The sequence below is a fragment of the Sediminimonas qiaohouensis DSM 21189 genome (assembly GCF_000423645.1).
GTDB lineage: Bacteria > Pseudomonadota > Alphaproteobacteria > Rhodobacterales > Rhodobacteraceae > Sediminimonas > Sediminimonas qiaohouensis.
Genome location: NZ_AUIJ01000005.1, coordinates 55,573 through 110,779, shown reverse-complemented (window position 1 = coordinate 110,779; position 55,207 = coordinate 55,573). Strand labels below are relative to the sequence as shown.

The 55,207-nt window shown below is 65.1% G+C and carries 58 protein-coding genes (2 of these 58 running past the window's edge); 19 read left to right on the top strand and 39 right to left on the bottom strand.

Features of this window, described 5'->3' with window-relative positions; genetic code table 11:
- Positions 1-540 carry the start of a bifunctional 2',3'-cyclic-nucleotide 2'-phosphodiesterase/3'-nucleotidase gene (locus G568_RS18420; protein WP_037373791.1) on the bottom strand. 1,314 nt of this gene lie to the left of the window's left edge, so 540 of the gene's 1,854 nt are visible here — the first part of the coding sequence; it begins with the start codon at positions 538-540; the stop codon falls past the left edge of the window.
- A 195-nt stretch (positions 541-735) separates the two neighbouring features.
- On the opposite strand from G568_RS18420, the gene nudC reads away from it, so the two are divergent.
- From nudC to G568_RS0106525, 4 genes are all read left to right on the top strand, one after another.
- Complete coding sequence (gene nudC / locus G568_RS0106540; protein WP_026757274.1) at positions 736-1,707, top strand: NAD(+) diphosphatase; 972 nt, start codon at positions 736-738, stop codon at positions 1,705-1,707.
- Positions 1,708-1,754: 47 nt separating this feature from the next.
- A complete protein-coding gene (locus G568_RS0106535; protein ID WP_026757273.1) occupies positions 1,755-2,219 on the top strand; it encodes an SRPBCC family protein in 465 nt (154 codons plus the stop codon).
- 81 nt (positions 2,220-2,300) lie between these two features.
- Positions 2,301-3,563 (top strand): SulP family inorganic anion transporter, encoded by a 1,263-nt coding sequence (locus G568_RS0106530; RefSeq protein ID WP_026757272.1) that lies wholly within the window; start codon positions 2,301-2,303, stop codon positions 3,561-3,563.
- 37 nt (positions 3,564-3,600) lie between these two features.
- Positions 3,601-5,616 carry a M3 family metallopeptidase gene (locus G568_RS0106525; protein WP_026757271.1) on the top strand — a complete coding sequence of 672 codons (2,016 nt, stop codon included), beginning with the start codon at positions 3,601-3,603 and terminating at the stop codon, positions 5,614-5,616.
- Between the two features lie 260 nt (positions 5,617-5,876).
- Here G568_RS0106525 and G568_RS0106520 read toward each other — a convergent pair whose 3' ends face one another.
- From G568_RS0106520 to G568_RS0106510, 3 genes are all read right to left on the bottom strand, one after another.
- Positions 5,877-7,316 (bottom strand): phosphomannomutase/phosphoglucomutase, encoded by a 1,440-nt coding sequence (locus G568_RS0106520; RefSeq protein WP_405050595.1) that lies wholly within the window; start codon positions 7,314-7,316, stop codon positions 5,877-5,879.
- A gap of 134 nt (positions 7,317-7,450) precedes the next feature.
- The gene (locus G568_RS0106515; protein WP_026757269.1) at positions 7,451-9,169 is read right to left on the bottom strand and encodes a KpsE/RkpR family capsule polysaccharide export protein; all 1,719 of its coding nucleotides are present in this window, start codon (positions 9,167-9,169) and stop codon (positions 7,451-7,453) included.
- Positions 9,147-9,806: an ABC transporter ATP-binding protein gene (locus G568_RS0106510; RefSeq protein ID WP_026757268.1), complete on the bottom strand. Its 660-nt coding sequence runs from the start codon at positions 9,804-9,806 to the stop codon at positions 9,147-9,149. The genes G568_RS0106515 and G568_RS0106510 overlap by 23 nt, the downstream gene beginning before the upstream one ends.
- A gap of 187 nt (positions 9,807-9,993) precedes the next feature.
- Here G568_RS0106510 and G568_RS0106505 point away from each other — a divergent pair, with 187 nt between their 5' ends.
- Together G568_RS0106505 and G568_RS0106500 are read left to right on the top strand one after the other, a co-directional pair.
- A complete protein-coding gene (locus G568_RS0106505; protein WP_026757267.1) occupies positions 9,994-10,581 on the top strand; it encodes a uracil-DNA glycosylase family protein in 588 nt (195 codons plus the stop codon).
- Positions 10,574-11,368: an SseB family protein gene (locus G568_RS0106500; protein WP_026757266.1), complete on the top strand. Its 795-nt coding sequence runs from the start codon at positions 10,574-10,576 to the stop codon at positions 11,366-11,368. Before G568_RS0106505 ends, G568_RS0106500 begins: the two co-directional genes overlap by 8 nt.
- Before the next feature lie 6 nt (positions 11,369-11,374).
- Here the strand turns inward: G568_RS0106500 and G568_RS0106495 are convergent, their stop codons facing one another.
- Genes G568_RS0106495 through G568_RS0106470 form a run of 6 tightly spaced genes read right to left on the bottom strand, consistent with a single transcriptional unit; the run spans position 11,375 to position 17,927 of the window.
- Positions 11,375-12,307: a 2-hydroxyacid dehydrogenase gene (locus G568_RS0106495; protein ID WP_026757265.1), complete on the bottom strand. Its 933-nt coding sequence runs from the start codon at positions 12,305-12,307 to the stop codon at positions 11,375-11,377.
- 3 nt (positions 12,308-12,310) lie between these two features.
- Positions 12,311-13,450, bottom strand: a complete 1,140-nt coding sequence (gene rodA, locus G568_RS0106490) for a rod shape-determining protein RodA (RefSeq protein ID WP_026757264.1) — start codon at positions 13,448-13,450, stop codon at positions 12,311-12,313.
- Positions 13,447-15,393 (bottom strand): penicillin-binding protein 2, encoded by a 1,947-nt coding sequence (gene mrdA / locus G568_RS0106485; RefSeq protein WP_026757263.1) that lies wholly within the window; start codon positions 15,391-15,393, stop codon positions 13,447-13,449. The genes rodA and mrdA overlap by 4 nt, the downstream gene beginning before the upstream one ends.
- Positions 15,390-15,929: a hypothetical protein gene (locus tag G568_RS0106480; protein ID WP_026757262.1), complete on the bottom strand. Its 540-nt coding sequence runs from the start codon at positions 15,927-15,929 to the stop codon at positions 15,390-15,392. Before G568_RS0106480 ends, mrdA begins: the two co-directional genes overlap by 4 nt.
- Entirely contained in the window at positions 15,926-16,852 is a 927-nt protein-coding gene (gene mreC, locus G568_RS18415; protein ID WP_051202814.1) for a rod shape-determining protein MreC, read from the bottom strand. Before mreC ends, G568_RS0106480 begins: the two co-directional genes overlap by 4 nt.
- 28 nt (positions 16,853-16,880) lie before the next feature.
- Positions 16,881-17,927: a rod shape-determining protein gene (locus tag G568_RS0106470; RefSeq protein WP_026757261.1), complete on the bottom strand. Its 1,047-nt coding sequence runs from the start codon at positions 17,925-17,927 to the stop codon at positions 16,881-16,883.
- 151 nt (positions 17,928-18,078) lie between these two features.
- On the opposite strand from G568_RS0106470, the gene G568_RS0106465 reads away from it, so the two are divergent.
- Positions 18,079-18,858: a 23S rRNA (adenine(2030)-N(6))-methyltransferase RlmJ gene (locus G568_RS0106465; RefSeq protein WP_026757260.1), complete on the top strand. Its 780-nt coding sequence runs from the start codon at positions 18,079-18,081 to the stop codon at positions 18,856-18,858.
- Between the two features lie 341 nt (positions 18,859-19,199).
- A complete protein-coding gene (hpaR, locus tag G568_RS18410; RefSeq protein ID WP_084627349.1) occupies positions 19,200-19,703 on the top strand; it encodes a homoprotocatechuate degradation operon regulator HpaR in 504 nt (167 codons plus the stop codon).
- Here the strand turns inward: hpaR and G568_RS0106455 are convergent.
- The 11 genes from G568_RS0106455 to hmgA form a co-directional block, all read right to left on the bottom strand.
- A complete protein-coding gene (locus G568_RS0106455) occupies positions 19,696-20,133 on the bottom strand; it encodes a universal stress protein (RefSeq protein ID WP_026757259.1) in 438 nt (145 codons plus the stop codon). The two genes, hpaR and G568_RS0106455, sit on opposite strands and share 8 nt — an antisense overlap.
- A 13-nt stretch (positions 20,134-20,146) precedes the next feature.
- Positions 20,147-21,433, bottom strand: coding sequence for a TRAP transporter large permease (locus tag G568_RS0106450; protein WP_026757258.1), 1,287 nt, complete (start codon positions 21,431-21,433; stop codon positions 20,147-20,149).
- A gap of 3 nt (positions 21,434-21,436) precedes the next feature.
- Positions 21,437-22,063 (bottom strand): TRAP transporter small permease, encoded by a 627-nt coding sequence (locus G568_RS0106445; protein WP_084627348.1) that lies wholly within the window; start codon positions 22,061-22,063, stop codon positions 21,437-21,439.
- A 74-nt stretch (positions 22,064-22,137) separates the two neighbouring features.
- Complete coding sequence (locus tag G568_RS0106440; RefSeq protein ID WP_026757256.1) at positions 22,138-23,154, bottom strand: TRAP transporter substrate-binding protein; 1,017 nt, start codon at positions 23,152-23,154, stop codon at positions 22,138-22,140.
- A gap of 311 nt (positions 23,155-23,465) precedes the next feature.
- Complete coding sequence (locus G568_RS0106435; RefSeq protein WP_026757255.1) at positions 23,466-24,248, bottom strand: aldolase/citrate lyase family protein; 783 nt, start codon at positions 24,246-24,248, stop codon at positions 23,466-23,468.
- A gap of 1 nt (position 24,249) precedes the next feature.
- Positions 24,250-25,665, bottom strand: a complete 1,416-nt coding sequence (locus tag G568_RS0106430; RefSeq protein WP_026757254.1) for a pyridoxal phosphate-dependent decarboxylase family protein — start codon at positions 25,663-25,665, stop codon at positions 24,250-24,252.
- A gap of 77 nt (positions 25,666-25,742) precedes the next feature.
- Positions 25,743-25,946: a DUF2783 domain-containing protein gene (locus tag G568_RS0106425; protein ID WP_026757253.1), complete on the bottom strand. Its 204-nt coding sequence runs from the start codon at positions 25,944-25,946 to the stop codon at positions 25,743-25,745.
- Positions 25,947-25,952: 6 nt separating this feature from the next.
- On the bottom strand, positions 25,953-27,566 hold the full coding sequence (locus tag G568_RS18405; protein WP_037373790.1) for an FAD-dependent oxidoreductase: 1,614 nt from the start codon (positions 27,564-27,566) through the stop codon (positions 25,953-25,955).
- Between the two features lie 28 nt (positions 27,567-27,594).
- Entirely contained in the window at positions 27,595-28,545 is a 951-nt protein-coding gene (locus tag G568_RS0106415; RefSeq protein WP_026757252.1) for an MBL fold metallo-hydrolase, read from the bottom strand.
- A gap of 81 nt (positions 28,546-28,626) precedes the next feature.
- On the bottom strand, positions 28,627-29,883 hold the full coding sequence (fahA, locus tag G568_RS0106410) for a fumarylacetoacetase (RefSeq protein ID WP_026757251.1): 1,257 nt from the start codon (positions 29,881-29,883) through the stop codon (positions 28,627-28,629).
- A 76-nt stretch (positions 29,884-29,959) separates the two neighbouring features.
- Positions 29,960-31,321: a homogentisate 1,2-dioxygenase gene (gene hmgA / locus G568_RS0106405; protein ID WP_026757250.1), complete on the bottom strand. Its 1,362-nt coding sequence runs from the start codon at positions 31,319-31,321 to the stop codon at positions 29,960-29,962.
- 73 nt (positions 31,322-31,394) lie between these two features.
- On the opposite strand from hmgA, the gene G568_RS0106400 reads away from it, so the two are divergent.
- The gene (locus G568_RS0106400; protein WP_026757249.1) at positions 31,395-31,829 is read left to right on the top strand and encodes a MarR family winged helix-turn-helix transcriptional regulator; all 435 of its coding nucleotides are present in this window, start codon (positions 31,395-31,397) and stop codon (positions 31,827-31,829) included.
- A gap of 5 nt (positions 31,830-31,834) precedes the next feature.
- Here the strand turns inward: G568_RS0106400 and G568_RS0106395 are convergent, their stop codons facing one another.
- The 12 genes from G568_RS0106395 to G568_RS0106335 all read right to left on the bottom strand — a co-directional run bounded on the left by G568_RS0106395 (position 31,835) and on the right by G568_RS0106335 (position 40,434).
- Positions 31,835-32,644, bottom strand: coding sequence for a division plane positioning ATPase MipZ (locus G568_RS0106395; RefSeq protein WP_026757248.1), 810 nt, complete (start codon positions 32,642-32,644; stop codon positions 31,835-31,837).
- Between the two features lie 382 nt (positions 32,645-33,026).
- On the bottom strand, positions 33,027-33,248 hold the full coding sequence (gene rpmE, locus G568_RS0106385) for a 50S ribosomal protein L31 (protein ID WP_026757247.1): 222 nt from the start codon (positions 33,246-33,248) through the stop codon (positions 33,027-33,029).
- Positions 33,249-33,259: 11 nt separating this feature from the next.
- The gene (gene rplS / locus G568_RS0106380; RefSeq protein ID WP_026757246.1) at positions 33,260-33,643 is read right to left on the bottom strand and encodes a 50S ribosomal protein L19; all 384 of its coding nucleotides are present in this window, start codon (positions 33,641-33,643) and stop codon (positions 33,260-33,262) included.
- A 53-nt stretch (positions 33,644-33,696) separates the two neighbouring features.
- Positions 33,697-34,539, bottom strand: a complete 843-nt coding sequence (gene trmD / locus G568_RS0106375; protein WP_026757245.1) for a tRNA (guanosine(37)-N1)-methyltransferase TrmD — start codon at positions 34,537-34,539, stop codon at positions 33,697-33,699.
- A gap of 11 nt (positions 34,540-34,550) precedes the next feature.
- Positions 34,551-35,339 (bottom strand): hypothetical protein, encoded by a 789-nt coding sequence (locus G568_RS18400; protein WP_037373787.1) that lies wholly within the window; start codon positions 35,337-35,339, stop codon positions 34,551-34,553.
- A 1-nt stretch (position 35,340) separates the two neighbouring features.
- Positions 35,341-35,868 (bottom strand): ribosome maturation factor RimM, encoded by a 528-nt coding sequence (rimM, locus tag G568_RS0106365; RefSeq protein WP_245582892.1) that lies wholly within the window; start codon positions 35,866-35,868, stop codon positions 35,341-35,343.
- 80 nt (positions 35,869-35,948) lie between these two features.
- Positions 35,949-36,338 (bottom strand): 30S ribosomal protein S16, encoded by a 390-nt coding sequence (rpsP, locus tag G568_RS0106360; protein WP_026757243.1) that lies wholly within the window; start codon positions 36,336-36,338, stop codon positions 35,949-35,951.
- 52 nt (positions 36,339-36,390) lie between these two features.
- Positions 36,391-36,690 (bottom strand): chorismate mutase, encoded by a 300-nt coding sequence (locus tag G568_RS0106355; RefSeq protein WP_026757242.1) that lies wholly within the window; start codon positions 36,688-36,690, stop codon positions 36,391-36,393.
- Positions 36,683-37,288, bottom strand: coding sequence for a GNAT family N-acetyltransferase (locus G568_RS0106350; protein WP_026757241.1), 606 nt, complete (start codon positions 37,286-37,288; stop codon positions 36,683-36,685). The genes G568_RS0106355 and G568_RS0106350 overlap by 8 nt, the downstream gene beginning before the upstream one ends.
- A complete protein-coding gene (locus tag G568_RS0106345) occupies positions 37,288-37,842 on the bottom strand; it encodes a GNAT family N-acetyltransferase (protein WP_026757240.1) in 555 nt (184 codons plus the stop codon). The genes G568_RS0106350 and G568_RS0106345 overlap by 1 nt, the downstream gene beginning before the upstream one ends.
- Before the next feature lie 139 nt (positions 37,843-37,981).
- Complete coding sequence (ffh, locus tag G568_RS0106340) at positions 37,982-39,487, bottom strand: signal recognition particle protein (RefSeq protein WP_026757239.1); 1,506 nt, start codon at positions 39,485-39,487, stop codon at positions 37,982-37,984.
- Between the two features lie 356 nt (positions 39,488-39,843).
- Positions 39,844-40,434, bottom strand: a complete 591-nt coding sequence (locus G568_RS0106335; RefSeq protein WP_026757238.1) for an FMN-dependent NADH-azoreductase — start codon at positions 40,432-40,434, stop codon at positions 39,844-39,846.
- 128 nt (positions 40,435-40,562) lie between these two features.
- Between G568_RS0106335 and G568_RS0106330 the strand changes: the two genes are divergently transcribed.
- Both G568_RS0106330 and G568_RS0106325 read left to right on the top strand, forming a co-directional pair.
- Positions 40,563-41,444, top strand: coding sequence for a LysR family transcriptional regulator (locus tag G568_RS0106330; RefSeq protein WP_026757237.1), 882 nt, complete (start codon positions 40,563-40,565; stop codon positions 41,442-41,444).
- Positions 41,441-42,361, top strand: a complete 921-nt coding sequence (locus G568_RS0106325) for a DMT family transporter (RefSeq protein WP_051202811.1) — start codon at positions 41,441-41,443, stop codon at positions 42,359-42,361. Before G568_RS0106330 ends, G568_RS0106325 begins: the two co-directional genes overlap by 4 nt.
- Positions 42,362-42,471: 110 nt before the next feature.
- Here G568_RS0106325 and G568_RS0106320 read toward each other — a convergent pair whose 3' ends face one another.
- Entirely contained in the window at positions 42,472-42,813 is a 342-nt protein-coding gene (locus G568_RS0106320; protein ID WP_026757235.1) for an ArsR/SmtB family transcription factor, read from the bottom strand.
- A 219-nt stretch (positions 42,814-43,032) separates the two neighbouring features.
- Here G568_RS0106320 and G568_RS0106315 point away from each other — a divergent pair, with 219 nt between their 5' ends.
- The 5 genes from G568_RS0106315 (at position 43,033) to G568_RS0106295 (ending at position 45,637) form a co-directional block, all read left to right on the top strand.
- Positions 43,033-43,416 (top strand): AtpZ/AtpI family protein, encoded by a 384-nt coding sequence (locus tag G568_RS0106315; protein WP_026757234.1) that lies wholly within the window; start codon positions 43,033-43,035, stop codon positions 43,414-43,416.
- Complete coding sequence (locus tag G568_RS0106310) at positions 43,406-44,161, top strand: F0F1 ATP synthase subunit A (protein WP_026757233.1); 756 nt, start codon at positions 43,406-43,408, stop codon at positions 44,159-44,161. The genes G568_RS0106315 and G568_RS0106310 overlap by 11 nt, the downstream gene beginning before the upstream one ends.
- Positions 44,162-44,207: 46 nt before the next feature.
- Positions 44,208-44,444, top strand: coding sequence for a F0F1 ATP synthase subunit C (locus G568_RS0106305; protein WP_026757232.1), 237 nt, complete (start codon positions 44,208-44,210; stop codon positions 44,442-44,444).
- Positions 44,445-44,528: 84 nt separating this feature from the next.
- Complete coding sequence (locus tag G568_RS0106300) at positions 44,529-45,068, top strand: F0F1 ATP synthase subunit B' (protein ID WP_026757231.1); 540 nt, start codon at positions 44,529-44,531, stop codon at positions 45,066-45,068.
- A 5-nt stretch (positions 45,069-45,073) separates the two neighbouring features.
- A complete protein-coding gene (locus G568_RS0106295) occupies positions 45,074-45,637 on the top strand; it encodes a F0F1 ATP synthase subunit B (RefSeq protein WP_026757230.1) in 564 nt (187 codons plus the stop codon).
- A gap of 276 nt (positions 45,638-45,913) precedes the next feature.
- On the opposite strand, the gene G568_RS0106290 is transcribed toward G568_RS0106295, so the two are convergent.
- On the bottom strand, positions 45,914-46,687 hold the full coding sequence (locus G568_RS0106290; protein WP_026757229.1) for a FadR/GntR family transcriptional regulator: 774 nt from the start codon (positions 46,685-46,687) through the stop codon (positions 45,914-45,916).
- Positions 46,688-46,820: 133 nt separating this feature from the next.
- On the opposite strand from G568_RS0106290, the gene G568_RS0106285 reads away from it, so the two are divergent.
- Both G568_RS0106285 and G568_RS0106280 read left to right on the top strand, forming a co-directional pair.
- A complete protein-coding gene (locus G568_RS0106285; RefSeq protein ID WP_026757228.1) occupies positions 46,821-47,111 on the top strand; it encodes a hypothetical protein in 291 nt (96 codons plus the stop codon).
- Between the two features lie 224 nt (positions 47,112-47,335).
- Positions 47,336-50,791: a chromosome segregation SMC family protein gene (locus tag G568_RS0106280; protein ID WP_026757227.1), complete on the top strand. Its 3,456-nt coding sequence runs from the start codon at positions 47,336-47,338 to the stop codon at positions 50,789-50,791.
- 99 nt (positions 50,792-50,890) lie between these two features.
- Here G568_RS0106280 and G568_RS0106275 read toward each other — a convergent pair whose 3' ends face one another.
- Genes G568_RS0106275 through G568_RS0106265 form a run of 3 tightly spaced genes read right to left on the bottom strand, consistent with a single transcriptional unit; the run spans position 50,891 to position 53,999 of the window.
- The gene (locus G568_RS0106275; protein ID WP_026757226.1) at positions 50,891-52,069 is read right to left on the bottom strand and encodes a lytic murein transglycosylase; all 1,179 of its coding nucleotides are present in this window, start codon (positions 52,067-52,069) and stop codon (positions 50,891-50,893) included.
- Positions 52,070-52,122: 53 nt separating this feature from the next.
- On the bottom strand, positions 52,123-53,019 hold the full coding sequence (cbiB, locus tag G568_RS0106270) for an adenosylcobinamide-phosphate synthase CbiB (RefSeq protein WP_026757225.1): 897 nt from the start codon (positions 53,017-53,019) through the stop codon (positions 52,123-52,125).
- Positions 53,016-53,999 carry a threonine-phosphate decarboxylase gene (locus G568_RS0106265; protein WP_245582891.1) on the bottom strand — a complete coding sequence of 328 codons (984 nt, stop codon included), beginning with the start codon at positions 53,997-53,999 and terminating at the stop codon, positions 53,016-53,018. Before G568_RS0106265 ends, cbiB begins: the two co-directional genes overlap by 4 nt.
- A gap of 182 nt (positions 54,000-54,181) precedes the next feature.
- On the opposite strand from G568_RS0106265, the gene G568_RS0106260 reads away from it, so the two are divergent.
- Positions 54,182-54,550: a response regulator transcription factor gene (locus tag G568_RS0106260; protein ID WP_026757223.1), complete on the top strand. Its 369-nt coding sequence runs from the start codon at positions 54,182-54,184 to the stop codon at positions 54,548-54,550.
- Positions 54,551-54,628: 78 nt separating this feature from the next.
- Here G568_RS0106260 and G568_RS0106255 read toward each other — a convergent pair whose 3' ends face one another.
- On the bottom strand, positions 54,629-55,207 hold the 3' portion of the coding sequence (locus G568_RS0106255) for a glutathione S-transferase family protein (protein ID WP_026757222.1). Its footprint extends 396 nt past the window's final position; 579 of the gene's 975 nt are visible here — the last part of the coding sequence; its start codon lies off the right edge, out of view — the gene reads right to left on this strand; it ends in the stop codon at positions 54,629-54,631.

Here is a 55,207-nt window from a genome sequence, read left to right as displayed (position 1 = left end):
CGCGCCGTTCAGCATCGCGCGGTCCCACGCCGTTATCTGCGGCGGGGCCAGCCCGATCAGGCCGATGCGCAGGGTATGGGGCCGGCCGGTGGTGTCTGTCGCGGTAAGCGGCAGGATCATCCACGGCGGCAGGGACGGGCCGCCGGGGCGGGTGATATTGCCCGCAACCACGGGAAACGCCGCATCGCGCAGCGCCCGGTCAAGGGTGGGCAGGCCGTAGTTGAACTCGTGATTGCCAAGGGTCGCGGCATCAAAGCCAAGCGCGTTCATGGCCGCGATCATGGGGTGGATGCCGGTGCTGTCGATCACGTCGGGATCGGCGAACAAATCGCCCATCGGGGTGCCTTGCAAAAAGTCGCCATTGTCGAGCAGGAGGCAATTCGCGGCCTCGGCGCGGGCCTCGGTGATCAGCGGGGCCAGCCGCGCCAGGCCCCCCTGCGGCGCGGGTCTGTCGGCGAAGTAGTCATAGGACAGCAGGCGCATGTGCAGGTCGGTGGTCTGCAACAGGCGCAGGTGGAGGGTATCGTCGGATTGGAGCATATCGGATGACGCTGGTGCGGACACGTTTGGCGGGTTTCCAAGTGGCGGGAAGGGAACAGACGAGCACTGGAACCGGAATTTCTGCGCCGGGGCGTTAATACAGGTGGTAGCGGCCTTTGGCTGGTGCCACAATGATTTGTGTCATACGGAGAAAAAAACTTGAGCGCCGCGGCAAGCGGCACAGGAGGCGGTGCAATGCGCTTGGCGGAAACGGTGACATTCGGTGGATCGGCCCTGAACCGTGCGGCGGAATTGCGCGGCGACGCGGATGCATTGGCGCGGGCCGCGCGCGACCGGGCGGCGCGTGCGATCCTGCTGTGGCGGGGCAAGCCGCTCATGCGCGGGGGCGGCCCCGACCAGGGGCTGGTACGCCTGCCGATGGATCACCCGGTTCTGGCCGAGGCAGAGGGCGCGCCTGTGCTGTTGGGCCTGGAGGGGGACGCGCCGGTATTCGCGCAGGATATCTCAAGCTGGCAGCCGCCCACGGGGCAGGAGGTGCCGGGAGACGGATTTCGCGACACCACGCGGCAATCGCATCCCGGCCTGCCGCCGGAGCAGGTATTTACCGAGCTGCGCAGCGTAATGTCGCACTTGCAGCCGCGCGACGCGGAACTGGCCGCGACGGCGCGCGCGCTGTTCGGGTGGCACCGGACGCACCGGTATTGCGCCATCTGCGCCGCCCAAAGCGTGCCGGATCAGGGCGGCTGGCAGCGGGTGTGCCCATCGTGCGGGGCGCACCATTTCCCGCGCACCGATCCGGTTGTCATCATGTTGATCACGCATGGCAACTCGGTCCTGGTGGGGCGCTCGCATGGCTGGCCCGAGGGTATGTATTCGCTGCTGGCCGGGTTCGTCGAGCCGGGCGAGACCATCGAGGCGGCGGTGCGCCGCGAGGTGATGGAAGAGGCGGGCGTGGAGGTGGGCCGGGTCGAGTACCTGGCCAGCCAGCCGTGGCCGTTCCCATCGTCCCTGATGTTCGGATGCCGGGGCGAGGCGCGGCAGACCGACCTGCGCATCGACCCGGTCGAGTTGGACGACGCGATGTGGGTCACGCGCGAGCAGATGATGGAGGCCTTTGCCGGCCGCCATCCGGTTCTGGCCCCGGCGCGAAAGGGTGCAATTGCACATTTTATTCTGCGCAATTGGCTTGCGGACAAATTGGATTGAGGTGAGACTGCGCCCCGCAGGCCGACCCAGGAATTACAGGCATTTATATGAAGTTTTCGACAAAGGAAGACGTTGACGCCCCCATCGGCAAGGTTTTCGACACACTTGCGGATTTCGAGATGATCGAACGCGCGGCGATGCGCCGCGGGGTCGAAGTGCAGCGCACCGATACCCTGAGCAAGCCGGGCATCGGGGCATCGTGGCATGCCAAGTTCAACATGCGCGGCAAGCAGCGCGAGGTAGATATTTTCGTGCCATCGTATGATCCGCCGAACGAGATCACCATGCATTCACAGTTGCAGGGCCTGCAAAGCGAGATGAAGATCGAGCTGGTGGCGCTGTCGCGGCAGCAAACGCGCCTGAGCGTCGTGGCGAACCTGAAGCCGACGACGCTATCGGCGCGGTTGCTGGTGCAGTCTCTCAAGATGGCGCGGACCAAGCTGAACAAGAGGTTTCGCGAACGCGTTGCGGATTACGCCCGCGAATTGCAGGAGCGCGCCGCGCGCTTGTGACGGGCGGCGGCGGGGCGGCCTGCTTGAACAATCCGCGCCGGGGGAGTAACGCATAGCCACCCCGACAACAGGATTACCCCGATGCGTCCCAAGATCCTGACGACGATGCAGTCGTATTCACGTGCCTTGTTCATGGCCGATTTGCTGGCTGGTGTCTCGGTTGCGATGGTTGCCCTACCGCTCAGCCTTGCGATCGCGATCGCATCGGGGGCGCCGCCGGAAACGGGCCTGATCACGGCGATCGTGGCGGGGTTCCTGATATCGCTTCTGGGGGGTAGCCGGGTGCAGATCGGCGGGCCCACGGGGGCGTTCATCGTCGTGGTTTACGGGGTGATCGCCGATCATGGGTATGATGGCCTGGTGCTGGCGACGTTCATGGCCGGCGGTATCCTTATCATCGGCGGGTTGCTGCGGGTGGGCAACCTGATCCGCTATGTGCCCGAGGCCGTGATCAGCGGCTTTACCATCGGGATCGCGGTGATCATCGCCACCAGCCAGATACCCGCCTTTGCCGGGCTGACGATGGCCGAGGTGCCTGCCGATTTCGTGGAAAAGGTGCCAGCCCTGTGGGGTGCACGCGATACGGCGAGCGCGGCCGCGGTGGCGGTGGGGCTGGCGACGCTGGTGATGATCGTGGTCCTGCGCCGCATCGCGCCGCGGTTTCCGGGGCTGGTGGTGGCGGTTGCGGTAGGGTCGCTGGCGGTTGTCGTGTTGGCGTTGCCGGTGGACACGATCCAATCGCGCTTTGGCGCGTTGCCGCGCGGATTGCCGATGCCGCAATTGCCGCAGATTTCCGCGGCGCGGGTGATCGAGCTGTTGCCATCCGCCTGCATCATCGCGTTCCTGGCGGCGGTGGAATCGCTGTTGTCGGCAATGGTTGCCGATCGCATGGTGGGCGGGCGCACCCGCGCCAACGCCGAGGTCATCGCGCAGGGCATCGCCAATATCGGATCGGCCCTTGTGGGCGGGTTGCCCGCGACCGGGGCCATCGCCCGCACCGCAACCAACGTGCAGGCCGGGGGGCGCACGCCGGTGGCGGGCATGGTTCATGCACTGGCGATCCTGGCCATCATGGTGGCGGCGGCGCCACTGGCGGGGTACCTGGCGATGCCGGCGCTGTCGGCGCTGCTATTGCTGACGGCGTGGAACATGAGCGAGCCGCACAAATGGCGCAGCTACGTCTCGGCGCGGCTATCGGATCGGGTGTTGTTGGTGTTGACCATGGTCCTGACGGTTGTCGCGGATTTGACCGTGGCAATTGGCGTCGGTGTGGCGATCGGTCTTGCGCTAAGGCTACGGCGGCGCCAGATCCCGCCTGCACGCTGGTCCGATCCGGACCGCTGACGAAACAAGGCGCGTACCGCGCAAGGAGATAGCAGAGATGACCAACCCGCTCTTGTCCGACTGGGATACGCCCTTTGACCTGGCGCCGTTCGCGCAGATCGAGGACGCGCATTTCGAGCCCGCCTTTGACGCCGCTATCGCCGAGCATAACGCCGAGATCGACGAGATCACCGGCAACAGCGCGCCGCCCACCTTTGCCAACACGGTTGAGGCGCTTGAGGCGGTGGGCCGCTCATTGAGCCGGGTCCTGTCGGTGTTCTTTACGCTTGCCGGCGCCGACAGCACGCCAGAGCGGCAGGCGTTGCAGCGTGCCTTTGCGCCCCGGCTGGCGGCGCATTCGGCGCAGATCACGGGCAACAAGGCGCTCTTTGCCCGCATCAGCGCACTGTGGGAACAGCGCGAGGATCTGGACCTGAGCGAGGAACAGGCGCGTGTTCTGATGCTGACGCATCGCGGGTTCGTGCGGGCGGGAGCGGCCCTGGAAGGGGCGGCGGACACCCGCATGCAACAGATCAAATCGCGGCTGGCGGTGCTGGGCACGCAATTCACACAAAACCTGCTGGCAGATGAGCGCGGTTGGGCGCTGGAGCTGTCCGAGGATGATCTGGAGGGGCTGCCGGACACGACAATTGCCGCGATGCGCGAGGCGGGGCGCGAGCGGGGCCATGACGGTCCGATCCTGACGCTGTCGCGCTCGATCATCACGCCGTTCCTGCAATCCAGCCCCCGCCGCGAGCTGCGCGAAACGGCGTGGCGCGCCTATGTCGCGCGCGGCGCGAATGGCGGCGACAGCGACAACCGCGCCATCGCCGCCGAGGTTTTGGCCCTGCGGCAGGAACGGGCCGAGCTTCTGGGCTATGACAGCTTTGCCGATTACAAGCTGGAAACCGAAATGGCGGGCACGCCGGCGGCTGTGCGCGATTTGCTGATGCAGGTGTGGGAGCCCGCCCGCGCCCGGGCGCAAGACGACGCGCGGGCGCTTGAGGCGATGATGCACGAGGATGGCATCAATGGCCGGCTGGAGCCGTGGGACTGGCACTATTACGCGGGGAGGCGCCGGCAGGCCGAGCATAACCTGAACGAGGCCGAGCTGAAGCCATACCTGCAACTCGACCGGATGATTGAAGCTGCGTTCGATTGCGCGAACCGGCTGTTCGGGTTGGAGTTCGCGCCGCTGGACGTGCCGCTTTATCACCCCGATTGCCGGGCATGGGAGGTCACCCGCGAAGGGCGGCACGTGGCGGTGTTCATCGGGGATTACTTCGCGCGCGGGTCCAAACGCTCGGGCGCGTGGTGCTCGGCCATGCGCACGCAGGCACGATTCCCGCAGGTGCAGGCGCCGGTGGTGATCAACGTGTGTAACTTCGCGCGGGGGGAGCCGGCGCTGCTATCCTATGACGACGCGCGCACCCTGTTTCACGAGTTCGGTCACGCGCTGCACCAAATGCTGTCGGACGTGCGATATGAAAGCGTCTCGGGCACCTCGGTCGCGCGGGATTTCGTGGAACTGCCCAGCCAGTTGTTCGAGCATTGGCTGGAGGTGCCCGAGGTTCTGGAGACATTTGCCACCCACGCCGATACCGGCGCGCCGATGCCGCGTGACATGCTGGAGCGGGTTTTGGAGGCGGCGAATTTCGACCAGGGGTTCCAGACGGTGGAATACGTGGCCTCGGCGCTGGTCGATCTGGAGTTTCACGACGGCCCGCCGCCCGCCGATCCGATGGCGCGGCAGGCCGAGATCCTGTCCGCGATCGGCATGCCACGCGAGATCGCGATGCGCCACGCGCCGCCGCATTTCGCGCATGTTTTCTCGGGCGATGGCTATTCCAGCGGGTACTACAGCTACATGTGGTCCGAGGTGATGGACGCCGACGCCTTTGCCGCCTTCGAGGAGGCAGGCGATGCGTTCGACCCGGACCTGGCGCGGGCGCTGGAGGATCACATCCTGTCGCGCGGCGGCTCGGTCGACGCGGCGGAGCTGTATCAGCGGTTTCGCGGGCGCCTGCCGGGGGTGGAGGCCCTGCTCAGGGGGCGGGGATTGATCGAGGGCTGAGCGCGGGTGGCCGGAGCCATTGGGGGTTCCACCCCCAAACCCCCGGAGTATTTGTGGCAAGATGAAGGGGGAGGTCCACCCTGCCCGGCGCGCGGGCCGCTTGGCATCAGGCGCCGGAGCAGGGCTTCACCTTGCGCGGTCATCGGCTCTCCAGCCTGTACTGCGCCTTGTAGTCAAGCGCATTAACGTTAATGGCCGATGAATGCGGGTGTGCTTCATCTTGCCATAAATACTCAAAAAAGCGGACCGCGAGCCATGGCTCAGATGGTTTGGTCGTAGGCGCCGACGGCGGGCTCCGTGCGGATGACGGCGTCGATATCGGCGAAGATGGCGCGCATCTCGTCCTCCGAGGTGCTGCTTTCGCAGACCACGACGAGGTTGGGCGTGTTGCTTGAGGCGCGCACCAGCCCCCACGAGCCATTGTCGAGGATAACCCGCGCGCCGTTGACCGTAACCACGCGGTCGATGCGGCGCCCGGCCATCGTCTCTCCGGCCTCGTGTTTGGCGACCAGCTTTTGCACCAGCCGGTCGAGCACCTGGTATTTCTGATCGTCGGCGCAGTAGGGCGCCATGGTAGGGGTTGAGTGGGTCATGGGCAGCGCGCGGCGCATATCGGACATTGACAGGTCTGGGTTGCGATCCATCATCTTGCAGATTTCGACCGCCACGCGCAGCCCGCAGTCGTAGCCGCGGCCGATCGGTTCGGCCAGGAAATAGTGGCCCGATTTCTCGAACCCCGCCAGCGCGCCGATTTCCTTGACCCGGCGTTTCATGTGGCTGTGTCCGGTTTTCCAGTAGTCGGCCTTGGCGCCATATTTCAGAAGTTCCGGGTCCGAGGCGAACAGGCCGGTGGATTTCACATCGGCGACGAAGGTGGCGCCGGGGTGCAGCTTGACCAGGTCGCGCGCCATGATGACGCCCATCTTGTCGGCGAAGATCTCTTGGCCTTCGTCGTCGACCACGCCGCAGCGGTCGCCGTCGCCGTCGAAGCCAAGCGCGAAATCGGCGTCGGTCCCCCGCACGCTGTCGGCCATGTCGTGCAGCATTTCCATGGCTTCGGGGTTGGGGTTGTAGTTAGGGAAGGTGTAATCGAGCCGGGTGTGGGATGGGATGACCTCGACCCCGATCCGCTCGAGCAGGGCGGGCGCGAAGGCGCTGGCGGTGCCGTTGCCGGTGGCGCAGACGACGCGCAGCTTGCGGGTCATGCGGAAATCGCCGGCGAGGTCGTCTAGGTAGGCCTCGCGCACGCCATCGACGAATTCGTAGCTGCCGCCGGGGGTTTCCTGCGCTTCGCCGCCCAGGACGATATTGCGCAGCTCAGTCATTTCGTCGGGGCCGTGGGTCAGCGGGCGTTCAAAGCCCATCTTGACGCCGGTCCAGCCGTTCGGGTTATGGCTGGCCGTGACCATGGCGACGGCGGGCGCGTCGAGGTGGAACTGCGCGAAATAGGCCATGGGCGAGAGGGCCGGGCCGATGTCGCGGACCTTGATGCCGGCCTGTATCAGGCCCAGCATCAGCGCGTTCTTGATCGACAGGGAATAGTCGCGGTAGTCGTTTCCGACCGCGATCACCGGGGCGATGCCGTGGCGGTGCATTTGCGTTCCCAGCCCCATCCCAAGGGCGGTGATGCCGGGCAGGTTGATGTCCTCTGGGTATTTCCAGCGGGCGTCGTATTCGCGAAACCCGGTTGGCGCTATCATGGCCGTTTTCAGGAAATCCCAGGTGTTCGGGGCGACGGACGTTTCGGGCTTTTCCACGGCTTAAATCTTTCTCTTCACAATAATAACTGGTTGCGCCGACACCGTCGCCGCGCGCGGTTGACCGGCCTTGTGCGTCAGCTTGAGACCTGTTCGCGCAGGATCGAGGCGGTTAGCGAGACCATCAGGTAAATGCCCGAAAAGATCAACAAGGCGAGGATCGTGTTTTCGAACGCCCTTGGGTAGGCGGGATCGTCGGGCTCGACCGGTTTCACGCTGGTTGTCAGGTAACGGACCTGGCGGCTGGCTTCCAGCTCGGTCTGCTTCTCGTTTTGCAGGGCAGATTGCAGGAACAGGTCCGCGGTGGCCAGGTCGGCCTTGGCCATCTGGATGCGGGCGGTTTTGGCGGCCAGTGAGCTGTCGCCGGTGGACGCTTCGTTCAGGCGCGCGTTTTGCTTGTCCAGATCCTGCTTGAGCAGGCGGATTTCGGTGCGCAGGGCATCGACGCGCGCCTGGTTGGGGCGGACGTTGTTCATCTGCGTGGCAAGCGCCAGTTCCTTTTCCTGCAACTGCATCTCGACGCTGCCGATCAGGCTGCGGATGTTGGCGATCTCGCCTTCGGGGTCAAGCAGGGTTCCCTCTTGCAGCTCGACCAGCTTTTGCTGCGCGGCGCGGCGTTCGGCCTTGGCCTGTTCCAGGTTCTTGCTGGCTTCGCGCATCTGGTCTTCGCGTTTGCGGCGGCTGAGCTGGTCAACGCGTTCCTCGGCGTAGGCGATCAGGTGCTCGGAGAACTGAACGCTGGTTTTCGGGTCGGCGGCGATCACTTCCATGCGGATGACGCCCTCGGTCGGGTCGTAGCCGATTTTCACGTTCTTCTTGAAGACGCCGTAGGCATCATCGCTGCTGGCGTCGTTGTCGAGGCGTTGAATGGGGTCGATGTGATCCTGGCTGAAGTGCGAAGCAAAGCCGATGTCGCGCTCAAGCCGCTGCATCGCGTCCTGCGATTGCAAATAGGATTGCACCGCGATGGAATCCTGGTTGGTGGCGAATTGCGTGCCGCTGAGCAAACCGCCAAGGCCGGAGCCGCCCTGGCTATCGGCTTGCAGGATCAGGAACTCGGACTTGGTGGAATACATCGGGGTCGCGATGTTGAAGAAGTACCACCCGGCAAGGAACGTCGGCAGGAACACGAAGGCGGCAAGCCGCGTCAGCAGCAGGAGCATCTTGCGACGGCGGCGGCGCGCGATGTCGCGTTGGATTTCCATGACCTCCTGTGCGCGGCGATCTGCCGGGGCCATTTCGGTGGCGGGCAGGGTATTGCCGCGGGCCTGCACGGTTTGCGGCAGGTTCGCGTGCCCGTCCGGGGTGGTGGCCGGGACGCCTGCGCCGCCATCGCCGTTGCCGTTCTGGGGCACGACCAGCTCCAGCATGGTAGAGCGTTGGAACGGATCGATCCCTTGGGCGCGCAACAGGCGCACGGCGTCGAAATCCGAGGTGGGGGCGAGGCCGTGCTTTTGCGCGACGCGGCGCGCCATGCGCAGTTGCCGGCCGGTCAGGCCCTCGCGGCGGATCTCGTCGATTTGCTGTTCGGCGCTGACCTGGGCGGGGGAGGAAACCTGCCCCTGCGCCTCTGCGCCTTGGGGGGCTTGGGCGGTCTGCGGGCGCTCGGTAGGGCGCTGTGGCTGCTTGGGCGCTTGCGGGTGGCGGGGCGTTACCGACGCGGGGCGCTGCGGGGCGTTGGCCTGCGCGGTCTCGGCGCTCTGCGAGGGCGCCTGCGTATCGGGCGCGGCTGCTGCCGACGCGCCCTGACCGTTACGGCGGATGCGAAATTTTCTAGCCTTGGGTTTCGTAGTCATATAGCTGTTTCGCTTCTTCCAAGGTGTCAAACATATAGAGTTGCCCGCCCATCAGGACGGCAGCAGAGCGCGCGAATTTCTCCAGCACCTGCGCCTGGTGCGATACGATGATCACGGTCGTCGTTCGTAGGCGTTCGCGCAGAATTTCGCCAGCCTTGCGGTTGAACTCCACGTCCGTCGATCCGGGCATACCCTCGTCGATCAGGTATATATCAAAATCCAGCGCGAGCATCAGGGCAAAAGAGAACCGCGCGCGCATGCCAGAGGAATAGGTGCCAAGGGGTTGCTCGAAATATTCGCCCAGGTTGCAAAGCCAGCGGCAGAAAGCCTCGACATAGTCGGGGTCCAGCCCGTAGAGGCGCGCGATGTAGCGGCTGTTTTCCACGGCCGTGTGCCGGTTGATGACGCCGCCCATGAACCCCAACGGGAAGCTGATGCGCGAGGTGCGGCGGATCACCCCTTCGTCGGGCTTTTCCAGCCCGGCCATCATGTTGATCAGGGTTGTCTTGCCGGTGCCGTTCGGGGCCAGGATGCCGAGCGAGTTGCCGATGTCCACGCGAAACGACACGCGGTCAAGGATGACCTTGCGCTGTTTGCCGGTCCAGAAGGACTTGCTAACATTTTCGAACTCTAGCATCGATAGTGCTCCGCTGCGGCCTCTGCTTACCCTCTTAGCGGGGCATTCTTAAGTGATTATTGGTCCCGGACGGCCCGAGCATGGTGGTTTGTAGCGTGTTCTTGCAATGTTTGTGGGCAAAAATATGTCTGATATGGAAACAAACGAAGGCAATGCTGACAATTGATTTTAACGACTGGGCAGATGCATGGATGATATTGGCGATCAGATCTCTGCCTGCCGCCTTTGCGCCGAACGGTTCGCCGCGACGGAAACGGCGCATGCGCCCCGCCCGGTTGTCTGGTTTCGCCACAGCGCGCGCGTGCTGATTGCGGGACAGGCGCCGGGCAAGCGTGTGCACGAGTCGGGCAAGCCGTTTGACGATCCGTCTGGCGACCGCCTGCGGGATTGGCTGGGCCTGGACAGGAGCGAGTTTTATGATCTGTCGCGGGTCGCGATCGTGCCCATGGCGTTCTGCTTTCCGGGGTATGACGCGCGCGGGTCCGACCTGCCGCCGCCGGCGCATTGTGCGCGGACGTGGCACAATCAGGTGATGCAAGGGTTGGACAATTTGTCGCTGCGGGTGATCATCGGCGGGCCGGCGCAACGGTGGCACCTGGGCACGCGGGCGGGCGTGACCGATACCGTCAAGGCGTGGCGCGCGCAGGCGCCGGGGGTTTTCCCCTTGCCTCATCCCTCGTGGCGCAATACCGCTTGGCTGCGGCGCAATCCGTGGTTCGAGGCAGAGTTGCTGCCCCAGTTGCGCGCGCAGGTGCGAAGAGTGATGGATGGATAGCGAAACCGCCCTTGATCAGGCCCACGAGGCGATGCAGGCCGCCCCCGACGACGCCACCGCGCGGCTACGGTTCTACGAGCGGCTGGCAGATAGCGAGGTGGTCGTGCTGCTGACCGAGGAGGCGCGGGGCGATGCGCTGAACCCTGAACTGTTTGATCTGTCCGATGCCCGCTATGTCCTGGTTTTCGATCGCGAGGATCGGCTGAGCCGGTTTGTCGGCGGTGTTGCGCCCTATGCCGCGCTATCGGGGCGGGTGGTGGTGCGCCTGCTGGCCGATCAGGGGATCGGCCTAGCGTTGAACCTTGAGGTGGCGCCGTCGTCGATCCTGTTGCCGCCGGACGCGGTGGCGTGGCTTGCGCGCACGCTGGACAACCCGCCCGACGAGGCGGAGGCGCGGATCAGTGCGCTGGCGCCGCCCGCGGGATTGCCCGAAAGCCTGCTGACGGCGCTTGATGCCAAGCTGGCCAGTGCGGCGGGGTTGGCCGAGGCGGCCTACCTGGTGCAGGCCAGTTACGCAGATGGCGGGCAGAACCACCTATTGGCTTTTGTGGGCGCGCGCGATGGGGCCGATGCGGCGCTGGCCAAGGCGGTGGCCGAGGCGCTGACCTTTACCGGGCTGGAGGCGGGGACGCTTGATGTGAGCTTTGCCGCAGTGGGCGATGCCATCGTGCCGCGGCTGGAGCGTCACGGCCTGCGGTTCGACCTGCCGCAACCCGCGGCGCAGGAAAGCGGGGTGGGCCCCGCGGCGCCGGGGCGCGACCCAAACGCGCCGCCTATCTTGAGATAACCGGGATCAGTAACCGCGATCACGATCGACGAGGTGCAGCAGCGGCTCGCCCGCCTCGCCGCGGCGGACGTTTTCGGCGATCACCCGCGCCGCCGAGGTCGGCCGCGTCTCAGACGCGATATGCGGCGTGACCGTCACCTGCGGATGGGCCCAGAACGGATGTTCGGGCGGCAGTGGCTCGGTCCGGAAGGTGTCGAGCGTGGCATGGCCGAGGTGCCCGGCGTCCAGGGCGGCCAGCAGCGCGTCATCGTCGATCAGCGCGCCGCGCCCGGGGTTTAGGATCACCGCGCCGCGCGGCAGGCTGGCCAAGCGCGCGTCGTTCATCAAATTGGCCGTCTCATGGGTGTGGGGCAGCAGCAGCACCAGTATCCCGGCGCGCTCCAGCGCGGCGCTCAGGCCGTCGCCGCCGTGCAGGCAGGTGAGGCCGGGCACGTCCTTGGGGCTGCGGCTCCAGCCGGTGACGGGAAAGCCGAGCTGCGCCAGCGCCTCGCCGCAGGCCCGGCCAAGCGCCCCCAGCCCCAGGATGGTGACCGGCCTGTCGGTGGCCAGCGGCGGCGGGTCGTGGCGCCATTCGCCGTCCTGGTGCAGGATATGCGCATCGAGGCCCAGATGATGGCGTAGCACATGGCCGGTGACCCATTCCACCATGCCCCGCGTCAGCCCGTCATCGACCATGCGCGCCAGCGGCATGGTCAGGGTGTCGTTGCCGGTGATGTTCTCGACCCCGGCCCACAGGTTCAGCACCGCCTTGCAACGGGTGAATGGCGTGAAATCCTGCACGTCGCTGCCGGGGGAATAGACGATGTAATCGACCTCGGGCGCGGAGATGTCAGTGGCAAGGTGCGCGTCGATCCCCGCGTCGGACAGGGCCGTGCGCAGCGGTTCGCGGTAATCGTTCCAAAGGGCGTCATTGGCGGCGAAGAGAACATTTGTCGTCATGGGTTACCTTGGTTTGTGGACATGGGCGCTTTGGACAAGGCCGAAGGCCAGCATCAGCACCAGCATTGCCGAGCCTCCGTAGCTGACCAGCGGCAGCGGCACGCCTACGACAGGGGCCAGCCCCATGACCATCGACATGTTGACCGCGAAGAACAGGAAAAACGTGAGCGCGATCCCCAGCGTCAGAAGGGCCGAGAACCTGTCGCGCATCGTCAGCGCGGTGGCGATGCAAAACAGCAGGATCAGCGCGTAAAGCAGCAGCAGGGAAATCCCCCCGACATAGCCGAACTCCTCGGCAAGCGTGGTAAAGATGAAATCGGTGTGCTTTTCCGGCAGGAAGTTGAGCCGCGTTTGCGTGCCCTGCATGAAGCCGCGCCCCGTCCAGCCGCCCGAGCCGAGCGCGATCTTGGATTGCGTGATGTGATAGCCTGCACCGAGCGGATCGCTCGCCGGGTCAAGGAACACGTCGATCCGGCGGTATTGGTAATCCTTGAGGATCTGCCAATCGGTGCCGCGCGATTGCAGCACCGTCGTCACCACCCCGACGCCCGACGCGATCACGGCCACGAAATAGGCCCAGTGCACGCCGGCCAGGAACATCAGGCCGCCGCCCGAGAACACCAGCAACAGCGCGGTCCCCAAATCGGGCTGCTTGAGCACCAGCGCAGCGGGCAGCATTATGATCATCGCCGGCACCGCGACCCAGAACGGGTGCGAGATCTTGCGCATCGGCAGCCACTCGTAATAGGCGGCCAGCATCATGACCAGGGCGATTTTCATCAGCTCAGACGGCTGAAGCCGCATGAACCCTAGATCGATCCAGCGTTGCGCGCCCATGCCGATGGTGCCGAACACCTCGACCGCGACCAGAAGCAGGATCGACACGCCATAGGCGACGCCGGCCATGTTGCGCCAGAACCAGATCGGCACCATGGCGATGATCAGCATGGCCAGCATGCCGATGGCAAAGCGTTTCATCTGCGGCTCGGCCCAGGGCGTCAGCGACCCGCCCGCCACGGAATACAGCATCAGGAACCCGATGCAGGCCACCGCCGACAACAGCAGCAACAGCGGCCAGTTCAGGTATAGGATCTTGCGCGGCCCGGCGGGGACGTTGCGCACGGTATACTCAAGATAGCTCATGCGCGGTCCTGTCCGTTGGCGCCGATTTCGCGCTGCTCGCGCTCAAGGCGCTCTTGCAGGGCCTTGATGCGGCTGCGATCCGAGGCGGGATAGGCCGATAGCGGCGGCGTGCCGCCATGGAGGGCCTGCAACGTGATATCGCGCGCGATCGGGGCCGCGACGGCCGAGCCGCCGCCGCCATGTTCGACCACGACCGAGACTGCGATCCGGGGCGCGTCATGGGGGGCGAAGTTGACGAAAAGCGCATGATCGCGCCGTTCCCATGGCAGGTCAGCGTTCTGGGTGACGCCTTCGCGCCGTTCGGCGGCGGAAATGTTGCGCACCTGGCTGGTGCCGGTCTTGCCGGCCATGCGCAGCCCCTCGGTCAGGATGCGCGAGCTGTAGGCGGTTCCGTGCCGGTTGTTGGACACGGCGAACATGCCCTGGCGGATCTGGCGCAGGTGGTTTTCATTGAGCCCCATCGTCGGGGCATCGGACGCGACGGGGTGTTCCACCCCGTCGATGGATTTGATCAGCCGCGGCGTGATCGAACGGCCAGTTGCGATGCGCGCGCTCATCACCGCCAGTTGTAGCGGCGAGGTCAGCACGTAACCCTGTCCGATCGAGGCGTTGACGGTATCGCCAAGAACCCAATCCTTGCCAAAGCGCTGCCGTTTCCAATCCTTGGTGGGTACGCGGCCCTCGGCGACGGCGGACATCGGCACGTTGAAATCCTCGCCCAGGCCAAGGCGGTGACCCATGGCGGATATCTTCTCGATGCCGACCTTGAGGGCCAGATCGTAGAAATACACATCGCAGCTTTCGCGCAGGGCGGCTTCGAGCGTCACGTTCCCGTGGCCCCAGGTTTTCCAGCAGTGGAACTTGCGGCCCGATACCTTCAGAAAACCGGGGCAATAGACCGTGTCCTGCGAGGTGATAAGCCCCTCTTCCAGCGCGGCCAGCGCGGTGACCATCTTGAAGGTCGAGCCAGGCGGATAGAGCCCCTGCACCGACTTGCTGGCAAGGGGGCGATACTTGTCCTCGGTCAGGGCCTTGTAGTCGGCGACGGAAATGCCGCGCACGAACAGGTTCGGGTCATAGCTGGGCGTTGATGCGACCGCCAGCAGATCGCCAGTCTGGCAATCGATGACCACGGCGGATGCGCTTTGTTCGCCCAGGCGGGCCTGGACATAGCTTTGCAAGGCGTGATCGACCGTCAGTTGCAGGTTCGTGCCGGGCGTGCCTTCGCGTCGGTCAAGCTCGCGCATGACGCGGTTGTTGGCGTTGACTTCGACCCGCTTGGTGCCGGCCTCGCCGCGCAGGGCGTCCTCGTACTTGGCCTCGACGCCGACCTTGCCGATCTGGAACCGCGGGATCAGAAGCAAGGGCGCGGGCGCCTTGATGCGCGACAGGTCATAGTCGCTGACCGGGCCGACATAGCCCACGACATGCGCGAAATCCCCCCGCATGGGATAGCGCCGCGATAGTCCCACCTCGGGCACGACGCCGGGCAGGGCGGGCGTGTTGACCGAGACGCGCGCGATGGCGTCCCATGCGACACGGTCGGCGACGGTGACTTGCACATCCGGGCGCGCCTCTTGCAGGTCGCGGCGGGCCGCCTCGACCTGTTCGGCGTTCATCCCGATCAGGTGCGCCAGCCGGTTCAGCACGGCATCGGCATCGCCTGCTTCCTCGCGGATCATGGTGATGCGATAGCTGGGCTCGTTCACCGCGATGGGGCGGCCGTTTCGATCGAAAATCTCGCCGCGTTCGGGGGGAAGAAGCCGGATGTTTATGCGGTTTTCCTCGGCCAGGAGGCGGAATTGATCGGCCTGATCGACCTGGAGGAAGTGCATGCGCGCGCCGAGAAGCCCCATAAACCCCAGCTGAAGCCCGCCCAGGAACAGCCCCCGCCGGGTAAAGCGGCGGACACCCTCGGCGGTATCGCGGCCCGGGCGCCTCATGGGGTTTGCCCCGTTGCGTCCACCTCGCCGGGCGCGGATTTGCGCACGTTGAACATGAGGGCCGATGCGGCCACGACCACCGGGTAGATCAGAACGGTCATGACCGCGCGGATCGTGGTCAGGCCGATCGGGGCTTGCGGCACCATCGCCAGCGACAGTATCAGGCGATAGCCGAGGACAAGCGCGACGATCATGATCCCGACATTGAGCCATTCCATCGCGAAGGTCTGATCGCGCAGGCCGCGTGCGCGCGATTTCATCATGCCGGTCGCCAGCACCGCCAGCGCCGCCCACAGGCCCGGAGGGCGCTGAAACAGCAGATCGGCCAGCAGCATCACCAGCGCGACCGACAGCGCGGGCACATATTCGGGGCGGCGCAGCGCCCAGGCGAATGTCAGCGCCAGCAATACGTCAGGCCCGGCCCAAAGCGGCGGCGTCATGTCCAGCGGCAGCAGGCGGAAAAAGAAGATCACCAGCGCCAGACCTACATAGGCGGCGCGCATCAGCCACAGACGTGTTGCGGCGGAGTGCATCATTCGCCACCCCCGCGGTTGCCGCCACCGTCTCCCCCGCCGCCGGGTGGCCTGCCGGTGATCAGGTCCTCCGGCGCGACCAGAGACACGGGCGCCGTGATCCGCTCGAGCCCCGGTGTGCGCAGCACCCGCAGAAACTCCAGCCGCTCGTAATCGGCGGCGAGGCGCACGCGCAGCTGGCCGCCGGGGCTTTGGGCGACCTGCCCGATCAGCAGCCCGGCGGGAAACACCCCGCCATCGCCCGACGACACAACGCGATCGCCGGCGCGCACGTCGTCGGGGTTTTCCAGGAACGCCAGCGGCGGCGCCACGGTGTTGTTGCCCTGCACGATGGTGGTCTGGCCCGAGGGCTGCACGATGGCGGGCACGCGGCTGGAGCTGTCGGTCAGCAGGATCACGCGGCTGGTATTGCGCCCCACCCCGGAGATGCGCCCCACAAGGCCGATACCATCCATCGTGGCCCAGCCATCCTGTATCCCGTCGCGCGCGCCCACGTTGAGCAGAACCGATTGCCGGAACGGCGAGCCGCTATCGGCCATCACGACGCCGGTGACATGCGTCAGCCGCGGATCGAGGCGCACCTTGTTGAGGTCCAGTAGCCGGGCGTTTTCCTGCTCCAGTTGCAGGGCGGCCTCTTTCCACGCTTTCATCTGTTGCAATTCACGGCGCAACTGGCGGTTTTGCTGCACGATCTGGCGGTAGCTCTGGAAATCGCGGCCGACATTCACGATCGCGGTGACAGGGGTCATGGCCCAATCGAAACTGGGCACGACGCGGTCAACCACCTGTGCGCGGAACCGTTCCACGCGGGGATTGTCGATCCGCCAAAGCAGGAAAATCCCCAGCAGGCACAGAACCAGCACCGCTGTCAGCAGACGTTTCAGCGGGGCGGTATAGTCGTCGCCTTGTGGTCCGTTTCGTGCCAATGTGACCCCCTGTCAGAAGGTGGGTGCCTTAGCTGTCATAGTCAATCGCGTGGCGGAGCTGCTTTTCGTACTCCAACGCCTTGCCAGTGCCAAGCGCGACGCAGTTCAGCGATTCATCGGCGATTGACACGGCCAGGCCGGTCTGTTCGCGCAGGGCCAGGTCCAGATCGCCCAGAAGGGCCCCGCCCCCTGTCAGCATCACGCCGCGATCGACGATGTCGGCGGCCAGGTCCGGCGGCGTTGCCTCAAGCGCGGTCATCACCGCCTCGCAGATCTGTTGCACCGGCTCGCTCAGGGCTTCGGCGACTTGTGCTTGGCTGATCTCGGTTTCCTTGGGCACACCGTTGAGCAGGTCGCGGCCACGGATTTGCATGCTGGCACCGCGCCCGTCGTCGGGCATGCGCGCGGTGCCGATCGAGGTCTTGATGCGTTCGGCGGTGGCTTCGCCCACCAGCAGGTTCTGCTGCCGGCGCAGGTAGTTGATGATCGCCTCGTCCATGCGGTCGCCGCCGACGCGCACCGAGCGGGCATAGACGATGTCGCCAAGCGACAGAACCGCAACCTCGGTCGTGCCGCCGCCGATGTCCACGACCATGCTGCCGGTGGGATCGGTGATCGGCATGCCCGCGCCGATGGCCGCGGCAATGGGTTCGGCGATCAGGCCGGCGCGCCGCGCCCCCGCCGACAGAACCGACTGACGGATGGCACGTTTTTCCACCGGGGTGGCGCCGTGCGGGACGCAGACGATGATCTTGGGCTTGGAGAAGGTCGAGCGTTTGTGGACCTTGCGAATGAAGTGCTTGATCATTTCCTCGGCGGTGTCGAAATCGGCGATGACACCGTCGCGCATCGGGCGGATCGCCTCGATGCTGCCGGGGGTGCGGCCCAGCATCAGCTTGGCATCCTCGCCCACTGCGAGCACCTTCTTGACGCCATCCTTGACGTGGTAGGCAACGACCGAGGGCTCCGACAGGATCACGCCGCGCCCTTTGACATAGACCAGGGTGTTGGCCGTCCCGAGGTCGATCGCCATGTCCGATGAGAACAGGCCCGGCATCTTATCGAAGATCGACATGGAGTCTCCATCCCGTGAACAAAAATATTGGGCCGCGACGGCGGGCGACGGGGCCGGGAGTCCTTATAGGGCTGACGCGCGATGAGCGAAAGGGGCGTGAAAGGCCAAATCAGCGCTATTCCGCCAAGCTGCAAGCCGTTAGAAGAACGTGATGCTGTCCTATCAACATATATATCACGCGGGCAATCCGGCAGATGTGCACAAGCACGCGCTGCTGTGCTGGATGCTGGCGTACATGACGCGCAAGGACAAGCCGCTCAGCTATCTCGAGACGCATGCGGGGCGGGGTCTTTACCATCTGGATACGCCCGAAGCCCTGCGCACCGGCGAGGCCGCGGCAGGCGTTGGCCGGATGCTGGAGGCGGGCGTGGTGGCGGATGATCACCCCTATCCCGCCGCCCTTGGGCGGGTGCGTGCGGAGCATGGCGCGCAGGTCTATGCGGGCTCGCCCATGTTGGCGGCGATGATCCTGCGCACGCAGGACCGGATGGACCTGGCCGAGTTGCACCCGCAGGAATATGAGGCGCTGCGCCTTGCGATGTCCCCGTACGGCGCTGGCGTGCACAAGCGCGACGGCTTTGACATGGCCCAGAGCCTGTGCCCGCCCACCCCGCGGCGCGGTCTGATGCTGATCGATCCCAGCTACGAGGTGAAGGCCGAGTATGGCGCCATCCCGGGCCAGATCGCCAAGCTGCACCGCAAGTGGAACGTTGGCGTCATCTGCCTGTGGTATCCGATCCTGACCAGTAACGCGCATGCCCCGATGCTGTCCGCGCTTGAGGCGCAGGGCCTGCCGGGGGCGCTACGCCACGAGGTGGGCTTTGCGCCGGTGCGAGAGGGGCATCGGATGATCGGGTCGGGCCTGTTCGTGGTGAACGCGCCCTTTGGGCTGGCCGATGCGGCGGCGCAGTTGTCGGCGCGGTGGCCTTGAGCGGCAGTTCGATATAGCGCCCTGCGCGGAATAAAGGCGCGCTTGCGCGCCGCCGCGCAGCGCCCGACCGCCCCCTCGGGCGGGCGCTTTTGCGGGCGTATCATGCTTCTGATACCGCAGAGGTATTTGGCTGTCATAAAGTGCACAACACAAGCGTCGCTGCGCCCACCCGGCGGCCGGGCACTGCGCTCCCTCAACCAGTCGCCCAATGTCCGCAACAGCCCCCTGCACTTTGCGCCTGATGCCAAACCCTAGCGCGCGGGCAACGGTCCGGGCCAATTGTCGGGCTGCGTCAAGAGTTCATATTGTCAGTTACAAAATGCGCAAGTTAAATACGGATTATGGATATCGTGAAAGCAGATGCGCCCGAAACCGACCGTTCGCTGCCCATTGCGTTGCTCCGCGCGCGCGAGCGGGTGATGGGCCCGATTCGCAACATGCTGGCCGATGTTGGCGTGACCGAGCAACAATGGCGGGTCTTGCGCGTGTTGGACGAGTGCGGCACCCTGGATCCGACGGACATCGCCGATCGGTCCTGCCTTTTGCTGCCCAGCTTGACGCGCATCATGCAGACGCTGGTGACGAAGGGGTTGATTACGCGCGCCCCGCATCCAAGCGACAGGCGCAAGCAATTGATCACCATCACCGAGGCCGGTCGCGCCCTGATCCGGGACAACCTGGAAGAAAGCCGCCGGCTCAATCGTTGGATGCGCGACAATTTCGGATCAGAGCGGCTTGATCTGCTGCTGGATCTTCTGAACGAGCTGGATCGAATGAAAAGGGGCGACGACGCCGATGGCGCCGCCGCCCCCCCGCAGGTGGCGGGTGCCGAAGCGTCTAAATAACAAGCACCGGAACCGGCGACAGGCCCGTCACCTTGTGCGATACGCTGCCCAGTAGATACCCCTCGACCGAGCCCATGCCGCGGCTGCCGATCACGATCAGATCGTTCTCGTGTTCCTTGGCAAAGCCGATGATGGTGCGCGCGGGTTGCCCCGCTTTGACGAAGGCACGGCATTTCTCCACGCCGGCGTCGCGCACCAGTTTCCTGCCCTGCTCGGCAACTTCCTTGGCGTGCTCGCGCATGATGTCGTCCATGTTGCCGGGGTCACTGGCCCGCACCATCGAGAACGACGCCTCAAGCATCGAGTGATGCCTGAAAACCGTGAGAACATTGATCTCGGCCTTGCAAAGTACCGCAAGCTCAGCCGCCTTGAGAAGCGCCTGTTCGCCGCCCACAGACCCGTCAAAGGGAACGAGTATATTCTTGAACATCGGGTGCTCCTTTCTACTTGGCAAAGGCCAGATCACGCAGGAACAAGGCGATCTGCGGGAAGAAGATCAGCGCCACCGACACCGATAGCAGGATGATGATGAACGGCGGCGTGCCGCGAATCACGTCCATGTAGGGCCGCTTGAACACCGCGATCGCGGTGAAGATGTCGCAGCCGAACGGCGGCGTCGCCGATCCGATCGCAACCTGCAACGTGATCACCGTGCCGACCAGAACCGGATCCAGACCGACCGCTTGCACCACCGGCGCAAAGATCGGCACGAGAACCAAGATCACCACGATCGGGTCAACGAACATGCACCCAATGAAAAACGCGATCGAGATCACGAACAGCACGCCGATCTGGCCCATCTGGTCGATGCCGATGCCGCCAAGGATGGCCTGCGGGATCTGGGCAAAGGAAATCACCCAGGAAAACGCCGCGCCCGCGCCCACAAGGATAAACACGACCGCCGTGATCAGCCCGGTGGATTTCGCGGTGTCGTAGACATCGCGCCAGTTCAACGTGCGGAACAGGATGGTTTCAAGGAACAGCGCATAGAGCACACAGGCGGCAGCGGCCTCGGTCGGGGAAAAGATGCCGCCATAGATACCGCCAACGATGATGACCGGGAAACCAAGCGGCCAAATTGCCTTGCGCGCCGCGGCAAAGCGCTCTGGCCAGCTGGTCTTGGGCTCGGTGGGCACGTTGTTGCGCACCGCGTAGATCCACGCGTAGATCGAGAACAAGAACAGGATCAGAAGCCCGGGCCCGACGCCGGCGATGAACAGCTCGGAAATCGAGGTATTCGAGACGACGCCGTAGATGATCATGCCGATCGACGGCGGGATCAGAAATGCGATATCCGACGAATTGACGATCAGGGCCAGAACGAAGCTATCCTTGTAGCCGGCCTTGAGCATGCGCGGGCGCAGCGGCGAGCCGATGGCGACAACGGTGGCCTGGGTCGAGCCCGAGACCGCGCCGAACATCGTGCAGGCGGCGGCGGTCGAGACCGCAAGCCCGCCCTTGAGGTGCCCGACAAAGGCCATCACCAGGTCGATCAGGCGCTCGGCGGAATGGCCGCGCGTCATGATATCGGCGGCAAAGATGAACATCGGAACCGCGATCAGCGAGGCGGGGCGTATCCCCGCCATCATCTGCTGTACCATGGTTTCCATCTGCCCCATGCCGCCAAACATCGAGTAGAACCCCACGAAGGCCCCCACGATCAGCGGGATCATCATGGGAAAGCCCAGCAGCAGCAGAACGATCATTATCGAGAAAATGGTAAGTGCCATGGCTCAGATCTCCAACTCGCTGTCGTCATAACCTTCGATCACGTTGGTCGAGAGGTAGACATCCTTTTCGATGAAGTTCTTCACAGCGGTCAGCAGGTATTGCAGCCCGGTCATGAAGAATCCGACCGGCACCCAGACGAGGATGATCCAGACCGGGATTTGCAGCGACGGCAGAACCCGCCCTCGCGACGCCTGCGTCAGAATGTACTGCGCCGAGTACCAGGCAAGGCCCAGCATGAACACGGCAGTGACCAGCGCGATCGCAATCATCAGAACCTTGCGTGTGCGAACCGGCAGCGCGTCAAAGATGGCCGACATGCGGATATGGCGACCCTGCCGCGCGGCATAGCTGATCCCGGCAAACGTGATCAGGATGATCAGGATGCGGTTAAGCTCTTCGGAGAAGAAGATCGAGCTTTGGAAAACGAAACGGCCAACGACGTTCGAGATCGTGTTCGCGGCCATCAATAGGACACCGGCGGCCAACAGGACGGATTCGATGCGGCTGATGGCCGTGTCGATGGTGCCCAGAAAGCCCGGAAGACTGGATTTATACTCTTCCAGCGGCGCGTCGTCGGTGCCCGTTGTGTCTGTTTGCGATTGTAATTGCGAGGGTTCTTTATCTGTCACCGGCCTGTCCCCGTCCTGTTCTGCATAAGAAACAACACCCCCGCCGGTACGGCGGGGGTGATTTGGCTCTGTGCTTATTCGGAGACCGCTTCGAGGTCTGCTTTCATCTGATCGAGGATCTCTTTTCCGCTTTCCCCGGTCATTTCGATGAAGCGCTCTTCAACTTGCTTGGCGGCTTCCTTGAACGGCTTGCGCTCTTCTTTGCTGAGCACCTTCACGTTCATTGACGGCTTGTCCTCCTTGATCTTCTCAAGCGAGGAATCGGTCAGGCCCTTCTGATAGTCCACGATGTGTTCAAAGGCCACGTCGGTTGCGTCCTGAATGGCCTTCTTGTCCGCATCTGAGAGACCATCATAGAAGTCCTTGTTGGCCATCACGGCAGTGGTGAAGTTGTTGTGGCCGGTAAAGGTGATGTGGTCGGTGACCTCGTACATCTTGGTGGATTCGACCCAGAACATCGGGTTTTCCTGACCCTGGATGATGTTCGTCTGCAGCCCGCCATAGGTTTCGCCCCACGGCAGCGGCGTCGGCGTTGCGCCGAAGGCCTGGTAGCTTTCGACCAGCAGCGGATTGGTCATGACGCGGAACTTGACCTCGTTGAGGTCGGCCGGCTCGGTCACCTCTTCTTTGGTGGTCATGACCACCTCGCCCTCGGGGAACATGGTCAGCAACTCCAGCCCCTGCTCGGCATAAAGCTCGGGGAACATGTCGTTGATGGCCTTGGAGGTGCGGAAGAACTCGGCCAGCTCCTTGGATTCGGACGGCAGCAGATACGGCACGAAGAACACCTGCGCTTCGGGAATCAGGGAGCCAGTGAAGCCCGGGCTCTGGTCCACGAATTGCAGGATGCCTGCCTGCGTTTGCTCCATGATGTCGGCGGATTCGCCGAGCGTGCCATAGGGGAAGAGCTGAATCGTGTGATCCGTGTTTGCTTCGACTTCTTCCTTGAACTTGGTGGCATAGACGCCTTGCACGTCGGTGATCGCCTCTTCGAAGGCATAGCGCCAAGTCTCTGCGTTGGCCGCGCCCATGCTGGCCATCAAGGCGACGCCCGCTGCGGTCCCTGTAAGAATGCGTTTCAGATTTCTCATCTTTGTCTCCCTTGCTGTAGAATTATTGTCCACGCCGGCGTCTGCGCGCCGCTTTCCGCGGTGTCGGCCGCGCGCCCCTGAGGCCCCCGACCGAGGTGATACACGGGGAATGCCCCCCGCGAATTCGGTGTGCGCAGCCGGTCGATGACGCGCAGCATTGCGCGGATTAAACCCGGCAAAAATGCCGAGTCCGCGTTGCCCTTCCACGATGCCACGGAATAAGCCCTTGTCAACGGTGTTGCCTGCAGAACGGAGGAAACTGAAAATTCTTTCAGTCAATTCAGATGATTGAGCTGAATTTTCGCGATTCCTCAGTCAATTTTTCTGCGGTCATTCCAGGCCGAGACCGTCGCGCGCGCGGTGCGCGCCAACATCAGCACATCAATCCCCACTGCGAGGAACTGTGCCCCCCAATCGCGGTACTGCCCGGCGGTGTCCGGGGCCAGCGCGAGGATGCCGGCCGCCTTGCTGCTGGCCGCGATACGTTCCAGGGCGTCCCGGATCGCATCGGCCACCGGGCGTGCGGAGCTGTCGGCGCCATAGCCCATGTCGGCGGCCAGGTCGGCAGGCCCGATAAAAACGCCATCGACGCCGTCAACCGCAAGGATGTCGTCAAGCGCCTCAAGTCCCTTGCGGCTTTCGACTTGCACCAGCAGGCACATCTGGTCGTCCGCGGTGGCAACATAGTCCTCGATGTCGGAAAAGCGCGACGCCCGGGCAAGCGCCGCGCCCGCCCCGCGAATGCCCGCCGGCGGGTAGCGCATCGCACGAACCAGGTGCCGCGCCTGTTCGGCGCTGTCCACCATCGGGATCAGCAGGGTTTGCGCGCCCGCGTCCAGCACCTGCTTGATCATCCAGTCATGCCCGATGGGCAGGCGCACCACCGCGTGCGATTGCTTGCCCTCCAGAACCTGCAGCTGCGCCATGATCGATCGCAGGTCGTTGGGGGCATGTTCCCCGTCTATGACCAGCCAATCAAACCCGGCGGTCGCGAGAACCTCGGTCGCGTACGGGTCCGCGAAGCCGGCCCAGCATCCCAGTTGCAGCTCTGCGCGTGCAAGGGCGGCTTTGAACGGGTTTATCGGTGCGGGCATATCATTGATCCTCAAGCGATTTGGCGGTTTGGATGATCGTATCAAAGGCGATATCCACGTCTTCCGCGGTGCAATCGAATTGCCCGATCTGAAAGCGGATCACGTAGTGGCCATCGACCCGTGTTTGCGTCACGTAGATATGCCCATCGTCATTGAGCCGCGTCAGAAGCGCCTGCGTCATGGCATCGGCATCCGTGCCTTTGGGCGCATAGCGGAAGGTGAACAGCGACAGGATCGGCTCGGTTACGATTTCAAAGCCCGGCGCGGTGCGCAGGCGCTCTGCCAAATCGCGGCTCCAGCCGACATGGTTTCGGATCATCTGCCGCAGACCGCTCAGGCCATGCGCCCGGATCAGGAACCACAGCTTGAGCGCGCGGAACCGGCGGCCCAGCGGGATCGACCATTCAGAATAGTTGATGACGCCATCGGCGCCGTGGGTCTTGAGGTATTCGGGCTGTATCGCGAGGGTCCGTGTCAGGTCATCGGGCGCGCGCAGGAAATGCGCCGACAGGTCAAACTGCGTGCCCAGCCATTTGTGCGGATTGAAGACGACGGAATCCGCCTCTTCGACGCCGGCCCACAGCGTGCGGAACTCGGGGCAGATCATGGCCGACCCCGCCCAGGCCGCATCGACATGGGTGAACAGATCATGACGCCGGGCCACGGCGCAGATACCGGCGACATCGTCGCAGGCGCCGGTCCCCGTGCCGCCGGTGCAGGCGATGATGCCCGCAGGTAAGCGGCCCGCGGCCTTGTCGGCGGCGATCGCGCCTTCAAGCGCGGAGATGTCCATGCCGCGCGTGGGGCCCTTGGTCGGGATGCGGACAAGGTTGGCCTGCCCGATGCCACTGATCCAGATGGCGCGGTCCACGGAGCTGTGCGTTTCGCTTGATGCATAGACACGCAGCTGCGGTTGCCCGGACAAACCCTCGGCGTTGCCGTGCCAGTTCAACGCGCGCTCGCGCATGACCAGAACGGCGGCGAGGGTGGCGGTGCTGGCGCTATCCTGAATGACGCCCTGGAACGTGCCCGGAAGGGCAACGGCCTGGCGTAGCCAGTCCATCATCCGGGTTTCCATTTCGGTTGCGGCGGGCGATGTCTGCCACAGCATGCATTGCGGGGCCATTGCGGTGATCAGGTTATCGGCCAGAACCGCCGCAGGTGCCGCGTTCGAGGGGAAATAGGCAAAGAAGCGGGGATGCTGCCAATGGGTCATCCCCGGCATTACGATGGTCTCGAAATCGGCGATGATATCGTCCATCGGTTGCGGGGTGTCTGGCGGGCTGGCGGGCAGGGCGTTCAGGATTGCACCGGGGGTGGTTCGCGCGCGCACGGGTTTGTCGCGCAGGCCCGCATGATACCGCGCGGCCCAGTTGGCCGCCCACTTGCCCCACTTCGGAAAATCCTGCCACCGCATGCGCGCACCTCCTGTCCCTTGCAATGGGTAAAGGCGGCGGCCGTCGGCGGCAAGATCGTAAAGCGCTTAGTCGTGCGCTACTGCGCGCCCGTTCCCGGGGCGCGCGCAAGCCGGAGTGCCTCGCGCAGGGTCTCGCGGTCGCCTATGTGGTTTGCCAGTATCAGGATCAGCCGCGCGTTCAGGGCATCGCTTTGTTCCTTGCTCAGCCCCTCGTGCGCGGCCAGCAGGTCGGCATAGACATCGTCGGCGTCGGGCAGGTTGGCGTTAAGGGTCAATGGCATGACGGATTACTCCAGACCAATGGCGCGGCGGATCGCGGCGCGGGTTTCGCCCTCGTCATAGCGGGGCCAACGGGCGACGACATGCTGATCGGGGCGAACCAGGTAAACGGCGGTGGACGCATCACCAAGGTATCGCTCTTGCAGGGCGCCGCTTGGGTCATCGCCGGGGTGCAGCGCAAGGCGCCGTGCGATCACGCCGGATTCGGACAACGCATCGGGCGCGTCGGTGCCAAATGTCACCAGAATGAAGCGATCTCCCAACTCATCCAGCAGGAACCCGTCGCCTACCGGCGCATCGGGGCAGGGGGCGCCGGGACGCGCGCGTGACGGCCCGCCCGGCAGAGCATCGTCGCCATTGAGGGGCGAGCCGTCATGCACGCAAGGCACCGAAAGCCGCCCCGAATTGACCAGCGGGCGGGCCAGCTCGTGATGCTCGGCCAAATCCAGAACGGCATCGCGGAAAATGCGGCTCATCTCGGATTTGGGGGTGATGAAATCGGTCGAGCGCGAGGAATTCAGGATGTTCTCATCCGCGCCCTGAACGCGTTCTGTATCGTAGCTGTCCAGCAGGGTTTCGGGGGCTGTGCCGTCGATAACCATCTTGAGTTTCCAGACCAGGTTATCGGTATCCTGCAACCCCGAGTTTGCGCCGCGTGCGCCGAAGGGGCTGACCTGATGGGCCGAATCCCCGGCAAAGAGCACGCGGCCGTGGCGGAATTTCTCCATTCGGCGGCACTGGAAAGTGTAGATGCTGACCCATTCAAGGTCGAACTCTACCTCGTCACCTAGCATCTGCTTGAGTCGGGGAATGACGTTTTCGGGCTTTTTCTCTTCTTCCTTGTCGATGTCCCAGCCCAGTTGCAGATCGATCCGCCAGACGCCATCGGGCTGCTTGTGCAGCAGGGCCGACTGGCCCCTGTTGAAGGGCGGGTCGAACCAGAACCAGCGCTCAGTCGGGAAATCGGCGTCCATCACCACGTCGGCGATCAGGAAGTTGTCCTCGAACACGCGGCCCACGAAATCCAGCCCCATCATCGCGCGGATGGGAGAGCCGGCGCCATCGCAGGCGATCAGCCAGTCCGCTTCGAGCGTGTAGGGCCCATCGGGCGTTTCGATCTCAAGGCTGACATGATCGACGTACTGCTGCACCGATGTCACCGTGTTGCCGCCGCGCAATTCGATCGGCGCGCCGTCTGCCTCAAGCTCGCGGGCGCGCTCAACGAGGTACTCTTCGAAATAATACTGCTGCAAGTTGATGAAGGCGGGGCGGCGATGCCCCTCTTCGGGCAGCAGGTTGAACTCGAACACCTTGCGCTCGTCGAAAAAGACCTTGCCGACGTTCCACTGCACACCCTTGTCGACCATCGGTCGCCCGCAGCCCAGCCGATCAAGGATCTCAAGCGGGCGCTTGGCAAAGCAGATCGCGCGCGAGCCGAAGCTGACCTTGTCGTTATCGTCCAGAACGATGGCCTCAACGCCCTGGCGCGCCAGGTCGATCGCCGCGGCCAGGCCGATTGGCCCGGCGCCAACGATCACCACCTTGCGCCGGACCGGGCGGTCGGCATCCTGATCGGGGCTGCGGGTGTAGGGGTAGAGCGGTATTTCGAAGATCTTGTTCATGTCGTTACCTTCCGCGGGCGGCCGTGGCTCAGCCCTGAAGCTGCTCCCACATTTCGATATCGCGCTCAGCCGTCCAGATGCGCGGCGTATCGAGGCCGCGCGCTTCGTCATAGGCGCGGGCGACGTTGAAGGGCAGGCAATGCTCGTAGATCGCGTAATCGGCGAACTTGGGGTCGCATTCGGCGCGGACGGCATCCCAGGCTTCCTTCAGCGAGCCGCCGCGCGCTGCCACCTTGGCGGCCGGGCGATAGGTGCTTTCCACGAAGTCGCGGGTGTTCTCAATAGCGGCATTGACCATTTCGCGCCCGACCAGCGCGTCGCCCCGGCCCGGTGCGATGGCGTCCACGTCAAACCACTTGATCGCGTCCAGCGTATCGCCCCAATCGGAAAAGTGCCCGTCCCCGCAGTAGCAGGCGCTGTGGTATTCGACGATGTCGCCGGTGAACATCACGTTGGAATCGGGCACGTGGATGACGATATCGCCCGCTGTATGCGCGCGGCCCAGGTGCATCAGGTCCACCCGCCGGTTGCCGAGATAGACGGTCATCGAATCGTTGAAGGTGGTGGTCGGCCAGGTAAGGCCGGGGATGCTTTCATGCCCCTCGAACAGGCGGGGGAAGCGTTGGAATTCGCTATCCCAGTCCTCTTGCCCGCGCTCGACCACCATGGCGCGGGCCATGTCGGACATCACGACCTGCCCCGCGTCGAAGGCGCTGGCGCCCAGAACGCGCACGGCGTGGTAGTGGGTGAGCGCGACATGGGTGATCGGCTTGTCGGTGACCGAGCGCACGCATTCAATCACCTTGTTCGCCAGGCGCGGGGTTGCCTGCGCCTCGACGATCATGACGCTGTCATCGCCGATGATAACGCCGCTGTTCGGATCGCCTTCGGCGGTGAAGGCATAAAGGCCCTCGCCCACTTCGCTGAAGGTGATTTTCTTTTCGGTCATGTCCCCTTGGGATGCGAATGCCTTGGCCATTGTGGTGTATCCTTTCGAGCGGTGCCGCCGAGGGTGATGTTGGGAGCTTCCGGCGGGAGTATTTTAAGCAAGATGAAGGCGTCAGCGGGCGTAGGGATCTTTCAGCGCCGGCGTGACCTTGCCCGCGCATGTCCCGAACCCGATGGTGTATCCCTTTCCACGGGCGGCGCCATGCAGGGTGATTGTATCGCCATCTTCGATGAAGCTGCGGGTTTGTCCGTTTTCAATCGTGATCGGCTCCTTGCCGCCCCAGCTTAGTTCCAGAAGGCTGCCGCGCTGCTGCTTTCCCGCGCCCGAGATGGTGCCCGAGCCGAGTAGATCGCCCGGGTTCATCGGGCAGCCGCTGGTGGTGTGGTGGGCCAGTTGCTGTGCCGAGGAATAGTACATCTCGCGGTAGTTGGTGCGGGCGATTTCGGTCTCTGCCCCGCCATCGGGGGCCAGCGTCACCGACAGGTCGATGTCATAGAGCATCGGGCCGGTGTCCTTGAGGTGATCGAGCAATTCAACCTCGCGCGCGGGGCAGTCCACGCGGAACGGCTCGAGCGCGGCGGCGGTGACGATCCAGGGGCTGATGCTGGTGGCGGTCGCCTTGGCCTGGAACGGGCCGAGGGGCTGGTATTCCCAGGCCTGGATATCGCGCGCCGACCAGTCATTGAGCAGCACGTAACCAAAGATCATCGCGTCGGCCTCGTCTACCGTCACCGGGCCGTCGCTGGGTTGGCCGACGATGGCGCCCATCTCCAGCTCCAGATCAAACCGGCGGCAGGGCAGGAAGGCAGGCGTGTCGTGATCGGGCGATTTGAGCTGCCCCCAGGGGCGGCGGACCTCGGTGCCCGACACCACCACCGACGAGGCGCGCCCGTTATACCCGATGGGAACATGCAGCCAGTTGGGCGGCAGCGCGTTTTCGGCGCCGCGGAACATGGTGCCCACGTTGGTGGCGTGATGGCGCCCGGCGTAGAAATCGGTGTACTCAGACACGAGGAATGGCAGGTGCATCTGCGCGTCCGCTTGCGGCACCAAAAGCGGCTCGGCCGCGGCGCGATCGGCGCTGCCTTCAACCAGAATCTCGGTCAGCCGCGCGCGCAGGGCGGCCCACAGTTCGGGGCCTTCTTCCATCACCTCGTTCCAGAAAGGAACGTCGAAAAGCGCCGCCTCGGTCAGGGTGATCAGGCCGGCCTCTTCGGCGGCGCTACAATCAAGGATCATGTCGCCGATTGCCACGCCGCAGCGCGGATCGAGCGTATCGGTCGAAAACACGCCGTAAGGCAGGTTATTGAGTGGAAACGGGTGATCCGCGGCGTTCGCCGAGGTCACCCAAGATTTCATCAGGGTCATGTTGGTGTCCTTGGTTGGAAACGGGCCTGCCCCACCCTACGGCTTGACCGCGGGGCGGGGGAAGCCCGCGACCTTTTCATTTCACGCCGGGGGTGCCGTCGAATTTCTTTTCGATGCCGTCCCAGCAATCGATATAGTCATCCTGAAGCGGTGCCTCGTTCGCGGCAAACGCGGTCAGGTGCTGCGGGAAGCGGGTTTCGAACATGAATGACATGGTGTTGTCCAGCTTCTCGGGCTTCAGGTCGGCATTGCTGGCGCCCTCGAACGCGTCGCGATCCGGGCCGTGCGGCAGCATCATGTTGTGAAGGCTCAACCCGCCGGGGACAAAGCCCTGCGGCTTGGCGTCGTACTGGCCATAGATGTTGCCCATCATCTCGGACATGATGTTCTTGTGATACCATGGGGGGCGGAAGGTGTCTTCCATCACCATCCAGCGTTCGCGGAACAACACGAAGTCGATATTGGCGGTGCCCGGCACGCCTGACGGCGCGGTCAGCACGGTGAAGATCGACGGATCGGGGTGGTCGAACAGGATCGCGCCGATGGGGCAGTAGTCCTTGAGGTCGTACTTGCAGGGCGCGTAGTTGCCGTGCCAGGCGACCACGTCGAGCGGGCTCTGCCCGATCTCGCAGCTGTGGAATTGTCCGCACCACTTTATGGTCAGCGTCGAGGGCGTCTCGCGATCCTCGAAGGCGGCGACCGGGGTCTTGAAATCGCGGCGGTTGGCCATGCAGTTGGCGCCGATCGGGCCGCGGCCAGGCAGTTCGAATTTCTGACCGTAGTTTTCGCAGACGAAGCCGCGGCAGGGGCCTTCCATCACTTCGACGCGGTAGACAAGCCCGCGGGGAATGATCGCGATTTCCTGTGGTGCCACCTCGATGATGCCCAACTCAGTAGCAAAGCGCAGCCGCCCTTCCTGTGGCACGACCAGCAGCTCGCTGTCGGCGGAGAAGAAGTATTCGTCCTGCATCGATGCGGTGACCAGGTAGATGTGGCTGGCCATGCCCACCTGCGTATTCACGTCGCCGGCGGTGGTCATGGTGTGCATGCCGGTGATCCAGTTCAGCGGCTGATCGGTGTGGGGGACCGGGTCCCAGCGGTATTGGCCGAGGCTGATCACGTCCGGGTCCACGTTGGGAGCCGAGCGCCAGTGCGGCACGTTAATCTTCTTGTAACGGCTGGAATGCTTCACGCTGGGACGGATGCGGTAGCACCACGTGCGCTCGTTCTGGTGGCTGGGGGCGGTGAAGGCGGTGCCGCTGAGTTGCTCGCCATAGAGGCCATAGTTGCACTTTTGCGGGCTGTTCATGCCTTGGGGCAGCGCGCCGGGCAGGGCCTCGGTTTCGAAATCGTTGCCAAATCCGGGCATGTAGCCGGGCGTTGTGCCCTGGGGTGTGGGGGCTTGGACGAAAGTCTCGGGGACGGTGTCGAGAGTCATGGCATTTCCTCCTTTGTTGCTTGCGTTGTTAATGGTTGATTTTGTAACTAACAAGGGTAGAAGGAGGATCAGCATGGACAAGAATGAAGCCTTCGAATTGCAGGATTTCCTGCCTTACCTGCTGAATCAGGCGGCCGAAGAGAGCAGTCTGGCCTTTCAGAAGATCTACAAGGATCGCTATGGAATGCTGCGAACCGAGTGGCGGGTTTTGTTTCACTTAGGCATTTACGGGCGGAGGACGGCCAAGGAGATCGGGCGCCGGTCGAAGATGCACAAGACCAAGATCAGCCGCGCGGTGGCGCGGCTGGAGGAGCGGCGATTCCTGACCAGGACGCGCGATGAGGACGATCGGCGGCTGGAATATCTTGACCTGACGGCCATGGGCGAGGCGGCCTATCGCGACCTGCGCAAGGTGGCGACGAGGTATGATGCGCGGCTATCGACAGATTTCAGCGATCAGGAATTATCCATCCTTCGCAATGCCTTGCGAAAACTGGCGCGGATGTAGCGCGATCAGAAATCGACCGTGACGCCGGGCAGGTTGAGGGCCTTGACCAGGTCGCGCAATTCCTGCCGTGCTGCGATGTTGGAGATGTTGAGCTGCTTCACCCCGATATCCTTGAGGTCCAGCAGGGTCAGGCCGCGGGGAAAGAGCTCTCTGAACACCACACGTTCATGAAATCCTGGAGCGGTGCGAAATCCGATGCGTTTTGCCAGCCGTTCGAGCGCGGCGCCCATTTTTTGCTTGTTAACCATCTGCTGCGCGCCAAGGCGGTTGCGCACGACCACCCAATCAATGGGTTTCAACCCGGCCTGTGCGCGTAACTGCCGGGCATTCCACACCATTTCCGAATAGACGGAGGGGCCGAGGATTTTCTGTCCGTCCGAATCAATATGCGCCAGCAAATCGAAATCGATGAAGCTATCGTTGAGCGGCGTGATCAGCGTATCGGCAAGGCTATGTGCGACCTGGCTGAGCCGGGTATGCGAGCCGGGGCAGTCTATCACTATGAAAGCACACGACGATTCCAGCGAGGCAATCGCGGCAGACAGGCGGTGATCATAGATGTTCTCGCCCGGCTTGAGGTCGGATTGTTCGGCCTCGGGGAGGTCATGATACTCGGCTGAAGGTAAGTCAACGCCTTGAGATTCAATGAAATTCTTCCGGTTCTGCGCATAGCGGGCAAAAGATTTCTGGCGCAGGTCCAGATCAAGTGCGCCGACCTTGTGGCCCATGCGGGCGAGTGCAGTGGCGACGTGCATGGATACGGTTGATTTGCCCGCGCCGCCCTTTTCGTTGCCGACCACGATGATATGCGCCATGCCTTTTCTGTCCCCCATGTCGCGCCCTATGTCGCGTTTTCTACACGATATTGTGGCCGCCCGGGGTTTGCAAAGCCCCGAGCGCGCCGTTTGGCGCATTCATTCGCAGGTGTTGCATGAATATGGAAGGGCGCAAACGCGCCTTTTCGGGGATCGTTGCACTGCCGCGCAGTGAGGTCACGAACGGCGCTTGCGCGCAAACGTACGGTTCGGGGCGTGAGCCGTGCGATTCGTACGCTGCGGATGGGACGCCTCCGGCGGGAGTATTTCGGGCAAGATGAAGCGGTGGACAGGGTGCCTTGTCCGGGCCGGTGAGGGCGAATGAGAAAACCCCGCGCCGGGCGGGGCGCGGGGTAATCCTGAAAGACGGCTGCGCGGTCGCTTAGAAGCCGAGGCCCTCGTATTTCTTCTTGAACTTGGAGACGCGGCCGCCGGCGTCCATCAGGCGCGAGGAGCCGCCCGTCCAGGCGGGGTGCGCCGTCGGGTCGATGTCGAGCGTCATGGTGTCGCCTTCGGCGCCCCAGGTCGAGCGGACCTGGAACACGGTGCCGTCGGTCATCTTGACGTCGATCATGTGGTAATCGGGGTGGATGTCTTTTTTCATCGTGCCGATCCTTATGCTTTGGCGCCCGAGAGCGGCTTGTAGTTGGTATCCTCGGCGATGCGGGCCGATTTGCCACGGCGCGAACGCAGGTAATACAGCTTGGCGCGGCGGACGCGGCCACGGCGGATGACGGTGATCGCCTCGATATTCGTCGAGTAGAGCGGGAACACACGTTCCACGCCTTCGCCGAAGGAGATCTTGCGCACGGTGAAGGTACCGGCGATGCCGCTGCCGTTCTTGCGGCTGATGCACACGCCCTCGTAGTTCTGCACACGGGTGCGGGTGCCTTCGGTCACCTTGTAGCCGACGCGGATCGTGTCGCCGGCCTTGAAATCGGGAACGTTCTTCCCGAGGGAGGCGATCTGTTCCGCCTCCAGTTCTGCGATCAGGTCCATCTGATCAACTCCTATGCTGCTTGCGGTTTGGCCCGCAAAGTTGTGGCGCGTCCTCAGAGCTCTTGGTCTTCTTCCGGGTCCCTACCGTGTTTTTCACAATAAGCCCGCCAGAGGTCAGGTCGTCTTTCCTTGGTCAGCCTTTCGGCCATGGCCCGGCGCCAGTCGGTGATCTTCGCGTGGTGGCCCGACAGAAGAACATCGGGAACCGCGCGATCCTTCCAGACGGCGGGTTTGGTATATTGCGGGTGCTCAAGCAAAAAGTCCGAAAAGGATTCCTCTTCGGTCGATGCCTGATTCCCGAGTACGCGCGGTATAAGGCGGACTGTCGCATCGATCAAGGCCTGAGCGGCGATCTCGCCGCCGGTGAGGACGAAATCGCCCAGGGACACCTCTTGCACGTCGTAGGCATCGAGAAGGCGCTGATCCACGCCCTCGAACCGGCCGCACAGGAGGGTGACGCCATCGGCCTGCGCCAGGCGGTGCGCCATCGCCTGATCGAAGGGGCGGCCGCGGGGGCTAAGGTAGATGACCGGCCAGTCGCCATGCGCCCGCTCGCCTGCGTGGTCCAGTGCGTGGCCCACCACATCGGGGCGCAGGACCATGCCGGCGCCGCCGCCCGTCGGGGTGTCATCGACGTTGCGGTGCGGGCCGACGCCGAACGGGCGCAGGTCGATCGGGTTGAGCGCCCAGAGCCCGTCGCGCAGGGCGCGCCCGGTCAGGCTTTCGCCCAGAACGCCGGGAAAGGCCTGCGGGAAGAGGGTAAGGACCTGCGCGGTCCAGACCCCGGCGCGCGCGTCGGTATCGTCCAGCAGGTCGCGCGGGGTGCGCGTGGCGGTGATGGACTTGCGCCCATAAGAGCGTGCGGGAGAGCGTGCGGGTTTGTCGGGGTTACTCATGGCTCATGTCCTTAGCCGCTTTGGCCGCGCTGCAAAAGCGCGGTTTTTGCGGCGTGCACGGTGTCCGCGTCCATGTCCGAGCGGTTGAGCCGTAGCAATTCATCGGCGACATGCGCCGGCTGTGCCGTATTGGCGGGCGGCAGCGCGGTGAGCGCGGCGCGCAGCGCGTCCGAGGGGCGCATCACGTCGAGCAGCGGATCGAGGGGGCCAAGCGGGCCGCCCGACGCATCGTCGAGCGCGGCGCTGACCACGTCATGGGGCGCGGGTACGGCGCGGGCGATGGCGGCGACATCGCCGGCAAGGTCGGCATGGGGCAGGTAGGCGGCGCGGTAGGTGGCGAAATCGTCGGTCATGCGGGTGGCGCACAGGTGTTGCCAATGGCACGAGCGCAGCCACGCCTCGGGCGCGCGGGTGGAAAAATAGAACGTGATGCGCGGCGCGGCGAGGCATTCGGCGGCGATCTCGGCAAAGCGGGCCATGATCGCGGGCGCGGCCGAGTAGTGCCGCAGCCCGTACCGCCCCGGCATGTGCCCGGCCAGGTTTTCCGAGCTGATCACCACGGGGCGCGGATCGTCTGTGCCCAGCGCGGTGAGAAACTCCGCCAGTTCCATCGCGAACAGCCCGTCATCAAGCGGATCGCGCGAGGCCGACAGGGCGCGCGCGGCACCGCAAAGGCCGGGCAGGTCGCGGTGGGTGAACACCCGGAATTCGCGGGCAAAGCGGTTGCCGTTGCGGCGCAGCATCCTTTGCACGCTGCTGGTTCCGGTCTTGTGGAACCCCGCATGCACGATCAGCCGCATGTTACAGCAGCCCCTCGGGCGGGTCGGCGACGATGCGCCCGGCGGCCAGGTCCACGGTGGGCACGGCGGCGCGGGTGAACGGCAGCAGCACGGTTTCCGAGGTGCCGGGCGGGGCGATTTCCAGAAGGTCGCCGGCGCCGTGGTTGGGCACCGATTTCACCGTGCCCAGAAGGGTGCCGCCGGTATCGCGCACCTCCAGCCCGATCAGGTCGGCGTGGTAGAACTCATCGTCGGGCAGGGCGGGCAGGCGGGTGCGGGGCACGCACAGGCGCACGCCGCGCAGCGCCTCGGCCTGTTCGCGGGTTTCGATCCCGCTCAGGCGGACGGACAGCCCGTTCTTGATCGGGCCGACGACCTGCACGTCGAAGGACATCTCGCCGTTTTCCGAGGTCAGCGGCGCATAATCCGCGATGTCGAGCGGATCGGCGGTGAAGCTTTTGAGGCGCACCTCGCCGCGCACGCCGAAGGCGCCGGCGATGGCGCCGACGCAAATCATCGTGTCGTCAGTGTCGTCGTTGGGATCGGTCATCCGCGCCCCCATGCGTGATGGCAAGGCGGGGGCGGCGCGCCGCGAATGTCGGCGGCCGCGCCCCGTGCCAGGCGGCTGGCTTATTCGCCGGCGCCTGCCTCGGCCTCGGCCTCGGCGCCCGCATCGGCGGCTTCGGCGGCCTTGGCGGCCTTCTGCTCGGCGCGTTCCTGGGCTTTCTTGCCCGGGGTGCCCTTGTTGGGGTTGCTGCGCTCTTTCTTGGCGACGACGCCGGCGGCTTCGAGCATGCGGCTGACGCGGTCGGTGGTTTGCGCGCCCTTGTCGAGCCAGTGCTGAATGCGCTCGAGGTCCATTTTCACGCGGTCTTCGCTATCCTTGGGCAGCAGCGGGTTGTAGGTGCCCAGCTTCTCGATGAAGCGGCCGTCGCGGGGCATGCGGCTGTCGGCGGCGACGATGCGGTAGAAGGGACGCTTTTTGCTACCTGCGCGGGCGAGACGGATTTTCATGGCCATTGGTGTATCTCCTTTTTGAATGGCGGTCGTTCGGGCGGGCGGTTTGCCCGTCCTATGATTGGTGCTTCTGGTGGTGCTGAATGACTTCAGCGATGATGAAGTTCAGGAACTTCTTGGCGAATTCCGGGTCCAGGTCGGCCCGTGTCGCCAGGTCTTCGAGCCGTGCGATCTGTCGCGCCTCGCGACTGGGATCGGACGGGGGAAGGTCGTGTTGCGCCTTGAGGCGGCCCACCGACTGCGTGTGCTTGAACCGCTCGGCCAGCGTGTAGACGAGGATCGCATCGAGCCTGTCGATGGACTCGCGGTGCTCGGCCAGAAGCGCGGCGGCGCGGGTGGTGTGATCGTCAGTCAATGGGCATCCCCTTGGGTTTGAACAGAGGGTCGCAGTAATTGGCGATTTCCATTTCGATCCCGTGCTCGACCTGGCTGCCATGCAGGGAGGCCGCGGCGGGGTGGCGATAGACCGCGTCGTGCCCGTCGATCGAGGGCGCGGCGGCGTCCTTGACCGCGCCGAGCCGTTCGGCCAGGCGGATACTGTCGAGGTTCTTGGGGTCGATGTAGCTGACGGCGCCGGACCAGCCGAGCGTGTCGTAGAAATAATCGCGCGCGGCGTGGGTCGCCTCGAGCGCGTAGCCGTGGCCGGCCACCTCTGGCCAGATGATCCAGGCGATTTCGGGCTCGGGCCACTTGGCGGGAAACCAGCCGCCGGCCATGCCCAGGGTCTTGTCGGTGTCCCTGTCGTGGATCATCCACATGCCGTAGCCGCGGATCTGCCAATGGCCGATCTCGGCGGCATAGAGCATCCACGCCTCGTAATCGTTGAGTGGCCCGCCCATGAACCGCGAGCGGTAGCTTGAGAAGGTCGCCTTGAAATTCGGGTAATCCTGCGGCTCGGGGCCGCGCAGGACAAGGCGCTGCGTTTCGATGACGGGGATGGATTGGCTGGGCATCAGGCGTAGGCCTCCACCGATCCATCGGAGCCAAGCGCGTCGGGGCCGGGGTGGCGGTAGAGCATGTCGCGGCCCATGGTGACGTTGGTATATTCGCGTTCGAACCATGCGCCCAGCCGTTCGGCCAGCGCCACCGAGCGGGTGTTGTCCGGCACGATGTTGGAGGTCAGCGTGGTGAAACCCAGCGTGTCATAGGCCCATTCGCGGGCGCGCGCGGCGGCCTCGAACGCGATGCCGCGCCCCTCGTAGCCGTCGAACACGACCCAGCCGAGTTCCGGCTCGGGCCAGCCATCGGGGTTCCAGATGCCGGTGATGCCGGCGGGTCGGCCGGTGGCGCGGTCCTCAATCGTGAAGTAGCCGTAGCCGTGGATGTGCCAGTGTCCGACGCTGAGCGCGACCCAGCGCCAGGCGTCGTGACGGGTGTCGTAGGCGCCAAACCCTTCCGCGCGGGTGCGGTCGGTCAGGAACGCGATCAGCGGCTCGAAATCGCGCGGCTCGGGGCCGCGCAGGATCAGGTGTTCGGTTTCCAGGGTGGGGGCGTTGGTGAGGCTCATGACGGCGCCCCCACATTGCCGCGCTGCCGCGCGTCCGATCTTGGCATGGGGCGGGCGCGACGCATCATTGCGGGCGAATGCGCGGGCGGATGGGCGGGGTGCCTCCGGCGGGAGTATTTGGGGCAAGATGAAGGCATGGTCATTTCTTCTTGCCGAAGCCCGAGAGGCCGGGGGGAAGGGCGTTGCCCGCCTTGCCGGGGCCGCCGCCCATGCCGCCGATCCCCTTGCCGCCGCCCATGGCGCGCGCGGCCTCTTCCATTGCCTTGGGGTCGTTCATGTCGGGCATGCCGCCGCCCTTGCCGAACATGCCTTTCATGGCCTGTTTGAGGGCGCCGCCTTTGCCCATCTTGCCCATCTTTTTCATCATGTCGGACATCTGCCGGTGCATTTTCAGCAGCTTGTTGAGGTCCGACACCTCGAGCCCGGCGCCGCGCGCGATGCGTTTCTTGCGGCTGGCCTGAAGGATCTGGGGGTTGGCGCGTTCGCGTTTGGTCATCGACTGGATCAGCGCGATTTGCTGGCGCAGGATGGAATCGTCGAAGCCGGCGTTCTGGACCTGTTTGGCCATTTTGCCCATGCCGGGCATCATGCCCATGATCGAGTCCATGCCGCCCATCTTGAGCATTTGTTCGAGCTGCATGCGCAGGTCGTTCATGTTGAACTGGCCCTTCTGGAAGCGCTTCATCATGCGCTCGGCCTGTTCGGCTTCGATGGTTTCCTGCGCCTTCTCGACGAGGCTGACGATATCGCCCATGCCGAGGATGCGACCGGCGATGCGCTCGGGCTCGAACGTCTCTATCGCGTCCATCTTTTCGCCGGTGCCGACGAAGCGGATCGGCTTGCCGGTGATGGCGCGCATGGAAAGGGCCGCGCCGCCGCGCCCGTCGCCATCCATACGGGTGAGCACGACGCCGGAGACGCCGATCTTGTCGTCGAATTCGGTGGCGACGTTGACGGCGTCCTGGCCGGTCAGGCCGTCGACCACCAGCAGCGTTTCGCGCGGGGTTACGGCGTCGCGCACTGCGGCGGCCTGCGCGATCAGTTCGGCGTCGATGTGCAGGCGGCCGGCGGTGTCGAGCATGTAGACGTCGTAGCCGCCTAGCGAGGCTTGGGTTTTCGCGCGCTTGGCAATGGCGACCGGGTCTTCGCCCTTGACGATGGGCAGGGTATCGACGCCGATCTGGGTGCCGAGGATCTGGAGTTGCTCCATCGCGGCGGGGCGGTTCACGTCGAGCGAGGCCATCAGCACGCGCTTGCCGTCGCGATCCTTCAGCCGCTTGGCGAGCTTGGCGGTGGTGGTGGTCTTGCCCGAGCCCTGCAGGCCGACCATCAGGATCGGGGCGGGGGGCGTGTCGATGCGCAGGGTGCCGGGATCTTCCGCGCCGCTGAGGGTTTCGACCAGCGCGTCGTGCACGATCTTGACGACCTGCTGGCCGGGGGTGACGGATTTGGTGACGGCTTGGCCGGTGGCTTGCTCCTGCACGCGGGCGACGAAATCGCGCGCGACGGGTAGCGAGACGTCGGCCTCAAGCAGCGCAACGCGCACCTCGCGCAGGGCGGTCTTGACGTCGTCCTCGGAAAGCGCGCCCTGTTTGGTCAGGCGGTCCAGGACGCCGGAAAGGCGTTCGGAGAGATTTTCAAACATGCCTTCGGCCTCCTTCGCCGGTTGCTGCCGTGTCACCCCCAACATAGGGATGACGGTTCAAACCACAATTGCCCCCACGGGCGCAACGCGCTGGTGGGGGGCGATCCCGGGCTTTGCCCATGGGACCGGAAGCGTGACGGACTTCCGGAAATTTGGCGCGGAGTAGGCCGAAAGCGCGCGTATGTCAAGCGGTGCTTGCGCGGCGCGGGAACCGGGGAAGGGGGAAAGACCGGCGGGCGGGGCGGCCGTATCGCACGTGAGGCGCGCCGGACTGAGGCTTGGGGCCGCCCGAGGAAGAGGGCGGGCGACCCCAAGCGGCGACGGGCCGTCAGGCGGCCACAAGCGGTAACAGGCCGTCAGGCGGCCCGGGCCAGCTCGGCAATCTGTGCGGTCGCCTTTTCAAGGCTTGCCTCGGCGTTCTGTGCCATTTGGTCGGCGGCGACGACAGTGACATCGGTGATGCCCATGAAGCCAAGGACATGCTTGATGTACGGCGTGGCGAAGTCGATGGCCGAGTCGGCCTCGGTCCCGCCGGAGGCGAGCGCGACGATGGCGCGTTTGCCGGTCAGAAGGCCCTCGGGGCCGTTTTCGGTGTAGCGGAAGGTGACGCCGGCGCGTCCAATCAGGTCGACCCACGCCTTGAGTGCGGCGGGAACCCCGAAGTTATAGACCGGCAGGCCGATCACCAGCGTATCCGCGGCCTGTAGCTCGGCCACGAGCGTGTCGGAAAGGGCGAGCGTGTCGTTCTGTGCCTTGGTGCGGGCGTCGGCCGGGGTGAAGTTGGCCGCGACCCAGTCCTCGGTAAGCTGGGGCAGGGGGGCCTCGGCCAGGTCGCGGGTGATGACCCGTGCGTTCGGGTGGCCGGCGACGACCTTTGCGGTCAGGTTGCGGGTGACGGAGCCCTGACGGCGGGCGGAGGCGTTGATATGCAAGATGGTGTCGGTCATGGTGTGATCTCCTGTCGGATCGGGTATGTCTGTGATGCAGTGAATATTGAATTGTGCATTGAATAACGCAACGATAGGCTTGATATAGGTGCTGTTCGTTTGTGCACATAAGTTCGGGAGGCCCGATCATGGAAAATTGGGATGAAATCCGCACTGCCTATAACGTCGCCCGGATCGGCACGGTGAGCGGCGCGGCCGAAGTGCTGGGCGTGCACCATGCCACGGTGATCCGGCATATCGACGCGCTTGAAGCGCGGCTGGGTGTGAAGCTGTTTCAGCGGCATGCGCGCGGGTATACCCCGACCGAGGCGGGCACCGATCTGTGCCGGGTGGCGCAGACGACCGACGATCAGTTCGCGCAGCTTGCCGGGCGGATCAAGGGCCATGGCGACGCGGTGACGGGGGAGTTGGTGATCACCTCGCTGGGAGGGCTGGCGCCGCTTCTGACGCCGGTGCTGGCGGGGTTCAGCAAGCAGTATCCCGATGTCATCCTGCGCTATCTGACCGGCGAGCGGCTGTTTCGCATGGAATACGGAGAGGCGCATGTCGCGATCCGGGCGGGTGCGGCGCCCGAGCAGCCCGACAACGTGGTGCAGCCGTTTTCGCGCCAGCGCACGGCGCTCTATGCGTCGCAGGATTATGCGGCCGCGCATGGCATTCCCGAAACCGAGGAGGAGTTCGCGAGGCACCGCTTTGTCTCGACCGATGATCTGAACTCGCGCGCGCCGTTTTATCGGTGGCTTTGGTCGGCGGTGCCGCATGGCAGCGTGGTGTTCCGGTCCAGCGACCCGCGGGCCCTTGAGATGGCGGTGGTCGAGGGGATGGGGATCGGGTTCATGGCGCGCTGGGCGGCGGCGCAGTATCCCGACCTGTTGGAGGTGGCGCCGCCGCGCGAGGATTGGGAGGCGCCGCTGTGGCTGGTGACGCATGTTGATCTGCATCGCACGCCGAAGGTGCAGGCGCTGCTGAGCTATCTCAAGGAACACATCGACGGCTGGGAGGGGAAATGAGCCTGTCCACTGGAGTAGCGGCCGCGGCGCCGGGCGCGCGGGATCGGTTGCGCGGGCATCTGGCGATGCTGGTCTTTTCGGCGCTGGTGGCGGGGTCATTCTCGCTCGGGGTGATGGCGGCCAATCATATCGCGCCTTCCGCACTCAATGCCGTGCGGTTCGCGATCGCGGCGGTGATCGTGGGGGCGGTGGCGCTGGCGACGACGGGTCTGCCGCGGTCGGCGTTTCGCGCGCCGTGGCGGTACGTGCTGCTGGGGGGTACGTTTGCCACCTATTTCGTGCTGATGTTCGAGGGACTCAAGACCGCCGCGCCGGTGTCGGCGTCGGCGGTGTTCACGTTGACGCCGGTGATGGCGGCGGCGGCGGGGTATGTTCTGCTGCGGCAGATCACGACGCTGCGGATCGCGGCGGGGTTGGCTGTTGGGGCGCTGGGGGCGCTTTGGGTGATCTTTCGCGCCGACTGGCAGGCGGTGATGCAGTTCCGGATCGGGCCCGGCGAGGCGATCTATTTCTGGGGCTGCGTGGCGCATGCGATCTATACGCCGATGGTGCGCAAGCTGAACCGGGGGGAGCCGGCGGTGGTGTTCACCTTCGGGATGCTGGTGGCGGGCGGCGTTCTGGTGACGCTTTGGGGCTGGTCCGATATCATGGCGACGCGGTGGTCCGAGCTGCCGCCGATCGTGTGGATCACGATCGGGTACGTGTCGATCTTTGCCAGCGCGACGACCTTTGTTTTGCTTCAATATGCGTCGCTGAGGCTGCCGTCATCCAAGGTGATGGCCTATACCTACCTGACGCCGACATGGGTGATCGCGCTGGAGTTTCTGCTGGGTCACGGGGTGCCGCCTGTGATGGTGCTGGGCGGTGTCGGGCTGACGGTGGTGGCGCTGCTGATCCTGCTCAAGGATGAGGGGTAGGGATTTCGCTGTGGGGCGGTGAGGGTAAGTGGTTGGTTTTATGGGGAAATGCTGTTTGATTGGGGTGTGAGGGTGGCGCAGGACGCGCATTGGTACTGCCCCGATAGAGTTCAACCCTGATCCTGCGCGTCGTCCGTCAGCTCGACCGCGAGGAAGCGTTCGAACGCGTCGAGGTTGACCGGCTCGAACTGGCCAAAGCCCTGCATCCATATGCTGGCGGCGCGCAGGGCGTATGGCTCCAGCTTGCACCACTTGACGCGGCCGTGCTTTTCCTGGCTGATCAGGCCCGCACCGGCGAGGATCGCGAGGTGCTTGGAGATCGCGGCCAGCGACATCTCGAACGGCTCGGCCACGTCGGTGACGGCCATGTCATCCTCAAGCAGCAGCGACAGGATCGCGCGGCGGGTCGGATCGGCAAGGGCGGCAAAGACGGCGTCAAGCTGTGTGTCCATGCCTGTATCTAATGCGGGGGGTGCACCATGGTCAACTGAATGGTTGAATATGGGTTTCGACGCCCGGTGCCGCCACGCGCCCCTGCCGCCCTCGTCGGAGAATTCTGAATATCAATATATTACAGCATGTTATCGGGCGCCGCCTGCGCGTTTGTGGCCGCTTGACTCGGGGCGCTGCGCACACTAGCAACAGCGCAACCGTCGAGGGGGCGAGTGCGCGTGACAGATCCGGATCGCGAAAGCCGTATGAAGCAGCTCGAAGAGCGGCTTGGGGCCTACAAGAAGGCGCGTGAGCCGCGCCCCCAAAAGGGCGAGCCGCACAGCCAGGCGCAACATGCCTGGCGGATGGTGACGGAACTGGTTGCCGGTCTGATGATCGGTTTTGGCATTGGGTACGGGCTGGATCGCCTGTTGGGGACGATCCCCCTTTTCCTGGTGCTGTTCACATTGCTGGGCCTCGCCGCGGGCATCAAGACGATGCTGCGATCCGCGAACGAGCTACAGCGCAGACAGGCGGGCAGGCCGGCGGCCGACCCCGACGACGAGACAACGGATGCGGCCCGGCGGGCTGATGACGACGAGAGGAACGGAAATGGCGACTGAAGCGCAAGGCGAAGAAGGCGGTCTGGTTCTTCACCCGATGGACCAGTTCAAGGTCGAGCCTCTGTTCGGGGGCGACACCGTGGCGTGGTACACCATCACCAACGTGACGCTGTGGATGGCGCTGGCTATTGTCGCGGTGACGGCGCTTTTGGTTCTGGGAACGTCGCGCCGGGCGATCGTGCCGTCGCGCACGCAATCGGTTGGCGAACTGGCCTACGGATTTGTCTACAAGATGCTTGAGGACATCACCGGCAAGGAGGGCGTGAAATACTTCCCCTACGTGATGACCCTGTTCATGTTCATCGTGATGGCCAACTTCCTTGGCCTTCTGCCGATGGCCTTTACCACCACCAGCCATATCGCGGTGACCGCGACGATGGCGCTGATGGTGTTCCTGACCGTGACGGTCCTTGGTTTCGTCCTGAATGGTGCGAAGTTCCTGGGCCTGTTCTGGGTTCAGGAGGCGCCGCTGGCGCTGCGGCCGGTTCTGGCGATCATCGAGCTGATGTCCTATTTCGTGCGCCCGCTGAGCCACTCCATTCGTCTGGGGGGCAACATGATGGCCGGGCACGCGGTTCTCAAGGTTTTCGCGGGCTTTGCGGCGGTTGCCGCCATCGCCCCGATCTCGGTCATCGCCATCGGCGCGATGTATGCACTCGAAGTGCTCGTGGCCTTTGTTCAGGCCTACGTTTTCACCATCCTGACCTGCGTGTACCTGAAGGATGCGCTGCATCCCTCGCACTAAGGCAGGGTCAGAAATTCAAGCCAATTCCAACGTAAGGAGAGATCACATGGAAGGCGATATCGTACAAATGGGCGCATACATCGGCGCAGGTCTGGCATGTACCGGCATGGGCGGCTCGGCCATCGGTGTGGGCAACATCGTCGGCAACTTCCTGTCCGGCGCGCTGCGCAACCCTTCGGCTGCGGCCGGTCAGACTGCCATGCTTTTCATCGGCATCGCGTTTGCCGAGGCGTTCGGGATTTTCTCGTTCCTCGTCGCGCTTCTGCTGATGTTCGCCGTCTGATCCAAGCGGAACACGATCCTTACGGCCGGGGGGACGCGATGCGCGTCCGCCCGGTGTAAATGGCAAGTTCCCAAGGAGGACGACATGGCGACTGAAACGCACGAGGCCGCAGGTCAGGCCGCCGAGGCGGCAGCTCCGGGCATGCCGCAACTGGATTTCTCGACCTACAGCAACCAGATCTTCTGGCTTCTGGTGACGCTGGTCGCGATCTATTTCATCCTGTCGCGTATCGCGCTGCCCCGCATCGCCGCGGTTCTGGCCGAACGCAAGGGAACCATTTCCAACGATATCGCCGCCGCCGAGGACCTGAAGGCCAAGGCCGCCGAGGCCGAGGACGCCTATAACAAGGCGCTGGCCGATGCCCGCACCGAGGCGAACCGGATCGTTGCCGAGACCAAGGCCGAGATCAAGGCAGACCTTGACGAAGCCATGCGCGAAGCCGATGAAGAGATCGCGGCAAAGACCGCCGAGGGCGAAAAGAAAATCGCCGAGATCCAGGCCAACGCGACCGAAAGCGTCAAGGAAGTGGCCAAGGAGACCGCCAAGGAGGTGGTCGCCGCAATGGGCGCCAAGGCCGATGCACGCACCGTGACCGCGGCCGTCAACGCCCGGCTGAAGGGGTAAGAGACATGCGTAAACTGGCAATTCTCACCACCGGCGCCCTGGCCGCTGCGACGCCCGCGATGGCGGCGTCGGGCCCGTTCTTTTCGCTGGGCAACACCAACTTCATCGTCACGCTCGGCTTTTTGCTGTTCGTGGGGGTGCTGCTGTACCTTAAGGTGCCCGGCCTGTTGATGGGGCTTTTGGACAAGCGCGCCGCCGGCATCAAGGCCGAGCTGGACGAGGCGCGCGCGTTGCGCGAGGAGGCGCAGGCGTTGCTGGCGTCCTACGAGCGCAAGCAAAAGGAAGTGCAGGAGCAGGCGGACCGGATCGTCAGCCATGCCAAGAGCGAAGCGTCGGCCGCGGCCGAGCAGGCCAAGGAAGACATCAAGGTGTCGATCGAGCGCCGCAAGCAGGCGGCCGAGGATCAGATCGCGTCGGCCGAGGCCAAGGCGATCAAGCAGGTCCGCGACCAGGCCATCGCCATCGCCATTGGCGCGGCCAACGACGTGATCACCAAGCAGATGACCGCCGCGCAGGGCAATTCCCTGATCGACGAGGCCATCAAAGAGGTGGACGAAAAGCTGCACTAAGGGCCGCCCGCCCTACTGCACCAAGGCAATGAGCCCCGGCCCCTGCGGCCGGGGTTCTTTCGTTGGGGGTATTGGTAGCGTATGGCCTTGAGCGAACATAGGGCGATCAATTGAGAAGCCTCGCAGTGCCCGCCCGTCACGCCAGAGGCGTGCCGACGATACGCCGCGCACCTCTGGTGCGACGGGGGCGGTCGGGCGCTGCGCGGCGGCGCAACGCGCCTCGATTCCGCGCTTTGGTGCAATGCCTCAACGGCCGCGCAAGGTCATCACCGCCCCCTAATTACGGCGGGTTTGTTCGTGGTCCAGCCGCAGTCGGGCGATATCCTCGTTCCGGTCGGCAGTTTGCTGATCGGTGAGGGCGCGTTCGACGTAGTTCAGGTGCGCCTCGACCGCGCGCCGCGCGGCGTCGGGGTCGCGCGCTTGCAGCCCTTCGTTGATGGCGCGGTGCTGATCCAGCAGCATGTCGCGCGTGGTGCGCTGCTTGAACATGATCTGGCGGTTGTAAAACACCCCCTCGCGCAGGAGCTGATACATCGAGCGCATCATGTGCAGCATGATGATGTTATGGCTGGCCTCGATGATCGCGAGGTGGAAATCGGCATCAAGGCGGGCCTCGTCCGCCGGGTTCCGCTTGGTATGGGCGGCTTCCATCTTGTCCAGGACCGTCTGGATGACGCGCAGGTCGGTGTCCGATGCCAGCCGCGCGGCGCGTTCGGCCGCCAGCCCTTCCATGTCGCGGCGAAACGAGATGTAGTCGAACACCGCCTCGTCATGGGACGCGAACAGCTTGACCAGCGCCGAAGAAAACGCCCCGCCCAGAACATCGGCCACGTAGATGCCGGCGCCGGCGCGGGTGGTCAGCAGGCCCTTGTCCTGCAGTTCAGCCACCGCGTCGCGCAGGGAGGGGCGCGAGACGCCCAGCCGCTCGGCCAGCTCGCGCTCGGACGGGAGGCGCTCACCTGGGCGCAGGATGCCGCGCAGTATCAGCAGCTCGATCTGGCGCGAAACCGCGAGCGATAGTTTTTCCGGCTGAATCCTGCGAAACGGCATGGGCCCCCCAAGCTGGTTTGTCTCGGGGGAAACATAGGCAGGGCGGTGCGGCGCGGCAACTTGTTTCCCGCGCGGGCGCGGTAACGCGGTGTTAACGATTGGCGTGGAATGTGGCGGGATGTGGCGGGCTGTGTTGATACGGCTTGGCGCCCTGCTGCTGGTGGGGGCGCTGGGCGCTTGCGGCGGGCCCAGCCCGTATTTTCGCGGCATCGCGCCTGTGCGGGTGACGGTGGATGGCAGCACGTTCGACCTGCGCCGCAAGGGCCGGTTGATTGAGGCAGTGCGCCGCAACCCCGAATACGCGCCGCGCCTTGGCCCGGTTGCGGAACGGGCGGCGGTTGCGATGACGCAGGTCAGTGGCTGCGCGGTCAAGGAGGTGCGGGGCGATCCGGCGCTGATTTTGGGGATACTGGCGTGCGATTAGGGCGTGTTGCGGTTTCTAAGATTGAGAATGTCGATATAGGAGCGCGCCTGCGATCATCTCTAGCGCGCCCCTACGGCCTAATCGGCCGAAAATTGCCAATATATTGTGGATAACTTCCCCCGTATCCCCATATGCGGGGTCTGATCCGTTGACAGGGGCGGGGTCGCGCAGACAGTCTTGCCCATGGGGCGGAATCACCCCCGACCGTGATGGGAACCTGGCCAGTGCGCTTTTCCAAGATCAGACTGACCGGCTTCAAAAGCTTCGTCGACCCCACCGACCTGTTGATCCGGGACGGGCTGACGGGGGTTGTGGGGCCGAACGGGTGCGGCAAATCCAACCTTTTGGAGGCTCTGCGCTGGGTCATGGGGGAAAACCGCCCGACGGCGATGCGCGGCGGGGGCATGGAGGACGTGATATTCGCCGGTGCGGCCAGTCGCCCGGCGCGCAACTTTGCCGAGGTGAGCCTGCATTTGGACAATTCCGATCGGCTGGCGCCGGCGGGGTTCAACGATTCCGACAGCCTCGATATCGTGCGGCGGATCACGCGCGACGTGGGCAGCGCCTACAAGGTCAACGGCAAGGACGTGCGCGCGCGCGACGTGCAGATGCTGTTTGCCGATGCCTCGACCGGGGCGCATAGCCCGGCCTTGGTGCGGCAGGGGCAGATCGCGGAGCTGATCAACGCCAAGCCGAAATCGCGCCGCCGCATATTGGAAGAGGCGGCGGGGATCTCCGGCCTGTACCAGCGCCGCCACGAGGCGGAGTTGAAGCTCAAGAACACCGAGGCGAACCTGTCGCGGATCGATGACGTGATCGAGCAACTGGCAAGCCAGTTGTCGCAGCTTGAGCGGCAGGCCAAGCAGGCAAAGCGCTATCGCGCGATCGGGGCGGAGTTGCGGCAGGCCGAGGGGATGCTGCTGTATCGCCGGTGGAAAGAGGCCGACGCCGCGCTGCATGAGGCGGGCGAGGTTTTGCGCCAGCGCAGCGTTGCCGCAGGTGAGGCCGAGCGCACCGCGCGCGAGGCGGCGCGCGCGCGCGCGGAGGCCGAGGAGGCCCTGCCGCCCCTGCGCGAGGAAGAGGCGGTCGCGGCGGCGATCCTGCAACGCTTGCAGGTGCAGCGCGACACGTTGGCCGATCAGGAAGCGCGCGCGCGTGAGGCGATCGAGACGCTGGAGGCGCGGATCGAGCAGTTGGGCCACGACATCGCGCGCGAGACGGGCCTGAACCGCGACGCGGGCGAAACAGTGGAGCGCCTGGAGTGGGAGGCGCGGGAGCTGCAAAAGGCGGGCGAGGGGCACGAGGACCGCCTGGCGGAGGCCGCCGAGGAAGCCGCCGATGCCGCCCGGGTTCTTGAGGCGCGCGAGGCGGACCTGTCGCAGGTGACGGAGGATGTTGCGCGGCTGGCGGCGCGGCACCAATCGGCGACGCGCCTTGTGGAGGATAGCCGCAAGACCGAGGCCCGCAGCGAGGCGGAGGCGACCAAGGCCCGCACCGCGATGGAGGAGGCGCGCGAGGCATTGTGGCAGGCCAACGCCGCGTTTGAGGCGGCCGAGGCCGAGCAGACATCGGCGCAAAAGGCCGCCGCCGCCGCCGACGAGGCGCTGTTGGCCGCCGAGGCCGCACGGGCCGAAACGCAGGCGCGCGAGGCCGATGTGCGCGCCGAGAAGTCCGAGGCCGAGGGCGAGTTGAACGCGCTGGGCGCGGAGGCATCGGCGCTGGCGCGTCTGTTGGAACGGGACACCGCCGAGGGCGGGCAGATCGTTGACCGCCTGCAGGTCGAACAGGGGTTCGAGAAGGCGCTGGGCGCGGCGCTGGCCGATGATCTGCGCGCGCCCGAGGTGGCCGCCGACGGCCCGTCGGGATGGGTTGTCATCCCCGGCTATGACGCGCCTGCCGCGTTGCCGGCGGGGGTTACGGCGCTGAGCAATCACGTGTCGGTGCCCGATGTGTTGGCCCGGCGGATGGGGCAGATCGGGCTGGTTGACCCGGACGAGGGCGCGCGGCTACAGCCGCTGTTGCAGCCCGGTCAGCGGTTGGTCAGCCAGGAGGGCGATTTGTGGCGCTGGGACGGCTACCGCGCCTGGGCCGAGGACGGGCCGAGCGCGGCGGCGCTACGGCTGGAGCAGTTGAACCGTTTGGAGGATCTCAAGCAGCAGGTCGCGCGCGCCACCGCCCGCGCCGATGCCGCCCGGCAGGCGCATGACACGCTCAGCGCGGAACTGGAGCAGCAGGCCCGCGCCGACAAGGAGGCCCGCGAGGCCCGCCGCGCCGCCGATGCGCGCCTGACCGAGGCGGGCCGTGCCCTGAGCCGGGCGGAGGCGGACAGCAATCTGGCCGAATCGCGGCTGGAAAGCCTTGGCCTGGCGGTGACGCGCCACGAGGACGAGGCGATGGCCGCGCGTGCGCAGGTCAAGGAGGCCGAGGCGGGGCTTGAGGAGCTGGACGATCTGGACGCGATGCGCGCCCGTGTCGAGGACCTGCGCATGACGGTTGAGGCCGCGCGCATGACCATGATGGCGCGGCGCTCGGCGCATGACGAGGTCAAGCGCGAGGGCGAGGCGCGGCGCGCGCGCGGTCAACAACTGACCAAGGAGATCAGCGGCTGGCGGCACCGTCTGGAAACCGCCGAGGCGCGCAGCAATGAGCTGATCGAGCGCAAGACCCGCGCCGAAGAGGAACTGCAGGAAGCCAGCGCCGCCCCCGAGCAGATCGCGACGCAGCGCGCCGAGCTGGACGGCTCGATCACGCAGGCCGAGGCGCGGCGTGCGGCGGCGGCGGATGCGCTATCGGCGGGCGAAGCGGCGCTGCGTCGGGCCGAGCAGGCCGAGCGCGACGCCGAGCGCGCCGCCAGCGAGGCCCGCGAGGCCCGCGCTGGCGCCGAGGCCCGCGCCGAAGCCGCGCGCGAGCGCGTGAGCGAGGCGGCAGAGCGCATTTCCGAGGAGTTGAACAGCACGCCCGATGCCCTACTGGACGCGCTGGACGTGGCGCCGGAGGATATGCCGGGCGCCGAGGCGATCGAGGCGGATGTGAGCCGACTGCGCCGGCAGCGCGACGCGCTGGGGTCGGTCAACCTGCGGGCCGAGGAGGACGCGCGCGAGGTTCAGGAAGAGCACGACGCGCTGCAATCGGAAAAGGCCGATCTGGAAGAAGCGATCAAGGCGTTGCGCAGCGGCATTGCCAGCCTCAACCGCGAGGGGCGCGAGCGGCTGCTGACCGCGTTCGAGCAGGTGAACAGCAACTTCGCGCTGCTGTTCGCGCATCTGTTCGGCGGCGGCGAGGCCAAGCTTGTACTGGTGGAAAGCGACGATCCGCTGGAGGCGGGGCTTGAGATCATGTGCCAGCCGCCGGGCAAGAAGCTGTCGGTGCTGTCGCTGCTGTCGGGCGGTGAACAGACGCTGACCGCGCTGGCGCTGATCTTTGCGGTGTTCCTGGCCAACCCGGCGCCTATTTGCGTGCTGGACGAGGTCGATGCGCCGCTGGACGATGCCAACGTGACCCGGTTCTGCGATCTGCTGGACGAGATGTGCCGCCGCACCGAGACGCGGTTCCTGATCATCACGCACCACGCGGTGACGATGGCCCGGATGGACCGCCTGTTCGGCGTGACGATGGCCGAACACGGGGTTAGCCAACTGGTTTCCGTGGACCTGAAGAAGGCCGAGGCGATGGTGGCCTGAGACGGGGTGTGCCCTATTGAGTGACGCCCCTGCGCAAGCCACAAGCCGGGCAGGCGCTCGCCCGGCGCTTGCGGCGCTATTCGCGCGGGGGCGCGCCGCTCACAACCTGTTCAGCAACGCCGGTGTGGGCCATGCGTCGGCGGGTAGGCCAAGGCGGGCCTGTTCGGCTTGCACGGCGGCGCGGGTGCCGGCGCCGAGGATGCCATCGACGCCGCCCACGTCATGACCGCGCGCGGCCAGCTTGCGCTGTAGCTGCTTCATCTGCGCGCGTCCAAGGCCCGGGTCGGGGTTGCCGGGGTCGAACACCGGCGCGCCTTCAAGCCGGGTGGCGAAATAGGCGGCGGTCAGGACGTAGGTAAAACTTTGATTCCATTCGAAAAGCACGTTGAAATTGGGGTAGGCCAAGAACGCCGGCCCCTTGTGCCCCTGCGGCAGGATCAGGCTGGCGGGCAGGTTGGGTGCCAGCAGGCTGCCCGAGCGGGGGCGCACGCCCATTTGCTGCCAGCGGGCGGCGCGCATCGTGGTATCAATGCCGCTTTGGGACCAGTCCATGCTGGCCGGTACCTGCACCTCTTGCAGCCACGGCTCCCCTGCGCGCCAGCCGAGGCTGCGCAGCATTTTGGCGCCCGACATCAGCGCGTCGGGGGGCGAGGTTTTCAGGCTGACATGCCCGTCGCCATCGCCATCCACGCCGTTTTCGATGATGTCGGAGGGCAGCATTTGCACCATGCCGATCTCGCCCGCCCAGGCGCCGGTGGTGCGCTCGGGGTCCAGGTCCCCGCGCGAGAACAGGGTCAGCGCGTCGAACACCTGCGGGCGGAACAGGTGCGGGCGGCGGCAATCATGCGCCAGCGTGACCAGCGCATCGCGGGTGTTGGTGTTGCCCTGAAAGCCGCCGTAATCCGTCTCAAACGCCCAGAACGCCAGAAGGATACCGCGCGACACGCCGTAGCTTTCTTCGATATGGGTGAACAGGCTATCCCATTTGCGGGCGTTGGCCTGTCCGTGCTGCATGCGGTTGGACGAGATCAGGCTGCGGGCAAACTCGGTAAACGGTTTTTGGAAAAACCCCTGCGCGCGGTCGGCACGCAGCACTTCGCCGTCTTGGCGCACCGAGGCAAAGAACCGCTCGACCGTGGCGCGATCATGGCCGCGCGCCTGTGCCTCTTGTTTCAGGTCGGCGACGAAGCTGGAAAAGCTGCCGCCGCAGGGCGTTTTGGCAAAAGCGGGGGCCGCCGCGAGCGTGAGGGAGAGGGCAATCAGGGTTGAAATGCGCATGGGGGGCTATCTTGGGTTGTTGCGATTGCCCCGACCATAGCAGCCTGAGCCAATCAGAAAAGAGCGATCAGAACTGCCAGCGCAACGCCCGCGCCCCAGGCCCGCCAAAGTGCGGCGGCGGCGTCTTCGATGTCTTGGGGCAAGAGGTGCTTGCGCCCGGCGGCGTTGACCCACGGAAAATCCTGCGCCGTGCCGTTATAGCTGCGCGGTCCGGCCAGCGCGAGGTTCAGGCCATGCGCCAGCGCCGCCTCGGGCCAGCCGGCGTTGGGCGAGCGGTGCTTGGCGGCGTCCCGGGCGATGGCGCGCCAATCGCGCAAGCACCCGTTGGTCAGCGCGATCAGGGCCGCCGTCAGGCGCGCGGGGATCAGGTTGAGCACATCATCCAGCCGCGCCGCCGCCCAGCCGAAGCGCAGGTAACGGGGGCTGCGGTAGCCGATCATGCTGTCGGCGGTGTTGACGGCCTTGTAGATCAGCAGCCCCGGCAGACCCGCCACCGCGAACCAGAACGCCGGTGCGATGACGCCATCGCTGAGGTTCTCGGCGGCGGATTCTATCGCGGCGCGGGCGATGGCACTGCGGTCCATCGCGGTGGTGTCGCGGCTGACGATCATGGCGACGGCGCTGCGCCCACCGGCCAGCGAGGCGCGCAGCGCGGTGGCCACGGCGGTGACGTGATCGATGAGCGAGCGCTGCGCCAACAGGATCGCGGCGATCAGGATTTCGGCCACGGGACCCAAGAGCGACAGCGCGGCGCCCAGCATCCCCGCCGCAAGTGTCAGCGCGGCGATCACGGCGATTCCACGCAGCCGCCGCGCATTGCCGGTATTGAACCGCGCGTCGCACCATGCCACTGCCCGCCCCATCAGGACCGCCGGATGCGGCGCCCGCGACCAGAGCCAGCGCGGCTCGCCCGCAGCGGCATCGAGAAGGAGCGCCAGCAGTAGGGTCAAAGCGCCGCCTCGATCCGGGGCCAGTCATCGGGCGCGGGCAGGCCCAGCCGCAGCCAATGGCGCGAATAGGGGAACGTGCGGGTCCAGATATGGGCGTGGGCAAGGCGGGTCTGCCAGTCCTGCGCATCTCCGACGTGATAGAGCCGAAACAGCGGCGTGCCGCCCTGCACCCGCGCGCCCGCGCCGGTCATCAGCGCATCAAGGCGGGCGGCGTCACCCGCCAGGCGCGCGCGCGTCTCCTTGGCCCAGGCGGTATCGGACAGCGCGATTTGTCCGACACGCAGCGCCGGGCCGGACACCGGCCACGGGCCCAGCATCCCGGCCAGCCGGTCGATCAGGGCGGGATCGCCGATGGCAAAGCCAAGGCGCATCCCCGCCAGTCCCCAGAACTTGCCAAAGCTCTTGATCACGATGCAGCCGGGGCGCGCGGCCTGCGCGATCAGCGACCGATCCGGTGCGATGTCGCAAAAGCTTTCGTCGATGATGCAGAGCGGCGCGGTCAGGGTATCGGGGTCGGCCCACGCGCCGGTGGGGTTGTTGGGGTGCACGGCGACTTGCGCCTGCGCGGGCGTGCCCGTGCCCGTCTCGGTGATCTGCCAGCCGTGGGCGCGGAAGGCGGCGGCGTGCTCGTTATACGTGGGGCCGGGGATGTGCGCGGTGCCGGCGGGGTGCAGCGCGGGGATGCGCGCGATCAGTGCCGAGGCGCCCGGCGCGGCAAGGATGGCGGCGCCGTCCGGCACCGACCAAAGCGCGCGGGCGCTAAGCGTGAGGGCGGTTTGCGCGGCGTGGTCGGGCAGGGCCGTCCAGGCCTCAGGTGGCAGCGGCGGCAAGGGGTAGGGCACCGGGTTGATGCCGGTGGACAGGTCGATCCAGTCGGCGCGCGCGCCGCCATACCGCCGTGCCGCCGCATCGATCCCGCCGCCATGGTCGCGCGCGGGGGGCTGTTGCGCCGCGATGGGGGGCATGCGATTGCCTGTCATATCCGCTCATTTCCTTGCTGCCGGGGCCATGCGGGCGGAGTTGCGCAAAATCCGTGTGGATGCAAGGATGTTAAGACTGATTTGGAGCTTGTTAACCAATTGTTAGCAATTTTTCCCCAATAACACAGTATGGGGAGTGCCGCCTGTTAACGAAGTAGCGGGCGCCCTTGGAGGGTGTGTTAATGAGAGTATTGATTGTCGAGCCTGAACCCGAACTTGGACGCCTGTGGCAAAGGCATCTCGAGAGGCAAGGCGCCATTGTCACGCTGGTCCCCGATCAGGATAGCGCGATCGAGGCGCTGCGGGCCGATGATGTCAGCGTCATTATCCTTGATCTTCTGGTGGCTCAGGGCAGCGCGCTGGCGGTGGCCGATTACGCCAACTACCGGCGCCCCGATGCGCGGGTGATCTTTGTGACCAACACGACATTCTTTTCAGATGGCTCGATCTTCCAGCATTGCGGGAACGCCTGCGCGTTCCTGCGCACCGGCACCCCGCCCGAAGACCTGGCCGCGATGGTCGAACATTTCGGACGTCCGCGCCGGGCTTAGGTGCGGGGTCGGGTGCGAACCGGATCGCTCAGCGATCCGGGGCACGATTGTGAATGGCGCGCCTTTTTGAAACGGACCCTAGCCGCGCCCGTGCGGGGCGTCATAATCCAGGATCGGGTTGATCGGGATGATGCGGTGCGGATTGATCGTCGCGTGACTGTAGTGGTAGTGGCGCACGATATGATCGAGGTTCACCGTTTCGGCCACGCCGGGGTGTTGATACAGATCGCGGGTAAACCCCCACAGGTTGGGATAATCCACGATGCGCCGGCGGTTGCACTTGAAATGCAGGTGATAGACCGGGTCGAAACGGATCAGGGTTGTGAACAGGCGCCAGTCCGCCTCGGTCAGGCGAGCGCCCATCAGGTAGCGCCCCTGCCCAAGGCGCTGTTCCAGCCAGTCGAGGCTGTCAAAGAGAGCGTGCACCGCCTCGTCGTAGGCCTTTTGCGTGGTGGCGAAGCCGGATTTGTAGACGCCGTTGTTGACGGTGTCGTAAACGCGGGCGTTGACCTCTTCGATGCTGTCGCGCAGGTCCTTGGGCCAGTAATCATCGTGGTTACCGGTGATCGCGTCGAAGGCCGAGTTGAACATGCGGATGATCTCGGCGCTTTCATTCGAGACGATCGTTTCGCGCTGCTTGTCCCACAGGACCGGAAC

Bases quoted from the DNA above. Each gene is read 5' to 3' on its own strand.
- nudC (WP_026757274.1), top strand. From the start codon at position 736: ATGCGCTTGGCGGAAACGGTGACATTCGGTGGATCGGCCCTGAACCGT.
- G568_RS0106535 (WP_026757273.1), top strand. From the start codon at position 1,755: ATGAAGTTTTCGACAAAGGAAGACGTTGACGCCCCCATCGGCAAGGTT.
- G568_RS0106530 (WP_026757272.1), top strand. From the start codon at position 2,301: ATGCGTCCCAAGATCCTGACGACGATGCAGTCGTATTCACGTGCCTTG.
- G568_RS0106525 (WP_026757271.1), top strand. From the start codon at position 3,601: ATGACCAACCCGCTCTTGTCCGACTGGGATACGCCCTTTGACCTGGCG.
- G568_RS0106520 (WP_405050595.1), bottom strand. From the start codon at position 7,316: ATGATAGCGCCAACCGGGTTTCGCGAATACGACGCCCGCTGGAAATAC.
- G568_RS0106515 (WP_026757269.1), bottom strand. From the start codon at position 9,169: ATGACTACGAAACCCAAGGCTAGAAAATTTCGCATCCGCCGTAACGGT.
- G568_RS0106510 (WP_026757268.1), bottom strand. From the start codon at position 9,806: ATGCTAGAGTTCGAAAATGTTAGCAAGTCCTTCTGGACCGGCAAACAG.
- G568_RS0106505 (WP_026757267.1), top strand. From the start codon at position 9,994: ATGGATGATATTGGCGATCAGATCTCTGCCTGCCGCCTTTGCGCCGAA.
- G568_RS0106500 (WP_026757266.1), top strand. From the start codon at position 10,574: ATGGATAGCGAAACCGCCCTTGATCAGGCCCACGAGGCGATGCAGGCC.
- G568_RS0106495 (WP_026757265.1), bottom strand. From the start codon at position 12,307: ATGACGACAAATGTTCTCTTCGCCGCCAATGACGCCCTTTGGAACGAT.
- rodA (WP_026757264.1), bottom strand. From the start codon at position 13,450: ATGAGCTATCTTGAGTATACCGTGCGCAACGTCCCCGCCGGGCCGCGC.
- mrdA (WP_026757263.1), bottom strand. From the start codon at position 15,393: ATGAGGCGCCCGGGCCGCGATACCGCCGAGGGTGTCCGCCGCTTTACC.
- G568_RS0106480 (WP_026757262.1), bottom strand. From the start codon at position 15,929: ATGATGCACTCCGCCGCAACACGTCTGTGGCTGATGCGCGCCGCCTAT.
- G568_RS0106470 (WP_026757261.1), bottom strand. From the start codon at position 17,927: ATGTCGATCTTCGATAAGATGCCGGGCCTGTTCTCATCGGACATGGCG.
- G568_RS0106465 (WP_026757260.1), top strand. From the start codon at position 18,079: ATGCTGTCCTATCAACATATATATCACGCGGGCAATCCGGCAGATGTG.
- hpaR (WP_084627349.1), top strand. From the start codon at position 19,200: ATGGATATCGTGAAAGCAGATGCGCCCGAAACCGACCGTTCGCTGCCC.
- G568_RS0106455 (WP_026757259.1), bottom strand. From the start codon at position 20,133: ATGTTCAAGAATATACTCGTTCCCTTTGACGGGTCTGTGGGCGGCGAA.
- G568_RS0106450 (WP_026757258.1), bottom strand. From the start codon at position 21,433: ATGGCACTTACCATTTTCTCGATAATGATCGTTCTGCTGCTGCTGGGC.
- G568_RS0106440 (WP_026757256.1), bottom strand. From the start codon at position 23,154: ATGAGAAATCTGAAACGCATTCTTACAGGGACCGCAGCGGGCGTCGCC.
- G568_RS0106435 (WP_026757255.1), bottom strand. From the start codon at position 24,248: ATGCCCGCACCGATAAACCCGTTCAAAGCCGCCCTTGCACGCGCAGAG.
- G568_RS0106430 (WP_026757254.1), bottom strand. From the start codon at position 25,665: ATGCGGTGGCAGGATTTTCCGAAGTGGGGCAAGTGGGCGGCCAACTGG.
- G568_RS0106425 (WP_026757253.1), bottom strand. From the start codon at position 25,946: ATGCCATTGACCCTTAACGCCAACCTGCCCGACGCCGACGATGTCTAT.
- G568_RS18405 (WP_037373790.1), bottom strand. From the start codon at position 27,566: ATGAACAAGATCTTCGAAATACCGCTCTACCCCTACACCCGCAGCCCC.
- G568_RS0106415 (WP_026757252.1), bottom strand. From the start codon at position 28,545: ATGGCCAAGGCATTCGCATCCCAAGGGGACATGACCGAAAAGAAAATC.
- fahA (WP_026757251.1), bottom strand. From the start codon at position 29,883: ATGACCCTGATGAAATCTTGGGTGACCTCGGCGAACGCCGCGGATCAC.
- hmgA (WP_026757250.1), bottom strand. From the start codon at position 31,321: ATGACTCTCGACACCGTCCCCGAGACTTTCGTCCAAGCCCCCACACCC.
- G568_RS0106400 (WP_026757249.1), top strand. From the start codon at position 31,395: ATGGACAAGAATGAAGCCTTCGAATTGCAGGATTTCCTGCCTTACCTG.
- G568_RS0106395 (WP_026757248.1), bottom strand. From the start codon at position 32,644: ATGGCGCATATCATCGTGGTCGGCAACGAAAAGGGCGGCGCGGGCAAA.
- rpmE (WP_026757247.1), bottom strand. From the start codon at position 33,248: ATGAAAAAAGACATCCACCCCGATTACCACATGATCGACGTCAAGATG.
- rplS (WP_026757246.1), bottom strand. From the start codon at position 33,643: ATGGACCTGATCGCAGAACTGGAGGCGGAACAGATCGCCTCCCTCGGG.
- trmD (WP_026757245.1), bottom strand. From the start codon at position 34,539: ATGAGTAACCCCGACAAACCCGCACGCTCTCCCGCACGCTCTTATGGG.
- G568_RS18400 (WP_037373787.1), bottom strand. From the start codon at position 35,339: ATGCGGCTGATCGTGCATGCGGGGTTCCACAAGACCGGAACCAGCAGC.
- rimM (WP_245582892.1), bottom strand. From the start codon at position 35,868: ATGACCGATCCCAACGACGACACTGACGACACGATGATTTGCGTCGGC.
- rpsP (WP_026757243.1), bottom strand. From the start codon at position 36,338: ATGGCCATGAAAATCCGTCTCGCCCGCGCAGGTAGCAAAAAGCGTCCC.
- G568_RS0106350 (WP_026757241.1), bottom strand. From the start codon at position 37,288: ATGCCCAGCCAATCCATCCCCGTCATCGAAACGCAGCGCCTTGTCCTG.
- G568_RS0106345 (WP_026757240.1), bottom strand. From the start codon at position 37,842: ATGAGCCTCACCAACGCCCCCACCCTGGAAACCGAACACCTGATCCTG.
- ffh (WP_026757239.1), bottom strand. From the start codon at position 39,487: ATGTTTGAAAATCTCTCCGAACGCCTTTCCGGCGTCCTGGACCGCCTG.
- G568_RS0106335 (WP_026757238.1), bottom strand. From the start codon at position 40,434: ATGACCGACACCATCTTGCATATCAACGCCTCCGCCCGCCGTCAGGGC.
- G568_RS0106330 (WP_026757237.1), top strand. From the start codon at position 40,563: ATGGAAAATTGGGATGAAATCCGCACTGCCTATAACGTCGCCCGGATC.
- G568_RS0106325 (WP_051202811.1), top strand. From the start codon at position 41,441: ATGAGCCTGTCCACTGGAGTAGCGGCCGCGGCGCCGGGCGCGCGGGAT.
- G568_RS0106320 (WP_026757235.1), bottom strand. From the start codon at position 42,813: ATGGACACACAGCTTGACGCCGTCTTTGCCGCCCTTGCCGATCCGACC.
- G568_RS0106310 (WP_026757233.1), top strand. From the start codon at position 43,406: ATGGCGACTGAAGCGCAAGGCGAAGAAGGCGGTCTGGTTCTTCACCCG.
- G568_RS0106305 (WP_026757232.1), top strand. From the start codon at position 44,208: ATGGAAGGCGATATCGTACAAATGGGCGCATACATCGGCGCAGGTCTG.
- G568_RS0106300 (WP_026757231.1), top strand. From the start codon at position 44,529: ATGGCGACTGAAACGCACGAGGCCGCAGGTCAGGCCGCCGAGGCGGCA.
- G568_RS0106295 (WP_026757230.1), top strand. From the start codon at position 45,074: ATGCGTAAACTGGCAATTCTCACCACCGGCGCCCTGGCCGCTGCGACG.
- G568_RS0106290 (WP_026757229.1), bottom strand. From the start codon at position 46,687: ATGCCGTTTCGCAGGATTCAGCCGGAAAAACTATCGCTCGCGGTTTCG.
- G568_RS0106275 (WP_026757226.1), bottom strand. From the start codon at position 52,069: ATGCGCATTTCAACCCTGATTGCCCTCTCCCTCACGCTCGCGGCGGCC.
- G568_RS0106265 (WP_245582891.1), bottom strand. From the start codon at position 53,999: ATGACAGGCAATCGCATGCCCCCCATCGCGGCGCAACAGCCCCCCGCG.
- G568_RS0106260 (WP_026757223.1), top strand. From the start codon at position 54,182: ATGAGAGTATTGATTGTCGAGCCTGAACCCGAACTTGGACGCCTGTGG.